This window comes from Chryseobacterium rhizosphaerae (assembly GCF_003385455.1).
Taxonomy (GTDB): Bacteria; Bacteroidota; Bacteroidia; order Flavobacteriales; family Weeksellaceae; genus Chryseobacterium; species Chryseobacterium rhizosphaerae.
The window spans coordinates 1-46,391 of the sequence record NZ_QNUF01000035.1 but is presented as its reverse complement, the minus strand read 5'-3'; the positions used below and the strand labels follow the sequence as shown (position 1 = coordinate 46,391).

Annotated in this window: 45 protein-coding genes; 12 read left to right on the top strand and 33 right to left on the bottom strand. The window is 36.5% G+C overall.

The features are described from left to right. The 3 genes from DRF57_RS24035 to DRF57_RS21095 all read left to right on the top strand — a co-directional run. Nucleotides 1-199 (top strand): hypothetical protein (locus tag DRF57_RS24035; RefSeq protein WP_206607211.1); only part of this gene is annotated, 199 nt, incomplete at its 5' end. A 124-nt stretch (nucleotides 200-323) separates the two neighbouring features. Continuing rightward, nucleotides 324-1,445: a lactonase family protein gene (locus DRF57_RS21100; RefSeq protein ID WP_174772374.1), complete on the top strand. Its 1,122-nt coding sequence runs from the start codon at nucleotides 324-326 to the stop codon at nucleotides 1,443-1,445. A gap of 154 nt (nucleotides 1,446-1,599) precedes the next feature. Further along, nucleotides 1,600-1,845 carry a hypothetical protein gene (locus tag DRF57_RS21095; RefSeq protein ID WP_047496059.1) on the top strand — a complete coding sequence of 82 codons (246 nt, stop codon included), beginning with the start codon at nucleotides 1,600-1,602 and terminating at the stop codon, nucleotides 1,843-1,845. A gap of 22 nt (nucleotides 1,846-1,867) precedes the next feature. Here DRF57_RS21095 and DRF57_RS21090 read toward each other — a convergent pair whose 3' ends face one another. After that, nucleotides 1,868-2,701: an AraC family transcriptional regulator gene (locus DRF57_RS21090; protein ID WP_047496062.1), complete on the bottom strand. Its 834-nt coding sequence runs from the start codon at nucleotides 2,699-2,701 to the stop codon at nucleotides 1,868-1,870. Nucleotides 2,702-2,785: 84 nt separating this feature from the next. Here DRF57_RS21090 and DRF57_RS21085 point away from each other — a divergent pair, with 84 nt between their 5' ends. Next, nucleotides 2,786-3,742 (top strand): alpha/beta hydrolase, encoded by a 957-nt coding sequence (locus tag DRF57_RS21085; protein WP_115920706.1) that lies wholly within the window; start codon nucleotides 2,786-2,788, stop codon nucleotides 3,740-3,742. After that, nucleotides 3,739-4,338 (top strand): NAD(P)H-dependent oxidoreductase, encoded by a 600-nt coding sequence (locus tag DRF57_RS21080; protein ID WP_115920704.1) that lies wholly within the window; start codon nucleotides 3,739-3,741, stop codon nucleotides 4,336-4,338. Before DRF57_RS21085 ends, DRF57_RS21080 begins: the two co-directional genes overlap by 4 nt. Before the next feature lie 238 nt (nucleotides 4,339-4,576). Here DRF57_RS21080 and DRF57_RS21075 read toward each other — a convergent pair whose 3' ends face one another. The 15 genes from DRF57_RS21075 to DRF57_RS21005 form a co-directional block, all read right to left on the bottom strand. After that, nucleotides 4,577-4,954: a hypothetical protein gene (locus DRF57_RS21075; RefSeq protein WP_115920702.1), complete on the bottom strand. Its 378-nt coding sequence runs from the start codon at nucleotides 4,952-4,954 to the stop codon at nucleotides 4,577-4,579. 98 nt (nucleotides 4,955-5,052) lie between these two features. Next, nucleotides 5,053-5,682: a hypothetical protein gene (locus tag DRF57_RS21070; RefSeq protein ID WP_115920700.1), complete on the bottom strand. Its 630-nt coding sequence runs from the start codon at nucleotides 5,680-5,682 to the stop codon at nucleotides 5,053-5,055. Between the two features lie 3 nt (nucleotides 5,683-5,685). Next, nucleotides 5,686-6,042 carry a hypothetical protein gene (locus DRF57_RS21065; RefSeq protein ID WP_115920698.1) on the bottom strand — a complete coding sequence of 119 codons (357 nt, stop codon included), beginning with the start codon at nucleotides 6,040-6,042 and terminating at the stop codon, nucleotides 5,686-5,688. A 65-nt stretch (nucleotides 6,043-6,107) separates the two neighbouring features. Further along, nucleotides 6,108-6,497, bottom strand: coding sequence for a hypothetical protein (locus tag DRF57_RS21060; protein WP_115920696.1), 390 nt, complete (start codon nucleotides 6,495-6,497; stop codon nucleotides 6,108-6,110). 6 nt (nucleotides 6,498-6,503) lie between these two features. Next, complete coding sequence (locus DRF57_RS21055) at nucleotides 6,504-7,490, bottom strand: hypothetical protein (RefSeq protein WP_115920695.1); 987 nt, start codon at nucleotides 7,488-7,490, stop codon at nucleotides 6,504-6,506. Next, complete coding sequence (locus DRF57_RS21050; RefSeq protein WP_115920693.1) at nucleotides 7,487-7,885, bottom strand: DUF3592 domain-containing protein; 399 nt, start codon at nucleotides 7,883-7,885, stop codon at nucleotides 7,487-7,489. Before DRF57_RS21050 ends, DRF57_RS21055 begins: the two co-directional genes overlap by 4 nt. Further along, nucleotides 7,885-8,853 carry a hypothetical protein gene (locus DRF57_RS21045; protein WP_123863369.1) on the bottom strand — a complete coding sequence of 323 codons (969 nt, stop codon included), beginning with the start codon at nucleotides 8,851-8,853 and terminating at the stop codon, nucleotides 7,885-7,887. The genes DRF57_RS21050 and DRF57_RS21045 overlap by 1 nt, the downstream gene beginning before the upstream one ends. A gap of 16 nt (nucleotides 8,854-8,869) precedes the next feature. Beyond that, on the bottom strand, nucleotides 8,870-12,151 hold the full coding sequence (locus DRF57_RS21040) for a hypothetical protein (RefSeq protein WP_115920689.1): 3,282 nt from the start codon (nucleotides 12,149-12,151) through the stop codon (nucleotides 8,870-8,872). Between the two features lie 9 nt (nucleotides 12,152-12,160). After that, a complete protein-coding gene (locus DRF57_RS21035; protein ID WP_084084494.1) occupies nucleotides 12,161-12,634 on the bottom strand; it encodes a DUF4280 domain-containing protein in 474 nt (157 codons plus the stop codon). A gap of 30 nt (nucleotides 12,635-12,664) precedes the next feature. Continuing rightward, nucleotides 12,665-13,636 carry a hypothetical protein gene (locus DRF57_RS21030; protein ID WP_115920687.1) on the bottom strand — a complete coding sequence of 324 codons (972 nt, stop codon included), beginning with the start codon at nucleotides 13,634-13,636 and terminating at the stop codon, nucleotides 12,665-12,667. Nucleotides 13,637-13,762: 126 nt separating this feature from the next. Continuing rightward, entirely contained in the window at nucleotides 13,763-14,371 is a 609-nt protein-coding gene (locus tag DRF57_RS21025) for a hypothetical protein (protein WP_115920685.1), read from the bottom strand. Between the two features lie 46 nt (nucleotides 14,372-14,417). Then, entirely contained in the window at nucleotides 14,418-14,762 is a 345-nt protein-coding gene (locus DRF57_RS21020; protein ID WP_115920683.1) for a hypothetical protein, read from the bottom strand. A 2-nt stretch (nucleotides 14,763-14,764) separates the two neighbouring features. Then, the gene (locus tag DRF57_RS21015) at nucleotides 14,765-16,546 is read right to left on the bottom strand and encodes a hypothetical protein (protein WP_115920681.1); all 1,782 of its coding nucleotides are present in this window, start codon (nucleotides 16,544-16,546) and stop codon (nucleotides 14,765-14,767) included. A gap of 3 nt (nucleotides 16,547-16,549) precedes the next feature. Next, nucleotides 16,550-18,643 carry a type VI secretion system Vgr family protein gene (locus tag DRF57_RS21010; RefSeq protein WP_081989227.1) on the bottom strand — a complete coding sequence of 698 codons (2,094 nt, stop codon included), beginning with the start codon at nucleotides 18,641-18,643 and terminating at the stop codon, nucleotides 16,550-16,552. A gap of 386 nt (nucleotides 18,644-19,029) precedes the next feature. Next, nucleotides 19,030-19,662 carry an NAD(P)H-dependent oxidoreductase gene (locus DRF57_RS21005; protein WP_115920679.1) on the bottom strand — a complete coding sequence of 211 codons (633 nt, stop codon included), beginning with the start codon at nucleotides 19,660-19,662 and terminating at the stop codon, nucleotides 19,030-19,032. Between the two features lie 276 nt (nucleotides 19,663-19,938). Between DRF57_RS21005 and DRF57_RS21000 the strand changes: the two genes are divergently transcribed. Beyond that, complete coding sequence (locus DRF57_RS21000) at nucleotides 19,939-20,226, top strand: winged helix-turn-helix transcriptional regulator (RefSeq protein ID WP_228450373.1); 288 nt, start codon at nucleotides 19,939-19,941, stop codon at nucleotides 20,224-20,226. Nucleotides 20,227-20,247: 21 nt separating this feature from the next. On the opposite strand, the gene DRF57_RS20995 is transcribed toward DRF57_RS21000, so the two are convergent. The 3 genes from DRF57_RS20995 to DRF57_RS20985 form a co-directional block, all read right to left on the bottom strand. Further along, nucleotides 20,248-21,012, bottom strand: a complete 765-nt coding sequence (locus DRF57_RS20995; protein WP_115920675.1) for a hypothetical protein — start codon at nucleotides 21,010-21,012, stop codon at nucleotides 20,248-20,250. Between the two features lie 2 nt (nucleotides 21,013-21,014). Beyond that, nucleotides 21,015-21,503 carry a MarR family winged helix-turn-helix transcriptional regulator gene (locus tag DRF57_RS20990; RefSeq protein ID WP_047496101.1) on the bottom strand — a complete coding sequence of 163 codons (489 nt, stop codon included), beginning with the start codon at nucleotides 21,501-21,503 and terminating at the stop codon, nucleotides 21,015-21,017. 97 nt (nucleotides 21,504-21,600) lie between these two features. Next, nucleotides 21,601-22,449, bottom strand: coding sequence for an AraC family transcriptional regulator (locus DRF57_RS20985; protein ID WP_084084508.1), 849 nt, complete (start codon nucleotides 22,447-22,449; stop codon nucleotides 21,601-21,603). 73 nt (nucleotides 22,450-22,522) lie between these two features. Between DRF57_RS20985 and DRF57_RS20980 the strand changes: the two genes are divergently transcribed. Together DRF57_RS20980 and DRF57_RS20975 are read left to right on the top strand one after the other, a co-directional pair. Beyond that, the gene (locus tag DRF57_RS20980) at nucleotides 22,523-23,905 is read left to right on the top strand and encodes an MFS transporter (protein WP_115920673.1); all 1,383 of its coding nucleotides are present in this window, start codon (nucleotides 22,523-22,525) and stop codon (nucleotides 23,903-23,905) included. Between the two features lie 44 nt (nucleotides 23,906-23,949). Continuing rightward, nucleotides 23,950-24,339 carry a hypothetical protein gene (locus tag DRF57_RS20975; protein WP_115920671.1) on the top strand — a complete coding sequence of 130 codons (390 nt, stop codon included), beginning with the start codon at nucleotides 23,950-23,952 and terminating at the stop codon, nucleotides 24,337-24,339. A 51-nt stretch (nucleotides 24,340-24,390) separates the two neighbouring features. On the opposite strand, the gene DRF57_RS20970 is transcribed toward DRF57_RS20975, so the two are convergent. The 3 genes from DRF57_RS20970 to DRF57_RS20960 form a co-directional block, all read right to left on the bottom strand. Then, nucleotides 24,391-25,041, bottom strand: coding sequence for an HD domain-containing protein (locus DRF57_RS20970; protein ID WP_047496113.1), 651 nt, complete (start codon nucleotides 25,039-25,041; stop codon nucleotides 24,391-24,393). Between the two features lie 79 nt (nucleotides 25,042-25,120). Beyond that, entirely contained in the window at nucleotides 25,121-25,987 is an 867-nt protein-coding gene (locus DRF57_RS20965) for a helix-turn-helix domain-containing protein (RefSeq protein ID WP_115920669.1), read from the bottom strand. A 143-nt stretch (nucleotides 25,988-26,130) separates the two neighbouring features. Then, entirely contained in the window at nucleotides 26,131-27,291 is a 1,161-nt protein-coding gene (locus DRF57_RS20960) for an MFS transporter (RefSeq protein ID WP_115920667.1), read from the bottom strand. A gap of 200 nt (nucleotides 27,292-27,491) precedes the next feature. On the opposite strand from DRF57_RS20960, the gene DRF57_RS20955 reads away from it, so the two are divergent. Together DRF57_RS20955 and DRF57_RS20950 are read left to right on the top strand one after the other, a co-directional pair. Next, entirely contained in the window at nucleotides 27,492-28,337 is an 846-nt protein-coding gene (locus DRF57_RS20955) for a helix-turn-helix domain-containing protein (protein ID WP_228450374.1), read from the top strand. 38 nt (nucleotides 28,338-28,375) lie between these two features. Continuing rightward, the gene (locus DRF57_RS20950) at nucleotides 28,376-29,011 is read left to right on the top strand and encodes a hypothetical protein (RefSeq protein WP_115920665.1); all 636 of its coding nucleotides are present in this window, start codon (nucleotides 28,376-28,378) and stop codon (nucleotides 29,009-29,011) included. Between the two features lie 131 nt (nucleotides 29,012-29,142). Here DRF57_RS20950 and DRF57_RS20945 read toward each other — a convergent pair whose 3' ends face one another. The 3 genes from DRF57_RS20945 to DRF57_RS20935 form a co-directional block, all read right to left on the bottom strand. Then, nucleotides 29,143-30,141: a T9SS type A sorting domain-containing protein gene (locus DRF57_RS20945; protein ID WP_115920663.1), complete on the bottom strand. Its 999-nt coding sequence runs from the start codon at nucleotides 30,139-30,141 to the stop codon at nucleotides 29,143-29,145. 151 nt (nucleotides 30,142-30,292) lie between these two features. Beyond that, nucleotides 30,293-31,207, bottom strand: a complete 915-nt coding sequence (locus DRF57_RS20940) for a helix-turn-helix domain-containing protein (RefSeq protein WP_115920660.1) — start codon at nucleotides 31,205-31,207, stop codon at nucleotides 30,293-30,295. 76 nt (nucleotides 31,208-31,283) lie between these two features. Further along, nucleotides 31,284-32,081 (bottom strand): SDR family oxidoreductase, encoded by a 798-nt coding sequence (locus DRF57_RS20935; RefSeq protein ID WP_047496331.1) that lies wholly within the window; start codon nucleotides 32,079-32,081, stop codon nucleotides 31,284-31,286. 144 nt (nucleotides 32,082-32,225) lie between these two features. Between DRF57_RS20935 and DRF57_RS20930 the strand changes: the two genes are divergently transcribed. Continuing rightward, nucleotides 32,226-35,564 (top strand): DEAD/DEAH box helicase, encoded by a 3,339-nt coding sequence (locus DRF57_RS20930; RefSeq protein WP_047496134.1) that lies wholly within the window; start codon nucleotides 32,226-32,228, stop codon nucleotides 35,562-35,564. Nucleotides 35,565-35,659: 95 nt separating this feature from the next. Here the strand turns inward: DRF57_RS20930 and DRF57_RS20925 are convergent, their stop codons facing one another. The 7 genes from DRF57_RS20925 to DRF57_RS20895 form a co-directional block, all read right to left on the bottom strand. After that, entirely contained in the window at nucleotides 35,660-36,958 is a 1,299-nt protein-coding gene (locus tag DRF57_RS20925) for a T9SS type A sorting domain-containing protein (RefSeq protein WP_115920658.1), read from the bottom strand. Between the two features lie 229 nt (nucleotides 36,959-37,187). After that, complete coding sequence (locus tag DRF57_RS20920; protein WP_115920656.1) at nucleotides 37,188-38,033, bottom strand: leucine-rich repeat domain-containing protein; 846 nt, start codon at nucleotides 38,031-38,033, stop codon at nucleotides 37,188-37,190. Nucleotides 38,034-38,141: 108 nt separating this feature from the next. Continuing rightward, nucleotides 38,142-39,317 (bottom strand): acetyl-CoA C-acyltransferase, encoded by a 1,176-nt coding sequence (locus tag DRF57_RS20915; RefSeq protein ID WP_115920654.1) that lies wholly within the window; start codon nucleotides 39,315-39,317, stop codon nucleotides 38,142-38,144. Between the two features lie 164 nt (nucleotides 39,318-39,481). Next, entirely contained in the window at nucleotides 39,482-39,982 is a 501-nt protein-coding gene (locus DRF57_RS20910) for an endonuclease V (protein ID WP_115920652.1), read from the bottom strand. Continuing rightward, nucleotides 39,979-40,356 (bottom strand): VOC family protein, encoded by a 378-nt coding sequence (locus tag DRF57_RS20905; RefSeq protein WP_047496144.1) that lies wholly within the window; start codon nucleotides 40,354-40,356, stop codon nucleotides 39,979-39,981. Before DRF57_RS20905 ends, DRF57_RS20910 begins: the two co-directional genes overlap by 4 nt. After that, a complete protein-coding gene (locus DRF57_RS20900; RefSeq protein ID WP_228406012.1) occupies nucleotides 40,356-40,802 on the bottom strand; it encodes a GNAT family N-acetyltransferase in 447 nt (148 codons plus the stop codon). Before DRF57_RS20900 ends, DRF57_RS20905 begins: the two co-directional genes overlap by 1 nt. A gap of 85 nt (nucleotides 40,803-40,887) precedes the next feature. Beyond that, nucleotides 40,888-41,922: a M28 family metallopeptidase gene (locus DRF57_RS20895; RefSeq protein WP_115920650.1), complete on the bottom strand. Its 1,035-nt coding sequence runs from the start codon at nucleotides 41,920-41,922 to the stop codon at nucleotides 40,888-40,890. 86 nt (nucleotides 41,923-42,008) lie between these two features. Between DRF57_RS20895 and DRF57_RS20890 the strand changes: the two genes are divergently transcribed. Next, nucleotides 42,009-43,148 carry an aminotransferase class I/II-fold pyridoxal phosphate-dependent enzyme gene (locus DRF57_RS20890; RefSeq protein ID WP_115920648.1) on the top strand — a complete coding sequence of 380 codons (1,140 nt, stop codon included), beginning with the start codon at nucleotides 42,009-42,011 and terminating at the stop codon, nucleotides 43,146-43,148. 189 nt (nucleotides 43,149-43,337) lie between these two features. Here DRF57_RS20890 and DRF57_RS20885 read toward each other — a convergent pair whose 3' ends face one another. Further along, nucleotides 43,338-46,070, bottom strand: a complete 2,733-nt coding sequence (locus DRF57_RS20885; RefSeq protein WP_115920646.1) for a sodium-translocating pyrophosphatase — start codon at nucleotides 46,068-46,070, stop codon at nucleotides 43,338-43,340. Nucleotides 46,071-46,391: the final 321 nt, after the last annotated feature.

The window sequence follows — 46,391 nt, the reverse complement described above, 5'->3', positions numbered from 1 at the left end:
ATCCTTTTTATGCCACTGCGAAAAGATTTATTTTATTGTATTGATTATGGATTTTATTACAACTTGGTATTTTTATTTTTCACTATTAATTTCTGTAGCCAAACAAAGATATTGCAGTAAAGCGACAGAACCTGTCGTATATTATGCTTCAAACAATAAAGAGCGGAATCATCGAAAATGTTTAACTAAAAAACGCTGAGAAAAAATAAATGTTGGATTCATACTTATTTTATGAAGAAAATGACAATCCAATTGGAGTAAATGCGTAGTTTTGTAACTTATCGGCGGTACTGCCTCAAACTATCTAAAAACTATTTATACCCTTGAAGAAGATCCTAAGCTCAGTCTTTATAATTTTAGCCTTTATAAAATTATATTCACAAAATACGTACGTATTTTTCGGCTCGTTTAACCGTGATAAAACCACTGAGGGGATTTATGTATATGAACTGGATACCATCAAGGGGAAATTATCAAAAGTAACCTCAGTTAAAGGTATTTTAAATCCATCTTTTCTCACCTTATCTCCTAATGGAAAATATGTTTTTGCCTGTACAGAAAGCAAAACAAAAAATGCCGGCAGTGTAAGCAGTTTTGCGTTTAATCCTATGGATAAAAAGTTAACTTTCATCAACAGTCAGAAAAGCGGCGGGGAAAACCCGGTTTATGTAACGGCTCATCAAAATGGAAAATGGTTAATTAACGGAAATTACACAGAAGGAAGTGTTTCTGTTTATCCTGTTCTGGAAAATGGCAGTATACAGCCGGCTGTTCAGAATTTCCAATTTTTGGAAGGCAGTATCAATCCCGGAAGACAGGAACGCTCTCACATCCACTCCACTGTTTTTTCACCCAATTTTGATTATATTTTTCTTCCGGATCTGGGAGCAGACAAAATCAGAAGTTATCATTTTGAAAATGAAAAACATAAACCTTTATCACCTGCAGAACCTCCTTTTACACAAGCTGTTTTAGGAAGCGGCCCAAGACATCTCACATTCCATCCGAACGGGAAATATGCCTATTGTATTGAGGAAATGGGTGGCGCTGTAAGTGTATATGGATATGATAAAGGAAGATTAGCCCCTATTCAGAGAATAGATACCCATTCTGAAAAATTTAAAGAAGATTTTGAAAGTTCTGATGTTCATATTTCTCCTGACGGGCTTTTTTTATATGCTTCCAATCGCGGTGTTGAAAATAACATCGCCATATTTTCAATTCAAAATGATGGGAAACTGAAAACCGTAGGCTATCAGCCGACCAAAGGGAAACATCCCAGAGTATTTGCCATTGACGAAACCGGAAAATTCGTAATTGTAACCAATGCCCAAAGTGGAGATGCTTTTGTATTCAGAAGAAACGCTGAGACGGGACTGTTGAAAAAAGTAGGAAAAAGAGTAAAAATAAAGGCAGTCTCTTCAGTCCAGATCAGGAGATATTAGCTCATCTGATCATTCGACAGGCTATTTGCCATTGATTAAACAGGTTGATTTTTTTCTTTTCCCTATTTTACAAAAATTATTATTTAAATTATAAATTCAGGCTGAGATTTCCGAACTTTGCCCGGTATTTAAAATGCACAGAAACTGACACTACATGGAACATGATCTAGAAATACCGGTAACCTATAAAGGCCAAGAACTTCTTTTCACCGGACGCCTTGCCACCTTCACTTATGGTTATAAGCTTTATGTCAATATCAATGGTACTGACGTAGTCTTTGAACGGGATGATGAGGGTAATCTAAGGGCTATTGTTCCTGATAATTCTTCAAATCCAATCCCAGAAAAGGGACTCATCGAGTCTGTTATTGATGTTTTTAAAGAGCTACAGGTTTTATAATCTCGCTATTCTTCCAGCAAAATCAGTGAGTCATTTCTGTCTTATAGGCTTTAAGGCTTAAACCTTTATGTCTTTTGAAAAATTTATTGATATGGCTTTCATCGGTGAATCCAAATTCATCAGCAATTTCATGAACTCTTTTATCGCTGAAAGATAGCCGGTGCTCTATTAATCTGATTTTATAAGAAGATATATAATGCTGTATAGATTCATCACAATGTTTTCGGAAATAGCTTCCAAGATAGGTTCCTGACAACCCAAATTTTTCAGCAATTGCCTCCACCTTCAACAACTTAGGGTTTCTGATGTGCTCCTGGATGTAATCCAAAATCTGCAATATGCGGTTATCCGTATGAGATGATATATTCCGGGGCCTCATAACGGCTATGTTTCTGGCGGCAATTACAATAATGGCATTCACCAGATGACGGGTAAGATCTTCATTATAAACAGATTGGTATTCTGTAGTTTTTTTCAGATTCTGAATCAACAAGCCAACCATCTGTTGATCATCCTTATTCACCAGCACTGAACCGGACAGATGAGATGCATAATATAAAAGACATTCGATATGGTCTATACTTTTCCATTGGTATTCTCTGATGTATTTTTCATCAAACCGGACGACCATAAACTCACAGATTCCTTCCAGATTAAATTCATGGCAATCATTAGGAGTGATCAAAAATAAGTCTCCGGCAGAATAGGCAATTTTATTGCCATTCACGACATGATCTCCAATCCCGGAAATAACATATACCAACTCAAAAAAGTTGAACTGCCTGTCACGCAAAGGACATTGATCGATTTTTTCATAAAATATTTCAAGAGACTGATAGATATTTTCTTTTGCCATGCTGTAAAGATACCCAAACAAGCTTAAAATATACCTGTTTTTATGGCTTTTTCCAGTCTATTTTTGCTCAACAAACAATATGATATGTTAGAAAAGATAGATCCGTATCTATGGGAAGCCATTGTCAACGATCCTTATCATAAGATCAATTATGAAAACCTGCTGATCCATAATCCTGCAGAAATCAGAAAAGAAGAAATGAATATTTCATTACAAACGGAACCACCATTATTGCCCGAATTACTTTCCGTTGAAAACATCTATATCCCGTCTTCTGATCATTCGGAAAATATTAGGTTGAGAGTATATAAACCAAAAGGAAAAGAACATCTACCCGTGTTCTTATACTTTCATGGGGGTGCATTTATATATGGCACTCCTGAACAATATGATTTTCTGTTTTTTAAACTGGCCATAGATAGTAAAGCTGTCATTGTCTCAGTTGATTACAGGCTTGCTCCGGAACATCCTTTTCCTGCAGGCATGAAAGATGGATATGATGCATTGCTATGGCTTTCTGATTTTGCAGATCAAATAGGTGGTGATAAACATTTTATCATGATCGGCGGAAGCAGTGCCGGAGCCACCATTGCAGCATCTATAACCCATTTAACCAGAGATCAGGGCAAAACACACATACAGCATCAGTACCTGCTGTATCCTCCTATGAGTACTCATCTGGAGACCCCATCTATGCATGAACTGGCCAATGCACCCATGCAAACCAGAAAGGCAGCGGAATGGATGTGGAAACATTATTTACAGCACAATTTAACCCTGCCACCACTCTATTCCGTTCCGTTACTGTCAAAAAAGTTCAATGATCTTCCTCCTGCAACCCTTATTGTCTGTGAAGCAGATCCCCTGAAAGATGAAGGTAAGGAATATGCCCAGCATCTGAAAAAAGCAGGAGTTGAGGTCAATCTCCTGGAAATAAAAGGAGCTGTACATGCTTTTGATTTTTTCCCGTGTCCTTTATCGGATGCTTTTTATACTAAACAAGTTGAATTATTTAATCAGATTTTATACCCCGAACAATGAAAAAAATACTAGTCATCAACGGACACCCTGATCAGGAAAGTTTTAATACAGCTATAGCCCGCAACTATGTGGATTCTGCCGAAGCTACCGGAGCGGAAGTCCGGTATATTGCCATCGGAGAACTGGATTTCAATCCCAACCTTCAGTTCGGTTACCGGAAGAGAATGGAACTGGAACCCGATTTACTCAAGGCACTCGAAGATATTCACTGGAGTGAGCATCAGGTATGGATTCATCCCATGTGGTGGCTTGGTATGCCTGCTGTAATGAAAGGTTTTTTCGACAGGGCGTTCCTTCCCGGCATTACTTTTACAAGAAATAATAATGGAATCAGCGAAGGATTACTCAATGATAAAACAGGAAGAATTATTACAACATCGGGAGATTTGTCGGAACATGAATACAATGAAATATATCAGTCCAGTGGGCTTATTCAATTAAAAAACGGCATTCTGGAATATTGTGGATTATCTTCTATACAGGTTGATTTTATAGGCCCTTTTCAGGATATTAATGAAGATAAAAGAGGAAAATGGCTCGAAAGAATAAGAGATGTGGCCAAAACAGATTCTGTTCCACTAAAAAGAGAGGCTTAGGCCCCTCTTTTGTTGGCATATTCGTTATTCCTGTTTTTTTATTTGTTCTTTCATCCTATTAAAAGAAGAAATCAATTATTGAAATAATGATTATTTTCGGTACTGTTTTTAACGGTCTTTGTTGTATCCATCATTTATAAGAAAGGGACAACAGTATCTCCGATGATAATACCTTTTAAGTAGAAAGACTGATATTCTATAGTGCTAATTCCAGACATACTTCTATTTCATCAATATATCAGAAAGGTTTGACAAGGCAAACAATTCCGAATAAGATAAGCAAAATACTTATGATCAAAAAGATAATCTTCTCAGTGGTAAAACCTTGGCTAAATCCATAGTTTTGATCATAATACACCATCACCTCAGACTTTTCAATATCTTTATCAACACTACTGCTTTTATCTGTAAACTTAATGAGCTGATTTTGATAATTAAATTGAAAGACAGGGTAATACAAATAGGTAAACCTCTTGTTTTTCACACTGTCAGTCCCAATAATATTTGCTTTTGCTCTGGTTCCATAAATTATAGGTAAAGAAGATTGATATAAACTAAATAGTAAATAACCCCCCAATAACAGGACAATAACTCCAAAACTATTTTTTATTTTCATCTAAAAGCTTTTTCAGTTCTTGGACAATATAGACACATTAGCCATATATTTTAAATATGCAAAAAAAATACAATTAAGAATTTGCTCCCTTTATTATGTCAAACAGACATATTTCTATATCGATTTGAATAATAAATTGACACTATAAAAAATATATTATATAACATATTAATAAAGTATCCGTAATTATATCCGGCAGGAAATATTTCAGTGCCTAAAGAATGTCTTGAAATACTTATTATTATACTAATCACTAAAAGTCCCAACCAAAAGATCATGAAACATCCCGTATTTCCTTTTAGACTATCTATCACTTTCTTATCTTTTATAGAATATGAATAAATATAATTGGGAAGCCATGAAGCTACAGTAAATACCATGGCTAGATTATACGAGATGAAAAAGGGAAATAAAGTGAATACCAATAATGCACAAAAAAAATAAATAGCTACAAACTTATTTTTGCCTTCTTTCTCATTTTCCTTATAGGTAAATAAAGGAATATTCATCAGCAATAAGAAAAACATAACCCAAAAATTGAAGAATGAAAATTTTTCTACATTCCTGTTTTCGAAGAACATATACATATTAAAAACAGCCCAGAGGAAGTTGATTCCCATTTGCATATATGCAGGCCGGGTCAAAGGCATGGCTTTCCCTTTATTTTCCTGATATTGTTCCTGAACTTTCTTGAGTTCTTCTTGTAGCTTTTTATTTTTATTAAACATGCCCTATCTGATAATTTGCAGGCTTTGAGTTCCTTTTGGAATATATAATAACATATCTATAAATGTTTTTCTATTCATGCCGGTCTTATCAATATCATCATATCCCAGCAAAGATTCGCCCCGGTTAAAACCATCTTTTGGTTCCAACCTAACCATCCTATTATTACCATAAAACTTCATTACATAATTTTCGATCGGGTAAACATTTTGTGAATATATATCTGATTCAGCTCTTGTTGTAGAAACAGATTTGGCTTTTCTACCCTTGGTTGACTGAAACTTTGTAATTACATCTTTGGGAAAATACTCTGCACAGTACCATTCATTATCAGCATTTAAGATGTCTTGGTTTGTCTTCATGTTCTTCTTATTTTCTTGTGCGCAAGCAAAAAAACAAAATCCAACGGATGTGGAAAATAATATTCTCATTTTGATTTGAACAAAGCAATAATTCCAAAAAAAATAAAAGCTAAAGAAATAATAGAAAAAACAATCTCTATAGCAGAAAAGCCTCGACTAATACCATATTTTTTACTGTAATAAATGTATAATTGAGTGTTCACTACGTTGATATCAGTAACACTATTATGATCTCTCACAGTAATTCTTTTATTAAGATAATCAAATTGAAAAACTGGAAGATCATAAATTATCTTTCTTCCATTTTTTTTATATTTAGCTTCAACCTGCTGAACTGCAATAATTGTTGCTTTAGTTTTAGTTCCAAAAACTATCGGTAAAATAGCTTGATAGACTAAAAAACCAATAAAAAGTCCTATAATAACCATTATAGCTCCAAATATTTTAAATATCATACACAATTAATATATTTCTAGTTTGGTACTCCCTTTAGGACGGTACAGATATAAAACAAGATAAGTTGTAGTTATCTCATCATCACCTTTTTTCTTAAATCCACCCCAAAGTGATGACTTCTCATTGTTAATTTTTTCTAAACAAACTAATTTTCCATTACCATAAAAAGACATTTTATAATTTTCGATGGGTTTCAAATCGAAGAATTCTAAATTAGAATCGGTTCTGAATTGATAATCATCATCCCATCTACTCTTAATTTTTTCGGAAGAAAGATAAAGTTGTTGTGCAAACCTTTTTTCTCTTGTATAAAGAACATTGGCCAGATCATCTTTTGAGCCTTTTAAATAAATATTTCTTATCTGATTATATTTTGAAACTACTTCTTTTTCTAATTGTTTAAGTTTGTCTTTATCTTTGGTATAAAGAATTTCGGCATTTTCTAAAGTGTTAATTTCGTATGGTACATTTGCTTTAAACGTAAAACTATCTTCAAAAGAAACATTTCCATTATATGAAGCAACTTCTTTACCTTCAATTATTTTTTGAGGAGTTGTATAATTTTTAATTTCTTCTTCATCCCCCCAACTATCATCTTTATTTTTGAAAGATTCTACAATGCTTATTTGAACTCCTGAATTTCTGTTTAGTGATGAATATAGCGAGTTTGTTTCTTTGTTAAATCCAGGGGATAATCGAACCGTTATTTTTTGCAACTCTTTTTTCGTAATATCCCAGTTGAGCGGAAAATATGATCTTGAAAGCCCTCCCCCAGAATTATCTTTATATTTAATAATGGGAATGTCATTGATTAGAATATCGAAAGAACAATCATTTGTTGAAATATATGCTCCATATTGCGGTTCGCTATCAAAATGCTTTATTTCACTTCCGATAGAATAGATATCTTTTTGGGGTTTCATAGTTTCTTTATTTTGTTGACCACATGCGGTTAGAAAAAAAACAACGAAAACAAAAAATATTTTTTTCATTTTAATTTGAATTTGAATAAAGCAACTAATCCCGCAGATATAAAAGCCAATGAAATGATAGATAAGACAAGTTCAAAAGCAGTAAAACCTCGACTAATACCATATTTTTCACTGTAATATATCTTAATTTTAGTTTTGACTTCTTTTTCCGTACTGTTATGACTTTTGTCCGTTAATTGCATAGTCCTGTTTTTGTAAATAAATTTAAGGATAGGATAATAAGAGTAACTTGGTTTATCAAATTTCTTATATTTATCTGTGACTTTTTCAATATCAACAATTGTAGCTATTATCTTCTCTCCATGTAGCATACGTGAAAAAGATCCTGCAACTCCGTAAGCTAGAAATCCCCCAATCAAAATCAAAGCGATACCAAATACTCTTATGATCATCATCAGTATATTTCCAACGTTTTACTTCCTTTTGGACGATAAAGATACATGATGATATAGGTTGTAGTTCCTATATCTTTGTCTTTTCTCTTGAACCCTCCCCAAAGTGCAGACTTTTTGTTATTTATTTTTTCCAGGCAAACAAGTTTCCCATCAGCATAAAAGGTCATTTTGAAGTTTTCTATAGGCTTGAGGTCAAAAAACTCTAAGTTAGAATCTGTTCTGAATTGATAGTCATTGTCCCATCCACTTTTTAATTCTTGAGGTGTGTAATACATCTGTTGTGCAATTCTTTTCTCTTTTCCGTAGTTTACATTTGCCAGGTCATCTTTTGTACCCTTTAAATATATATTTCTAATTTGATTATATTTTGAAAGAACTTCTTGTTGTAATTGTTTAAGTTTATCAGTATCGTCAGTATAAAGCTTTTCTGCATTATCTAAAACAGATATTTGATATGGAACTTCTAGATTAACAAAAACGGTCTCTTCATAATATGGTTTATTAGGATATGGAAATCCACCCCCACCTTTCCCATCAAAATCTTTGAACGGTGTTTTGAATTCAAACACAGTCTCATCTTCACCCTTTAATTCTCTCTCTATACTAAATTTAACACCTGCATTTAATCCCAAAGTTTTCTCCATTTCTTTTGATGCAGAACTATATTTAGGATACATTCTTACTGTTATTTTCTGTTTGCCAGAGTTTGCTATGTTCCAATTCATTGGTAGAGAAGTTGCTCCAACACCTCCACTGCTTCCAAAAAATTTATATAGAGGTATATCATTTACAAGTAGATAGAAAGAACACTCACTGGAGGTGAGTATAAGTTTGTACATTGGTTCTTGGGGGTATTTCTTGATATCTTTATTTAAAGAGTAGATGTCTTGGGTTGTCTTCATCGTTTTATTTTTTTCTTGTGCACATGCAGTTAAATATATCATAAATACTACTAAAAAATATCTCATTTTGTAAATAATTTAATTAAGTTATATATAATTGGACTTTATCTCCGCTAGAATTTTCAAATCTTCCTTCATATTCATGCATTAGTACTAGGTCAAAACTTCCTTCTATGCTGTCAGAAAAATATTCTCCTCCATCAGTGTTTTCCACTTTATAGCCTGCTTCTGCAACTCCGGACACGATTAAGCCGTGGAAAGTCAAGAGGGGGTCTATGAAAAACCCTTTTTCATCTGCCTTTATTGCACCCGAGAGTGTTAAACCAGTTTTTACTTCAAAAGCTGCATTGGCATACGCAGTGACACTTCCAAAAATATAAGAGTTTGCTTTCTTGGAAAATTCTATTTTTCCTCTAATCTCAAGTTTAAATACACCACTGACAGTAAGAGGACTGTCGTCTTCGGAATCTTTTGATAAGGAATTTTGATTGAAATTTGTATTACCACTAGCTGAATTATACATGAGTTTCCCTTCAATCTCCAATTCGCCACTCAACTCCATTTCTAACGTAATCTTTGGACCAACACCTGCGGCCTCTGCGACATCAATAACAGTAATTATTCCCCTTGCAATTGGATGAGCTTTTTGTGCTAAAGCTAAAAAATCCATAGTTATTGCCGCTCCAATAAAAGGTTTTGCCATTACCTGAATTTCACCAACGATACCAACATAGTTTGTATTGATATCTTTTGGACTCTCGGCATACCACGAACCCAATATAGCCAATGAAGGAGGAATAATATCTATTGAACAAAGCGGACGACCTTTAAGCGCTTCTCCAATGTTTTTTAGTTTTTCTCCTGCGTCTTTTTCATCTATTTCTCGAAACTTTTTATCTAATTTTTTTTGTGATTTTTTCTTCCCGTCTAAGATTAACTCAACAGTATTCTTAACATCTATAAGTTGCTTAACAAGATTAACATATCTTTTATAACTAGCAGAAATTTCGATTGCTTCACCGGGACGATCATATTCAACATTTAATGATAAAACTAAATCTGACAATCCCGAACTTATATTTTCCTTAAAATTAAATAAATCTGGTCTGTCCTTTTTATGTTCCTTTTTTGCCTTTAAACTTTCTTTATTGTACTTTTTGCTTTTTGCCTGTTGTTTAGCCTTTTTCGCTTCAAGTTTCTCTATTAGTTTTTTTGCATTTTTTTTGTTCTCTTTTTTTGCTGTCCTCAAGTTTTCTCTTGCATTCTCAAGATCAGCATCAATCCTAGAGATTTTACTTTCAATCTCTTCGGGTTTGTACTTGTCATCTAGTTTTTCAACCTTCACCAAATATTTATCATATGCATCACCTCGCATTTCATTAAATTCTTCAGGATCACAATCGTATGCAAACTGTAAAATCCATTTTATATCGGGATATACTTGTATATTTAATGTTTTTTGCGGATAAGCGCAAGTATGTAATAATACAGGATAATTTTGTACTATAGCTTTTCTTGTAGGCCATATATACTTTATTAAAGAACCATTATATTGATATCCAATATCTAGCACAATTTCTGTGTCGGAATTTGGATATCTTCCTATTTTTCTTTCATCTTTAAAAGTTGTCGTTTTACTGGTACTGCTTATTCCAACGGATCCTTTTACGCTTCCTCTTGTGGTTGAATGAGTTGCATTGATTTCATTATCATCATTAGTATCACCGTGACCTTCTTCCTCCTTCTCGAATGTCATCCTAAGGTCTTCAAGTTTAATAATATCGTCTCTTATTATTAAATGCTCATCTACTTTCGTATTCTCTTCAACCACTACAGCTTCTTGTATAAGAGATAAATCTATTACTTTCTTTTCATGGTCATTTACTTTGTCTCCATCAAAACTACATTCTACAGTATTTGAATCTAAAGTTATTTTAACATTTCTTCTGGCTTGTTTATGTCCAGCAATAACCGGCATATAAAGTTCAGTTCTTTCAGAGTTGTTTTTTTTAGAATCAAAAATAATTATTTCTTGATTTTCATTGTTCTTTCTATCATCCAGTTTGGCATAACTTCCTTTAATTACATCATATCTGCAATGATGAAAAGCTTCAAAATTGGTCTCTACATTATCTATAAGTACTGGTTTATTTCCAGATTCAGGAATTTTGATATCCGGAGTAGAACTAGCTGATATTTTCAATGTAGCGGCGGCCATTTCCTGCTTTTTCCCATCATAATGGATCGTGGGAACTACTGTAATAATTCCTGTTTTCCTCATACACCAGGCAGGATCAATATAAAGGTTCAACACAGCCTTTTGTACATTCAGATAGTCCTGTTTTTTTCCACCCTGGTCATTTAACAAATATCCGGTTACAGCTTCTGCTGGCGGTTTTATGCTATTAGCATCCGAGCAGTCATAAATTTCCACCTCGGTAAGAAATAAATCTTCTGACTCTAGAATGTCATATTTTGCACCATTTGTCTTTGAGGGCTCTTCATTTTTAGTTTTACTTGCAGAAACCTCAATACCCCAGGAATAAGAATTTGCTTTCAGGATCTCTCCATTTGCTTTTAGTTCAACACCGATATTTTTCCCATACATACTTTGTGTATAAATATGGAGTTGTACTTTACTGCCCGATGCTACCGGGCCTTGAATTTTAACAGGATTTTCAGAATCTTTAAACCCATACCATTCTGCTGCCTTTACGGTAGAATTTTTAGGTGATGTGTGAATGTAAATTCCATTTTTAGGACTTCCCGTAGGTTTTCCTTTTTCCCAGAAAGGTTCTATCCATGCGAATCCACCTCCATAAATATGGCTATCTAAAGTCATATCAGACTGTACTGGTCCTGCTTCTAACTTTTCATTTCTCCCCCCAGGTTTACTGCTTCTTGATTTGGCAAGCTGCCAGGCCCATACAATAGATTTACATGTCTTCTCCAAAGCATCAAGTGCATTTTGATGTTTTTTTATTTCTGAATCTTTCTGTTTTTTTATTTTATCTGCTTTTTCTCTTGCAATTCTAACATTATTGTCGAGACTTACCTGAACATGGGTTGCTTCTTTCCCATTGTGTTTCTCCATCTTTAGCCAGTTACCTCCTTGCTTGTAACGTTTGTTAGCTTCATCCAGATAGTCATTGGATTGTTTGTCCAGCTCAGCATCAATTTTATCTTTTTCCTTTGTGATAAGGTCAATTTTATCTAGTATTTTTTTCTTTTCCTCCTCATATTCTTTGATACTCACCGTAAATTTCTGTCCTTCCTGGATGGTCAACGCTCTGTATTGCTCATTAAAACCAGTATTTCCCTGAGGGATAATAATTGCTGTTAATTTGGTATTATTAATTTCCATAGGATGACATTAGTTTTTAACGTTTAGCATATCTGTTTTTCGGATATACTCATTAGGATTAACGAACGGAAATAATTCAGCTAAAACCTCTTTATCTGCATTCTTCACATTCTGTGCAGAAGCTCCCGCAGTCTGCCCATGATTGATAATCGTAATACAATCCGGACCTCCCACAGGGCATGTTGCTTTGCTGTCTTCTAAAAGTGCTTTTCCATTATTATCCTCCAATGTAATTTTTTCATAATAGCCACTCCACTGGGTAACCACTGCCTGGCAGGGGCTGTTATTCATTTTTTTGCAGGATCCAAAGGTATTTTTCTCAAAAGTAGATCCTATGTCTACATGGGTAGCCATCAGTTTATTGCTTCCATCTTTTTCATTGATATAGCGTTGACTCTGCGTTTTTACGGCGAGTTTATCAGGAGTTGTCCCAAACTTGCACTGGCAGGTGGCTCCCTGGCAAACTAAATGTTTCGCACTCATGGTATATTGTGTTTTTCTGTTTCTTCAATATTACTGTTCAAACAGCTGAAATTCAATCTTATATTCTGTGCTCCCTTCAAAAGTTGAAAGAGAGCCTGTGATTGAAAATAACTCTCTGGTTTCTTTGTTCAATTTGTACAGAAGACTAGCTTCTCCTTTCTTACCGTTTTTATTGAACGGGGTTTCTTCTTCCATCCCGGCTAATTGTACGGCTATTTTATTTCCTCTTGTATATTCTCTGCTCAATATACATTCTGTATTATATCCGATTTCCTGTGACAGCCCCGAAAAATAGATCTGTAAAAAATCTTTTTTCTGAAATTGAGGATATCCCTGATAAACCGGCAGGAAGAATAGCTTATAAAATATACTCATGTCAAACCAATCTTTCTTTAGGTTAATATCAGTATATACCGTCTCCATTTGTTCTAATAGCTGATCTGTTGTCTCAGACTGATAATAGTCCTTCAATTTTAGGCTCTCTGTTTTCCAGCGTTTGGCTATTTCTTCATGATTGATAATGTTGTCAAGTCCCCCATTATTTTTTATTGAAATCTGCAACGGATATAAAATCTGTTCTGCTTTTTCAAACAGTTGCTCTATCATTTTGTCGATTCCCTGATTGTTTACATAAGTTTTTTCCTTAGTGAGTTCAATCTGGGAGGCTGTTCTTTTTACTTTTATTTTGTAGTGAATCTGTAGATCTTTAGGTAAAAATCTAATGATCACTCCGTATACTTTCTCACTGGAAATGGAAGGAATCTCCAATACTGCACTTTTCAGCAATTTTCTGTCTCTGATTTCAAACTTATCAGAAGGGATATAAATGTATTCCACATACTTAGGCAGTGATAAGGTCAATAACTCCTGAAGACTGCAATATTGATTATGAAAACCAACCAATTCTTCCGGAGTGAGTTCATACTCTCCGGAAAGTTTTTTAAGGTTCAGAATTCCTTCTATCTTTACCTTTGTATATTCTTGTTTTGCTACACCTTTCATTCCTGTTATTCTACTGATCCACTCTGTATTCGTTTTCAGTTGCTGTCGCTCCCTTTCATTATATTAGTTAATCAGCTCTCTTAGTATTATTTAGAAGAATTTTTCGTCATCAGTCTGATTGCTATTTTAGTACTGTTCCAAATCGGAAAAGCTTAAATCCTGGATTTTTGGCAATGCATTGACTTTTATCAGTTTTTTCTTTTTATTTAAAAGTTTATCTGAACCTGTTACTTGTTCATACTCAATTTTCGTTTTTGCGATTAAATCGATTTCCGTTTCAAAAGTGGTGTCTTTTCCATCCCATAATACCCGTGATATTTTGATCAATTCAAAATTATTTTGCTTCAACCTGAATTCATAGGTGCTTTTTCGATCTTCAATGTCGGTAAGCATTTTCAATTTACCTTCTTCAATAAAAAAATCCGGAATTACATTACCATTATGTTTTCCATTCTTATTAACCGGATATTGGCTTTCAATGATTTTTGTGGAAGAAACTACTAATTGAAGTTTCTTATCAGGCTGAGAGAGGAATATTTGCAGTCGTAATGGTCTGGTCTCATCTTTCAGATCCATTTCTACCATGATCCTGTCATTCTTTTTATCCTGATTCAAATCACCCTCTTCTTTTTGCACCAGAGACGTGTAATTGTCTTTATTAATCGTTTTTTGTGAAAATACATCAGTATTTGCTGTAAGGAATAGTAAGACGGTGTATGCTGCTATTTTTTTCATAATTCATTTTTTTGTTCATCAACAAAACTTTGCCACTGGGATCGTATTACTTATCCATCAAAGGATTATCTATTAATGCGCTGGCTACAAGATAAATAGAAAAAAACAACCACATTATATAGAGTATTCCAAAAAAAATAATAATCCGGCTTACATATAAAACCCAAGTCTTTGTTATCCTTTTTATAAGAACAGTATCTATAAGAACAAATAAAATACTGGTGGGTATGCTTATTATTAAACCAAATTGCTTAATTATTTTCACAATAAGTTTTAAATTAATTGATTCAACAAGAGGACTATAGGCAAATAAGAAGTAAGCTGTCACTACCAGATTTGCTATTAAAAAAACCAACAGAATCTTACCAATACCTTGTGTTATACTTTTCATATTTATTTCTTTTTATATCCGGGATTTACCCCTGAACTGAATGAGTTTCTTAACCCATCTTCAACTCTCTTCCACAATTGGGTATGGCTTAAACTATGGGATGCCATGGCTAAATAAGAAACAGAGCCCGGTGCTTTCATAATAGCATCTTTAAATTTCTCTTCATCCTTTTCAGTAACCAGGCCAGCATGGTATTGAGTTACAAATTTTGAATACACTGCTAAGTTTTTTCTCAGTTTTGTAACTTCAGTATCTAATTTGCCAAAAACTACAGGCTCAATAGCATAATCAATTGTCCGTACAACAAAAGTTAACATGCTGGGTTTAATAAACTGGCTTAATAACCTCATCAGCAGGTCTTCTAATTCACGTTTATGTACGGCACCCTGTACTCCTTTTAAAAAAGCAGTAAATTCTCCTTTTTTATTTCTGGAATTATAGGGGTCACTTTCAAAAATAGGTACATCTATAATAGGCAGGCTTTTTGTTTGTTTTTGGGGCGTCCATGAAGTTTCATCAATACTATCCGTGATTCCTTTATTTTCTCCAAATATCCCTGCCAATAAATTCAATAAGTAACTGTCTTTCGGACCGGTCGTAATGGCTAAAAGAATATTTAAGACTTGTAAACCTTGTGTCAAGTTGAGATTTTTCACCCACGTAGACTTGTCATAACCTCCAGCAATCGAAGAATAATTTTTATGAACATCAGAGGTCCATTGCTGAAGACTATTTAAAAGATTAACAAATGAAGCTTTTTCTTTCTGCAGGTTTGAATTTTCGATCTTCAGAGAGTTGATATACTTAATAAACTCACCTACTATAATATTAAATCCTAAAAAGCCTTTTGCCGTTTCCCGCCATGCTAAGGTTGCTTTGTTTTTAAAATCCTGCCAGATCAGACTTTTAAAATAGGTCATAATAATATCCTTATCGACACTTTTAACCATTTTTATACCTGCTTCAAATCTATCCATTTGAAAAGACTTCAGTAAGCCCTCCATATTGGTAAGGCTAAAATCGGCAATCAATTGTTGAGTCAAATCATAGTCATTATGTACATTAATGATTTTACATCCTTTATGTAATTTGGCATGATTCAGCTGATGTTTCTTTTGAAAAAAAGGAGTCGATAAATAAGTGATACTTTTAACTTTCCATAATTTTGGGAATTCTGTAATCTTACGGGGTTTCAAAATAGCAGATTTTGCGATCATTTCCTTACTGGAAACAAGTTCTGTAAATTGATTAATGACATTCCCACCATGAGAATGGCCGATTAAATGTAAATGAACCTCCTGATTTTTCCAGCCCGGATATGTTCTTAATAATACATCAAATAATCTCTCAGAGGCTACGATTCTTTCCTTAGTGTCGTTGTCACCAGACCAGCTGAAAAATTTACCTTCAATATGCAGATCGTGAAATTGAGGTTTAAGTTCCTTGAGTTTATTCCAAAGATTGTTTAAACTCTCTTCAGTTTCTTTTTTGGTTTTCTCATCATAATACTTCCAATATTCTGTATTGGCATGATGTTTTTTCCCTTCAGTATTGATAGGATCCGTTGTTCCGGCTACAAACATCACAATATCAATAATTCTACCTTCTCTTTTAGGTGGGTCTTCAGGCTTATCACCAAAATGTTTTCCGTTTTCAGAGGTTGTTATGAGCTTTTTGGATGAAGAATAGGTCATTTTACCGACATACTCAGTATGCTGCCCGCCAATTTTTTCAATAGAATCACCTCCTATGATACTTATCTTCGCAATATTATCGTTTGACATATCCTAATTCATATTGGTTTTCTCATTGGATTGTCCGTTAATTTCTGTCTGAGAATGAATTTTATGATCCTTCTCACTATGAATTAACCGCTCTCCTTTCACTACTTTCTGACTATCCAGTGCCACTTCACTTTCTTTATTACCTTTAATAAATTCCATCATTTTCCCCACTACATTGGTCATGAAATTCCCTCCTATCGATACATTTTTAATCGCTCCCACGGTTTGTGAATCATTCATGGTAATACTTTCTGTTTTGTTCATTCCCACGATGTTGCTCTGATCTGCCCCCACATTGGTATTCATATTTTGTCCTACATTCACGGTAAGATTTTGTCCTACATTGAAGGTCATATTTTTAGGAGCAGTCACGGTTATATTTCCTTTACCATCCATTAAGTAGGAATTTCCACTCGGATCTTCAATATAGATGCTTCCTTCGGTATCGTTAAAAATGACTTTATTTCCACTTCTGGTCTGGATAGACTTGATATGATTGTCTACTCCGCCGCCTAATCCTACCTGGCCATGAAACATCCCTCCCATTGCAAAAGGAAAATCAGGATGGTGATATTCAAATCCTACCATCACCTGGTCTCCCACTTCAGGAACCGCTACAAATCCTCTGTTCTGAGTAATCTGATCTGTACCTCCTGCATCTGGGCTCATCATGCGGATAAATTGGGTCGTATTATTTTTTTGCCAGTCAAACTGTACCTGTATACGGCCCTGGTTCAAAGGATCTGTATTGGAAATTACAGTGGCTACCTGAGGTTCTGCTTTAGGCACATGAAACTCCGGACGGGGAATAAATCCCGTATCTGCCGCAATAGCTTCAAAATGTCCGTCATAATATCCACGGGCATCTACTTCATGAATTACTTCAGTGAGCATCAGTTTCGTAAAATAGGAAGTATCGTTGGTATCTGTTTTCCGCATTTCAAGATCTACAATACAACCAGGATATAAAAACGGAACGGTCATATACCCCGAGGTAATAAAGACCTGTGCTGCTTTACTCCCCGTTGTTCCTTTCTGGGATGAATCAACATCCATAAAGGTTGATGCATTGATAGGTGCTATTCTTAGCGATGGTGTTTTAAAAGTATTTTCAGAAATTTCGTATGCTCTTCTGGCAATATCTGAAGTATGGTTCACTTTGGAAGCTCCGGTAGTCAGTTTTTCATGCTGGCTGCTGTTGTACCCATAAAATGTAGGATTTACGTGCTGAGCTTTCATTTTGATTTTCACATCGCTTAGATTACTGCCATATACAAGCTTTACTGGCTTTTCCTGTGGAGGAAGTTTTCCAAAGTGAAGAATCTCACCATCATAGAAAAACTGTTCCCCATATGCTTCTGCCATTCTTGCAAGATAATTATAATGGGTTTCTTCATATTGTGAACTGTAAGGAACATTCCCATAGCGGGCGTCTACCCTGAAATCAAACTTTTCCTGCCCCAATCCTTCTTTGATGACCTCACTGGCAATACTGTTCAGACTCATTGGCTGTCCCCCTCCAAAACTCTGGATATGAGGTGCTGCATCTAAAAGAATAGTAGGACTAAAGCCTGTAAGGACAATATTCCCCAGACTTCCTTTTTCCTGACTGAATCCTACTTCTGTAATGACTCCCACAAAATTTCGTTCAGGGCCCTGTTCAACATCTTTATATCTAAAAATAACCGTAATTCTTTTTCCTAAAAAGCTTTGAGCTTCTTCAAGATTATGGTTTTCTGCGCTTCCTAACGTGTCATGGGCAAGAATAAGATCAAATTCATGATGTTTAACAGCACTTTGTGTAAGTTTAAAATGTTTGAAGAATTTAATAGGCTTACCCTCAACAAAGATTTCAAGTTTTACCACCCTGTTTATCCCGGCAACAGCATTCTCCGGGATTCCCTGTGCATTAAATATTTTGGAGGTGGGTTGCTTTGACCATACTTTATCTTCCGTAACCGTAGGATTATTGGTATGTAAAGTTTTTCCCATGAATTTAGATTCTCTATCCTGGGCAGATTTTACCTTGTCAGAAATATTTTCTTTATTTGACCCCAGTGCAGGTTTAGGCAGATTCTCATTAGTTTTTTTGAACATGATATAATTTTTTTTGTGTTTATCTATTCCGGTTAAAACCAGAATTAAAAAGCCAGCTTTCAAACAATAAAAACAACTCTTTCGTCTCTGGATAGTGTTGTTCTTTCCTACCTTCAGTAAAGCATAAAATCAGAAAAGAATTAATTTAATTCATCCCGTCTAATGTTACTAGTTATCAACAGGTTGTTTTTCTATAGATTACAATCTTTTGAGTCTTTACAAAGCTAATATATCACCATAAAAAATCACGGCAAAATGAAATAGTACTTATTTGAAAAATTGTAGTAGTTCTACGATTCTTATCCAGGATTTAAAATATTCAAATTTTACACAAAAAAAGGAGACCAGCCCGGTCTCCATCCTATTAATAATGCTTTTTTATTGAATTAATTAAGCTCTATAAACAAGTCTTCATTAGATCTTCTTACTCTTTCCAGCTTCCCCCACCAATCGTTTTCTTCATCTTTATATCCTAATGCCATCATAACGCTACTCTTTAGTCCTTTTTCCGGCAAATTGAGCAAATCATCTACTGCTTTATTATCAAACCCTTCCAACGGTGTGGCATCTATTTTCAGATCTGCAGCAGCCAATAATCCAAATCCTAATGCAATATAGGTTTGTTGCGAGGTATTCATAAAATGCTGATCTTTTGTTTTCTGATCCAACATCTCCAATAAATTTAACCGGTAATCATCTGTTGCACTCGATGGTAAGTTTCGAACTTTATTGCTAAATTCAAAGAATGAATCTACCCGTTCCGGAGTATATTCATCCCAGGCTGCAAATACCAGTATGTGAGATGCCTCTACAATCTGTGGCTGCTGGAAGGCAATTGGCTGTAGTTTTCCCCGCAATTCTTTATTGGTAATTACAAGAACCTTAAAAGGCTGCAGACCCGAACTTGACGGAGCCAAACGAATGGCTTCCAAAATTTGCTCAATTTTTTCCTTTTCTATTACCTTCCCGTTATAGCTTTTAGTTGCGGATCTCCAGTGTAATGCTTCTTTTAATGACATAATCTTAGTGTTTTATTAATTGTACCTGTAAGAATACCGGCCGTATTCTTATTTTAATGGGACAAAGTTACCTACTTTATAGTATCATTATACCACCTGTTACCCTTTAGTAACCAGTTACCAAAAGGTAACCAGGTGGGTTTAATTCCAGTTTTATCATCTGATTTTCATATCTTTGTCCTATATCTTTAGCGATGAAAAAAGAAAAAAGAAAAAATAGAACTCGATCTGCAATGTAAAAACCATATTCGGGGAGTAAGGGATACAATCTATTTATTGGATGGAAAATGGAAGACCATTATTATCAGCCACCTGTATTATATTGGAAAAATGCGTTTTATGGATTTGAAAAGACAGATAGACGGAATCGCCTCCAAAACTCTTTCAAAAGAGCTCAAAGATCTGGAAATGAACAATCTGGTAATCCGGACACAAAACAACACCATGCCTGTAAGTGTAGATTATGAACTGACAGAATTTGGAAAAAGCCTTCACAGTATTATAGATACTATGGGAGAATGGGGCATAAAATACCGGAAAGAATTATGGCAGGCTACTCATTAATCCGCTTTATACATATCCTTATTATTCGATCACTACATAATTAATTTTATCGACTCCCGTATTCCCGTTTTTCTCATAATAAGCGTATAAAATCAGTTCATAATTCCCCGCAGTATTGATTACCGTATTTCCTTCAAACAGGTTGGTTGACACTAAAGACATCTCTACATTTTTCATAAATTTACCGTCTTTTTTAAGAATTCCCTTCACCTCTATTTCGTCAGAATTCCATATCCCGTTTTTGTCTATTACACAGCCGCACATCATAACAATATTAGCCTGAAATGTAAAGGGTTTGTTTTTAATTGTATTCAGAGGAATATACTGATGGGTTCTGGGTTTAAGAATATCAATAATAAAACCCGGGATTTCCAGAACAATACCGTCTCCCAAAATATGCTTGCCGGGAATCAGCCATAATTCAGTGCTTACCGTAGCCTGAGCCTGTTTATTGTTTAAAGGAGAAATCACTTCAATGTTAACAAATGTAGGTTCATCAATATCCACAGAAGCCAGAAAGCCGGCTGTTTGGGCATCGGCAATTGAGTTTCCTCTTATTTTAGGATTTTTCATGATCAAATCTGTATTTCCAGTACTTCCAACCGTATTTCCTTCTGCGAGAATCTGTTGGTTTAGCTTATTTCTGACGATGATATGAGCTCCGCCAAGTGAACTTCCGATAAATTTGGCATCCCTTGCTTTAGCTCGGATCATTATTTTCGTTTCCGCAGCAGAGATCATAAGGTTAGAAAAAAGAAACGCTGCGATGAGGATAAATACTTTCATGATTATAGTGATTTTAAATATTCCTGTTTAAATCTATTATGAAAAGGATTGTCTTTCAGTTCCTGGTCTATGGTATCCAGGTACGAAAAAATGCTAAGATCTTCTGATAAAAGTTTTAAAATAGCTTTTTCACAGCTATCCCATATTTTTTCAAGCTGGGGAAGCATTTCAATAGCTTTGGGTGATAATGAGATCATTTGTTTCCGTTTATCAATACTGTCTTTGGTGATGAGCAGATAGCCTTTCTCCGTCATTTTTTTTACAATGACTACTACAGAGGGATGAGAATATCCCAGCGGTTCCGCTATATCCGTAATAGAAATCTCCCCCCTTTTTTGCAGCAGCATAAAAACAAGATACCAATTGGGCTCTACATCAATTCCAAACTCTTTATAGAATTTTCTTACATCATGAGACATCCGGTCGCTTATTCTTTTCAGCCGGCTATCAAAAGCTTTGTATCCCAGCTCTTTAATAAAGTCAAAATCCATTGAAAAAATATTTATAGTAAATATATAAAAATATAAAGTTAACTATATAGTTAACTTTATATTTAATAAACAATTAACATAACACAATGGTTACCTGTTATTTATAATTTTTCCTGAATGCTCCGGGCGTAAGTCCTCTGTGTTTTTTAAAAAGCTTTGAAAGATGGCTTTCATCACTGAACTGGAGCTCATAAGCAATTTCACTTAAGCGTATACTGCTGTATTTTAAATAGGTTTCTACAAGTTTAAGTCTGTAATCCAACAGATAATCCTGGTAGGAGATCCCCGTTTGCTGTTTAAAATATTCTCCGAAATAGTTTCCTGAAATCCCAAAATGGTCTGCAATAACCTGAATTCCTGTCTTTTCTCTGTCTTTTATATTCTGCTGAATATAGGTAATGATCTTCATGATGGAAAAAGCTTTCCTGTTTTCCTGAAGGTCTGAAGTTTCACTCTGAATGATATTGCGGGCAATAAGGTTGAGTAGAATTGAAATGCAGTTACGGATGATCAGATAATCATCTGCTTTATTTTTGAATTCATTGGCGATTTGGAGAATAATAGTTTCGGCAAAATGTTCATCGTTTTTGTTACGGAACACACATCCGGCTCTTGCATGGTAATTATTACTGATATACTGGAGTTTATATAAGTTTTCACAGCTTTCAATACGGTCTGCTTCAAGGCGTATCTTATCAATAAATTCAATGGGACACTGTATCAGAATGAGTGCTGCATCACTACTTGCAAAATGGTAAAGTTCCTGTTGGGGAATGATGAAAAGTTTACCTGCAGAAAAACGGATACTGCGCTCATCATAGGTCAAATCTCCTTCTCCTTTTACAACATACACAAAGGAAAGAAAGTCTTTTGTTTTGAAAGAAAGCGCCTTCCCTTCCAACTGCATTTCCTTTACTTCTATTCCTTCAAGATGTAAACTTCTCATTTTTTGAACTTAATTTTCCTCCAAAAGTACAATTTTACCATAACATCAAGAGGTTAATTTTGCATAAAAAAATATGAACATCTATCCCAAACGATGGCAGGCATTAAATTTTCTGATCGCAGGAGCTTTTCTTTCACCATTGGATTATTTTATTGTGAATATGGCATTACCTTCTATAAAAGAGGCGTTCAGAGCCAGCGACCATCAGTTGCAGATGGTAGTGGCTATTTACGGACTTACTTATGCTGCATTGGTTGTTGTGGGCGGAAAATTGGGGGATATCTACGGGCGGAAAAAAATTTTTATGCTGGGGTTGTATACCTTCCTCTTTTCTTCCCTTGCCTGCGCATTTTCCCCCAATATTACCTTATTGATCTTTGCCAGATTATTCCAGGGTTTTGGGGCTGCTTTGTTGGCGCCACAGGTTTTAGCTTCCATAAAAATATTATTTGATAGCCGGGAACAGCCTAAAGCGGTCAGCCTTTTCAGTTCTGTCTTTGGATTGGCTTCTGTAATTGGGCAACTGCTTGGGGGCGTACTGCTGAGTATGCATTGGGGGCACTTCTCCTGGGAGCTTGTATTTCTTGTCAATGTTCCGGTTACCATCATCTGTATCGCCGGGATACATTTTACGATGGATAATAACCACAATACAGACCAGATGGGTATTGACTATAAAGGAGCCATGATATTGATCTTAGCTTTATTAATGCTTATCTGTCCTTTAATCTTCGGACAAAAATTTCAATGGGCCTGGTGGATATTTGGGATTATATGTACAGGAATACTTTCACTGACATTATTTTTAAAATATGAAATAACCTTACAGCAGAAGGGACATCCGGTACTTATAGACCCTACATTACTGCAGCATAAGCCCTTTGCATTAAGTCTTTTAATCATATTCTTCTACAACTTCACTGCCGGCTTATTTATCTGTTACCCTTACTATCTTCAGCAGTTTTTACATCAAAACTCTATGCAGACCGGGCTTGCCATTGTTCCCTATGGAATTGCTTTTTTCCTGGGTCCCTTGATTTCAGCAAGAGTAAAGCTCGAAACTCATAAAATGATTTATATAGGGCTAGGATTACTGATGGCAGGTTTTATTTTTAGTGCCATTACCTTTTATTTTCAGCAAAAACCTTCTTATATAACAAATGTCACCTTATTTTTAGCAGGATTGGGACATGGAACAATCATGCCTGTTATGATGCGAACAGCCATTTCCCTGACCTCCAAAGATAAAGCAGGACAGGCATCTGGGCTCATCAGCATAGGAATCCAGATAGGCAGTGTAACCGGAGGAGCCGTTATTGGTACTTTATTTTTCAATTTGACGGACTCTCTGGGGTTTCCCATAGCTTTTGCTGCAGCCATTGCTATGATTGGTATCTTTCAGCTAACCGGAATACTCATTACTGTCAGATTAAAAAAGTATATTCAATGGTCTTAAAGAGATCAACACATTTTTAAAATAAATAATATAAACTTACCTCTATGAGTATTACAGAAAAAATACGTAAAGAAATTCAGGGCTTCCATGATGATATTGAAACATGGTTTCAGGGAAAATCAGAAGATCAGGAAGCACTTTACAGACAATTACTTTCCGGATTCTCCCCGGATTTTAAAATGATTAACGGTAATAATGACCTGGTCACCCTGTCCATGTTTTCCGATTGGCTTCCCACGGTATATGGTAAATTTCAGGATCGCCATGTTAGCGTAGAAGATATAGAAATTCAATATTCGGAAAGCCATGGGTTGGCTACCTATACTGAAATTCAGGTAACGGGAGAAACTTCTACAAAACGGAAATCCTCCGCTGTCTTTCTCATGAGTGAGGAAAAAGCATTATGGCTTCACCTTATAGAAAAATGGATATAAAGATTAAAAGCTACCTTCGGGTAGCTTTTTGATTGTGATAGAAACCTTTGCTTATTCGGACCAAGGAGAATGTAAAATGCAGTCGCAGAAATTCTTTTGTTTAAAATTGGGGATCATAAATGAGCAGACATCCGTTTTTATATTTCCAAAAGTAGTCTCTGTCTTATGTTCAAACCCGCTAAAAAATGTAGGAATAATTTTCTTTTTAAAACCGTCCCTTGGAAAAGCTCCAACGATTTCCTCTCTATGTTCGGTGCTCAGATGTTCATACCCTTCCCCCATCACATCCAATCCCACTCCGGAATACATGAGGGCCACTTCATTTTCTTTGTGCTCTGCAATCCCAATAGTGGTATGTAAGGCAATGGTATCCCAGACTAGCTGGAGCTTATCATTGGCAATGCCATGACCTTTTAAAAAATCACGGGCTGCGTTGGCTCCGTCTACTTCAAATCTAAGATCAGGACTGCTGTAATGAGAAACAAGCCCTAAATCATGAAATACGGAAGCTACATACAACAGTTCAGAATCATGAGTTTTATGATGGCGCTTTGCATTTAATGACGAAAACAGAAAAACACGCAGGGAATGATTGTAGATGAACTCTGTGCCATGTTCCAATAGAAGTGCTGTGGCTTCTGTTGCTATTTTACTGTCCGGGATGATAATACCGGCTACTTCTTTTAAACGATTTACTGACATAACTTAAATTATTTATCCAAAGGTATCCTGATTATCACTCTGGAAAAATATCAATAAATACAGATGACATGTCAAAATTTCAAGTAATTCCGACTCCGATATTCATGTATTTACTGCGATAAGCAGCCGGTGATATAGCCGTATTTTTCTTAAAAAAATGACTGAACTGTTCCGGTGTACCAAAGTTAAGCTGATAGGCAATATCTTTTACGGAATAAGAACTGAACTGAAGGAGTCTTCTGGCTTCTGCAATTATCTGTCCGTTGATCAATTCCTTTGCATTCTTATGCGTACAGCGTTTACAGATTTCACTTAGCTTTCTTGAGGTGATATTCAATAGATCAGCATAATTATTTACGGCATGAAAAGATTGATACTGGTTGCTAAGCAGCTCCATAAACTTACGGTATACAACATAATCCTGACTGTCAAATGTTTCTTCTTCCACCAGCTTTATATTGGCCAGCTTTATCATTATGATTTTTAAATACGCTGCCATAACGTCCATTTGATTGAGGTATGGAGGGGTTTCATACTCCATCAGAAGGTTTTTACACAGAAGCAAAATCTCTTCGGCTTCTGTTACACTAGGTTTGAGGTGCTGATTGGCAGTGGCATTGTTAAACAAAACAGCTTTACAGTTGCTGGCACTGGAAGGAGCTTTTTCCCAAAAGCAATCTCCAAAAGAAATACTGAACCCTGTTACTTCTGAATCTTCCTCAAACTGATAGATTTGCCCTTTAGCCAGTAAAAAAAATTCACATCCTGACATTTCAAAAGATTCGTTATCAACCAGTAAGAAGCCACGTCCTTTTTCCAGTATAAGAATCCGATGGTAGCTTAGTCTTACAAAAGATTGGGTATAAGGAATATATTTATCCAACCGTTTTACGGAAAAAGAATGATCAATAATGGGTTCTGTTTCAATGTTGGAGACAGATTTCATGAAAGAATATTTTTAATAAAGATAAGTATTTCCGGAGCAATGCATTCAACCTTCAGGAACAAGCATTCTATCAGCAATATTAAAAGATCCGGGCCTATTAAAACATGTCAAAACCTTCATAACGGATGTCAAAATATACGTCATCAATTTTTATGTTGGAATATTTTCATCTGTCCTGCCATAACAGACAGTAAGATTCCAAAGCATGCAAAAAGCCCGTAAGAATATCTTAAATCAAAACTTTCAGCAATATATCCGATAAGGGGTGGGCCCATTAAAAATCCTAAAAATGAAATACTGGATACAAATGATAATGCAATACTGGGAGCCACAGTGCTCACCTTTCCTACTGTGCTGTAAACAGAAGGGACACTCAGCGAACTTCCCAACCCAATAATCATAAAGGCAATAATGCACACCCATAATTCCGGAAAGAAAACACTTAAAAAAAGCCCCGTACTCATCAAAATACCACACATCTGCAGAACAAGTCTTTTTCCGTATTTCTCAATAACACGGTTTCCCACAAAACGACCTAGAGTCATCATTAAAATAAAACTGGTATATCCTACAATCACAAGCTTTTCCGGTGCTTTTACAATAGTCTGAAAATACACTCCGCTCCAGTCAAACATAGCCCCTTCAATAGCCATGCTTAAAAATCCTATGATTCCTAAAGCAACCAAGGTAGGATTTACTGATTTGAAAATTGACTGTCTTTGAGGAGCTACTTTATGAATGATATTGGTCAGGTGAGCCTTACTGTATAACCAAAGTAGAAATACCAGTACAAAAGCAACTATAAAATGATAGAAAGTTCCTACTCCCAGGTTAATCATCAGCAATCCCACAACAGCACCAACCAGTCCTGCAAAACACCAGGCGCCATGACAGGAAGAAAGCAAGGTCCTTTTTGTAATCCCTTCTATCTCAATCGCCTGTGTATTGATCGCTATATTACATAAATTCCCGGAAACTCCAAAGAAGAACAAAACAGCTGCCAAAACCCAGTAAGAAGGCGCTAACCCAATCAGTAAAAGAAACATCGGATACAACAGAAAACATCTTTTGATGATCCAGGAGCTTCCATACATGCTGATCAGCTTTCCGGCAAGAACCATTGTAGAAATCTGCCCTATAGGCATTAACAATAAGAGTGTCCCCAGTTCGGCTTCATTGATTGAAAGCGCATCCTTAATGATAGGAATTCTACTCGCCCAGGAAGAGAAAACGAGTCCATGGGCAAAGAAAAGTAAAAAGCAGGCTTTCGGCATTTTCGCATTTAGAGATTCTGTATTGTGCATTATAACAGTATTTGATTAAAGTTTCCGACTGCGAATTTAGGAACAGTTCGGGAATAAAATATATTCCATTTCTGGTATTTTATATTCCATTTTAAACAACCCGTTTAAAAAGAAAAATTAACTGCTTACATTTGCCCGGAAGTTGATTATAAGAATACGGAAATCAAAAACATTTAGCCCAGTCCAGAAAATCATTCACCATGATAGATATTAAGCCAAATTTCGAAGGGTTGTATATTGAAAAATATAAGACGGCCAGCATCACCGGGTTTCAGAAAAAAGCCGGAAAGCTTAATAAACTGATACTCTGCTTTCTATCGGACGGTGAATTACACCTTAAGATCAATACGCACCCGTTTCATATTAAGAAAAATGCAGTACTCATGCTTCTACCGGATACCGAATTAGCTGATATTTCGGGGAGTCATGACTTAGAACTGACTGTATTTTTTATTTCTTTGGATTTCATCAGCACTTATAGTTTTCTCACTGTATTGCTGGCTAGCGATGAGATAAAATTCAGTCCTGTGATGGAAGTGGAAGGTTCTTCTAAAAAACTGATCTGGTCTACGGTAAAACTGATTCAGGAGTATCAATCCAAAACGAAAGAAGAAAGTACCCTGGAGTCTGTACAGTATCTGTTGTATGCCTTACTGGAGCTGGTTTCAAAACTTTATTTACCGGTCATTAAAAATAACAGCCTGCTACAAACCAGGAGTCAGGATATTATCGAACATTTTTTTGAACTGTTAAATGAACATGGTCATTTGCAGAGGAGCGTCTTGTATTATTCTGACCAGCTGCATCTTTCACCTCAGTATTTAAGCAGTTTAATAAAAAAAGAAACAGGAAAGCCCATCAAACAGTGGATCAGCTATAGGGTCATCAAACAGGCCAAAGAGCTTCTTAAAACAACATCACTGTCCATTAAAGAGGTCAGCAATCAATTGCAATTTGTAGACTCTTCCCTATTCTGTAGATATTTCAGGCGTTGTACAGGTATTACAGCCAATACTTACAGGGAGAATTATAAAATTAAAAAGTAAATAGATTATCTATTTTTTGTAAGTTCGTTTTTTGAAAAATGAAAAAAATTATGCTGAAAAAGGTTTTGTTTCTACCTGCTTTACTCTTATTGTTTACGAACTGTAAAAAGGAGGATCCATCAAAGAAACCTATCATACAAAATACAGCCACAGAAAGTCATACAACTGTTCCCGCACAAAAAAGCAAAGATAATGCTCAGATGGAAACAGTAAAAACCTTTCTTAAGTGGTATAAAAACAATGAAAATAAACTTTACGGATTTAATACAGTAAAAGGAGGCTCCCAAACGGAAACAGAGACTCCGGTCAATTATTATGTAGATTTTGATGAGGTTGAAAAAGAAATAAAATTTCTTAAAAACAGCCATCTTTTTTCTCAAAAATTTCTGTCTGCATATGAACAACGATATAAGGACGGTAATGAAAATTTCAAACAACATCCTGCCAATGATGGACCTCCTGAGAATTTCGATTATGATTATTTCTTTTTAACCCAGGAAGACTATCAATCCGACTTAAAGGATATTGAGGCCATAAATTTCAATATAAAACCGGTCAACGATAAGTTATGTTCTGTTGAATTTCATTTAAAAAACTGCGGGATGACCTACCGGTATATCCTGCATAAAGCGAATCAATGGCAAATTGATTCTATTGAAAATATCAGTAGTTAGAGATTCAAAAGCGGCTGAGAAGAAACAAAAACTTTATAAAAAACCGGGGACCTTGACATCCACAGTAAGACCCATTGTGTTATTATATCCTGTGTCCCCGGTCATAAAAAAACTGTTAGAAGAAATTCATATTATTTTTTAATAATTTTCGTGGTTACAGAACCTTTGTTCTTCAATTCAGCCCGAAGAATATAGATCCCTTTGGGAAGGCCAGAAATATCAATGTTTTTAGAGCTGTTGCTTATTAAAACCGTCCTGCCGTCCAATGAATTCACAGACACTTGTTTAATATCCTCTTTTGATTCCAGATGAATGAAATCGGAACCAGGATTGGGATAGACCAAAATTTCTGTTTTTTGATGCACAGAATTAACCGTTGATAAAACAACTGTATCCAGATAAGAAATAGATTTATTTACATTGGGTACTCCATTAAAAGCAAAAGTATTGATTCCAAAAGTAAATACAATCCCAGACGTTTGGCTGATCCATGCATAGTATTCGTTTGTATAGTTGAATGGCAAAGGTGATCCCGGAACAATGATCGTAGACGCTTTCATACTCTTAATTCTCAGTACATTCGAATAGGTTCCTGTAGGTGTGATGATCGTTCCATAGCCGTCTACCGTATAGTCTACCTGCCCGGACTCATTGGTGATTACACCCGCTGCGGAAACATTGGTAAACTGATAGGTATCACTAAACTGCTGTAAATAAGTGATTGGAAATTTAAAATCGATTAAAGGATCTGTATAGGTAGTCGTGGCATCTCCAAAGCCTGAGCCGGCATAAGAACCCAGCGTTATGGCTTCCGTGTCTGTGATGGAAGTAAAATCATAGACATCTGAAAGGGTTGGTTTTGTAATCCTGTTGGCTCCTACGAACCTAAAACAGTTGGCCTGTCCGGGACATTCATTGGTCTGTGTAGTAATGACGTTAGGTCCGGTATACGCAGAAAAATCCCACGTAATATTAGCTCCTGATGGCCCCGGAGTAGCAGTAAGGGGCACATCTCCTGCTTTAAACGTAGTGGTAATATTTACCCTGTCAACACCTGCCCTTGTTATCGATGGCTGTGCATAGGCTGTAATGCCAATTATAATGCATACAATGGAGTTTAACTTTTTCATATTGATGTTGTTTTTTTGGTATCCCGAATTTAAAAGGGAACCTTCTTTAAAAATGACTTTTATCTATGTAAAACCTTTTCCATTCTACGAACAGCTAAAAAATAAAATACCCGGCACACGGGCCGGGCATATCGATAAGAAATATACAGATTCAATTAAATGACTGTCTGTAACTTAAAGGTGTTTTATCTGTTTTTTTCTTGAATAACTTATTGAATGACTGTGGATGCTCAAATCCCAAAGCATATGCCACTTCTGATACAGAAAAATTGGTAAGCGTAAGATATTCTTTAGCCTTTTCTATCAGTTTTTCATGAATATGCTGCTGTGCATTTTGTCCGGTAAGATTACGGAGCATATCGCTCAAATAATGTGGAGATAAATGAAGCTCTGAAGCCAAAAAATCTACAGTAGGAAGCCCCTTATTCAGTGTTTCTTCCTGGTCAAAATAATTTTCCAGGATGGTATCCATTTTAGATAAAAGATCATTACTGACTGATTTTCTTGTAATAAACTGCCTTTTATAGTAGCGGTTGCTGTAGTTGAGAAGCACTTCAATATAGGAAACAATAAGGTCCTGACTAATCTCGTCAATAGCCGTATTCAGTTCATGAGTAATACTGTCCAGAAGTCCGGTAATCATTGTTTTTTCCTGATCAGATAAGTGCAGTGCTTCATTGGTATCATAGGAAAAGAAACCATATTTTTTAATATTCTTTGCTAAAGGGTAATTCCTGATAAAATCGGGATGTACCAGCAATGTGTAACCACAATATTCGGCATTTTCGTCAGTAGAAAGAATCTGCCCTGGAGAAGTGAACATCATTCCTCCTTCATTAAAATCATAATATCCCTGTCCGTACCCCATTTTTCCGTTTGTGGAATATTTGTAGGAAATTTTATAAAAATTCAGCAGGAAGCTTCTTCCCAAAAACTCCTTATTAATAGTCATCCTGGTATTATCCACTAAGCTGACCAGCGGATGAAGAGGCTTGGGAAGCTGAAGCAGATCATGCATTTCTGATATGGATGAAATTTTCAGCGGTAAGTTTTCTTTCCTTTCCATGATATAAATGTATCAATTATTTAGAATAAAAAGGCAGCATAAGTGTATCATTTATGCTGCCACGGGTTACAAGTGGCTAGATGAATTGTTTTCCCAATTGTTCTCTGAATGCCTCATCTCCCAGCTCAAGGCGCTGTGCATATAAAGCTTTTGCATCCTCGCCGGCTACATATCTCAGTTTCTGTTTACCATCCGTAGCAGCTTCATATACTACTTCTGCAATCTGTTCCGGTGTAGAAGCAGCATCCATCATACCCTCCATACGGGAAAAAAGAGTACCAAGCATTTCTTCGTAAGCGGGACTTGATGCAGAATCTAAAGAACGGCTTACAAAATCAGTTTTAATCCCTCCCGGAGAGACGGTCTTGATATCGATACCTAATTTGTTAAGTTCAAATGCCATACTCTCGCTCCAACCTTCCAGTGCCCACTTTGTAGCGTGATAAATAGAATTCAACGGAAAGGTAATTAATCCCCCTATCGAAGTCGTGGAAATAAACGTTCCTCTCCCTTTCTCTCTGAAATACGGAATAAACTCCTGTGTTACACGGATAACCCCTAATAAATTGGTATTCAACTGTCTCACAATCTGTTCATCCGTCAATGCCTCCAAAGGACCCAGCAGGCCATAACCGGCATTATTAAAAACCACATCAATATCTCCTGATTCCAATGCTTTTTTAACGGTTGATTTTATCTGTTCGGGACGGGTAACATCCAACGGCAGTACCGTTACATTTTCTAAAGCAGAAAGATCTGCCCCTGCTTCCGGATTTCTCATCGTAGCAATAACCTTCCAGCCATTATGTTGAAATAATTGAGCTGCTGCTTTTCCTAATCCTGTAGATGCACCTGTTATAAAAACTGTTTTCATATTTTCTTTGTTTAATTGTAGGACAAAGTTCAGCATTAGAAAAAATGCCGGAGTTGCCAAAACGAGTAAAATTGTATCCAAAATGGATGGAGGCAGACTTCTTTTCATTCGCATTTTTTTGTAAGTTTGCTTCTATTAATTTTTATGGCAGAATATATTCTTGAAAATATCAATATCAGTACACTTTCCGTATATGACCTGCTGAAACATACTTCAGAGAGCTCTTTTATAGAAAGCAATAATTTTCATAATATTCATCCTGTTTCTATTGAAATTAATACGGGAATATTTACCCAAAAATCATCCCTGCAGGATTTTCCGGTGGTCACCATCAGCAAAATAAACAACACGTTGCTGTGCTCTTGTACCTGCGACAGTCCGGAAGGCAGGCTCTGTCTGCATCAGGCAGAAATGATCCATTGTATTTTAGAGGAAAGAAATTATCGGATTTTCTTTGATGACTCCCTTCGTAAAAAAACAATAATCCCTAAAGCTAAAGGCTATGGCTTAGAAAACGAACCTGATCTTGATCATTATTTTCAGGTAGAGTATCATGAGGGTAAAATTGAAATCCTCCCCAGGATCAAAGAAATGTTTCCGATTGATGAACAGATCTTAAAAAGAGATCTTCTTCCTCAGCAACCTTCCAAACTGGATGAGCTTGTATTGCACGACACGACTAAAAAACAGATAGTAGTTATCGGTACGCACCGGTATTATAATCATCTGATTTTTAATTTAATGGAGGTAGAAATCACCCAGACCGGAAAAATAAAAAATCCGGTTAGTCCCGTAGACGCCATGCAGCTGATATGGAAGGCAGAAAAACCTTTGGAAATTAAATTTTATACTGCCATTTCATCATTCCAGAATAATTATAACCAGGATTATAATCCTGCAGAACTTGAGGCTTTAAAGTTGATTGTACAGAATCCTCTGGACCTGGAAGTCTATTATCATGACCGTGAAATAGCGGAAACCATATCCTCAAAGTCATTAACAAAAGTCGCAATGAACACTTTAAATGCAGAGCTTCAACTTTCTGTATTTAAGAAAGATCCGTTTTATGAAATAACGGGAGAAATTCAGTTTCAGGATCATTCTATCCCTTTTAAAAATGTAATGCTCCGGAATGACTATTTCGTATATAACAACCACACATTCAGCTTTGTAGAAGATCCCGATATGCTCAGGGTCATTAAATTCTTCAAAGCCAATAATGAAATATTGCTGGTCCATTCTTCTAAATATGAAGGTTTCATGCAGTCTACCCTGTCCTCTTTAGAAGAACGTATTAGAATAATTTACAGTCATATACAACCTGCATCTAAAGTACAGCTTAAAGAAAAGGCTTTTGATGTGGAAAAGATCATTTATCTTCGTCAACAGGAGAATTATATCGGAATTACTCCTGTGATGCGTTACGGACAGCTGGAAGTTCCTGTATATTCAAGGAAGCAGCTTTTCGATTCCGATCAGAATGGTAACCTCTTTAAAGTAGAAAGAAACGAAGCGCTAGAAGCCCGTTTTACTTCTTTGGTCATGCAGCAGCATCCGGATTTTGAAGAACAGATGGATGGATATCAGTATTTCTACCTCCACCGGGATAAATTCCTGGAAGACAACTGGTTCCTGGAAGCCTTTGAGGTTTGGCGGAATGAAGGAGTATCTATACTTGGTTTTAATGAACTGAAAAACAATAAACTCAATTCACACCGGGCTAAAATAAATATTCAGATCACCAGTGGCCTGGATTGGTTCAATGCCAAACTGAAGGTCAGCTTCGGGCAAAAAGATGCTTCTTTAAAACAGCTTCACAGGGCAATCCGCAATAAAAGTAAATTTATTCAGCTGGATGACGGTTCTCTGGGAATGCTTCCTGAAGAATGGATAGACCGGATTTCAGCCTATTTCCGGGCTGGTGAAATTGATGAAGATCTACTGAAAATTCCTAAAATAAGTTTTACGGAGGTTTCTTCTCTTTTTGAAAAAGAAGTGATAAGCAATGAAGTAAAGGAAGAAATAACCTCTTATTCATCCCGTCTTTATTCAGGTGAGAGTATTCCGGAAATCCCCGTTCCCTCTACATTACATGCGGAACTCAGAGACTATCAGCACGAGGGACTCAATTGGCTTAACTTTCTGGATGGCTTTAATTTCGGTGGCTGTCTTGCGGATGATATGGGACTTGGAAAAACAGTTCAGATCATTGCGTTTATCCTTTCACAAAGAGAAAAAAGGGGGCATACCACCAATCTTATTGTGGTTCCTACTTCTCTTCTTTTTAACTGGCAGGAGGAAATCAGCAAATTTGCACCTTCTATAAAAGTATGGCTTCATTATGGAGCCGAAAGACAGAAAAGCACCATTCATATGTCTGATTATGAAGTAATACTTACCAGCTATGGAATGCTTCTTTCAGATATTAAGTTTTTGAAAACCTTTCAGTTTAATTATGTGTTCCTTGATGAATCGCAGACTATTAAAAACCCCAACTCAGAAAGGTATAAATCTGCCCGTCTTCTCCAGTCGAGAAACAGAATTGTACTGACAGGAACCCCCATTGAAAATAATACCTTCGACTTGTATAGTCAGCTTTCTTTTGCCTGCCCCGGATTATTGGGCAGCAAGCAATATTTTAAGGATATCTATGCAATTCCTATTGATAAATTTGAGTTCAGTAAACGGGCTATGGAACTTCAGCAAAAAATAAAACCATTCATCCTCCGCAGGACAAAGAAGCAGGTAGCAAAGGAACTTCCTGAAAAAACAGAAACAGTGATTTACTGTGAAATGAATGCTGAACAACGAAAGATATATGATGCCTATGAGAAGGAACTCCGCGAATTTATTGCAGCCAATGATGAAGATGACCTTAATAAAAACAGTATGCACGTTCTTACTGGTCTTACAAGACTAAGACAGATCTGTAACTCACCTATCCTCCTTAAAGAAGGCTATTCTGGGGAACATGCCGTGAAGATCGAAATTCTGATGGAACAGATCCTTGGAAAATCAAAAGATCATAAAATTCTGGTATTTTCACAGTTTGTAGGAATGCTGGATCTTATAAAGACCGAACTGGAACGCCGAAAAATCTCCTTCGAATACCTCACAGGTCAAACCAAAGACCGGGGACAAAAAGTACATAACTTTCAAAATAATGAAGACGTCCGTGTATTTCTGATCAGTCTGAAAGCCGGAGGTGTGGGTCTCAATCTTACCCAGGCAGATTATATCTACCTGGTAGATCCGTGGTGGAATCCTGCAGCCGAAAATCAGGCTATAGACCGGAGCTACCGAATTGGACAGACTAAAAATGTAATTGCTGTCCGGATGATCTGTTCCAATACTGTAGAAGAAAAAATCCTCTCTCTTCAGAAGAAAAAAAATCAGCTTGCCCAGCACCTTCTTAAAACAGATGGAGCAAAGTTTCAAGGCTTTTCAAAACAGGACCTTCTGGAAATCCTGGAACCGGAATAAAGGTTTTCCTTACTCATTCCTTCAAAAAACAAAACCGACAGAAGAATCTGCCGGTCAAAAAACAAAAATTGATATGGATATGATTAGATATGTGTTTATTTTTTAATCATCTTTTCAGTGATTACTTTCTTATCTTTAGTCTGGATTTTAATAAAATAAATCCCTGGTACAAAGCTATCTAAGTTGATACTGGCAGTATTGCCTTCCGTAAGTTTTTGTCCTGAGACATTATAAACTTCGTATTTTTCAAGTCCCTTTGCTGCTTTTACAATCACTGAACCTGTTGTAGGATTAGGATATATTTTCACAGAAGAGTCTGCCATTGTCTCTTTCGTGGAAAGATTGGCGGGCTGTATATCAATGGTATAGTCTTCTGCCTGTCCTATAAACCAACCTGAAGGACATGGTAAATTTTCCAATGTACCCATCGACGAGCTGGATTCATAAGCTTTTACCAATCTGAAGCGTGTAGCTCCTAATAATGCTGTAGTCGGAATCGTGATATTTTCTGAGGTAACACCAGATTCTGTAGTGGAAACAGGACTGGAATTATCTAAATATCCCAGGTTAAACTTTTCATCAGTATCAAAGATATTATTATGATTAAAGTCGATATACGCATACGCTGACACGGTAATCTGCCCGTGAGTACCTCCTGTAACCGTTATAGGATAGGTCTCTCCACGGTTAACACTAAAAACGGAGCCTGTGAAATTTTCCAAAAGCTCAGAATTTCCGTCAATAGGACTGGAATTGGTGATTCCTGCAAATTCCACCTTACTTATTTCGCTCACTGTAGAAGTGGTCACATTTTCAGTACCACAATAAGGGGACGGGAATACGATATTATTCCCTGAAATAACAACGGTATAATCTTCTGCCTGCCCGGATCTTAAGGCGGCATCACAAGCCGTACTGATCGAGCTTGCAGCATTAGGATCCGAATAAGCTGCTACACTGCTGTTTTTAAGCACTCTCATTCTAGTAGTACCGTTTGCAGCATTCGCAGGAACTGTAATGGTTCCGTTGATAGTTAAAGCATTGAAAGGTGTAGCTTCTGTTAATCTTCCGATATAAAAACTTTCCCCTGCATCATTAAAGCTTCCATTGTTATTGAAATCAATAAAAACAACTACATCACTGGGAAATGTTCCCGAAGGACCTTTTATAGCTATAGGATAGCTATTCCCTGCCTGAAGATCAGTAGACATGGATGTAAAATCTTCATAAGTAGGTGTTGATCCCGATTGAAACGGAGAGGTATTATTAATACTTCCAAAATTAACATGGGTAATCATGTTGCTGTCTGCCCCGTACTGAAATGAAGGAGTACAATATTGTGCCTCCATCAATGAAAAGAGAATGACAGCAGAAAGAGTAGTTATTTTTTTCATTGAATTCTTAATTTTGAATGAGACAAATTTATATTTATTTAGAATCAATAAAAATAAGAACGTAATGACATTTGTCAGTTTATCAATATTTGAGAGAAAATCAACTCTTTAACTTAAAAATTAATTGATTAATTGAATAACAACCAAACACTTATTTTGAAGAAATGGAAATTTATCTTTGTAAATGAAAATTCAGATTTTACCCTTCATCCTATATTTTTCAACCGATCTACTGCATTTTGTAGTAATTTTTGATAATCTCCAGTGATTTTTGTCTGTACAATTCGTACTTCTTTTGATAGTCTTCTATAGCATCCTTTGCATCAGACCGGTTAAGTTTCACTTTTCCTTCTCCTTTTCCGAGTAAGATTGCATATTCCTGCTCTCCCACTGCCCTCATTGAGTACAGCGGCCAGGAAGCTTCATTTTGATATCCTTTTTTTACATGGGGTAATGCAGCGTCTAAGAATGCATATTCCTCGGTGGTTACAATACCGGCAGGAATTCTTATTTCAAGTATATTTTTAAGCTGTAAAGCTGGAAGAAAAGCCGGAAATGCAGCCCTGCTTATGACAAACATAAGACTCAGGATTTCAAGATCAGGAAGTTCCTCCAGGAAACTAAAGTTATCTATAGGCTGCTTCCAGTCTAATGTTCCGTCGATAAGCAAATACTTTAGCCTTTTAATTCCTTTTAGTCCTCCGAAATCAGAAATTTTCCTGAGGTTTTCGAGATGGAGGGAGCTTAGATTCGGAAGATACTGTAATGGAGAAAGATCAGAAAACCCTGAAACATATTCAAGAGCTACTTCCTCCAGATGAACCAGATTTTTCATGAATGCAAGGTCCTTCGCCCGATATTCTTTTATTCTCAGTCTTTTAAGCTGTATGAAGTTACTGACAGCCTGAACCTGTTCATGACTGGGCTGGTCAAGATGCAGCTCTTCCAACTCCGGACAGTTAAAAATATCTTTCCAGTTTTGTGAGGACTTACTGATTGTTAATATTTTAACTGTTTTTATGTCAGCAATTCCCTTATCAACAGAATAAGCCCTTGTATGATGTGTCGGAATCATCTTCCAATACTTTTTTATATGGCCATACAAACCGGGGATCTCCTCCTCCATCATACCCTTATATTTTGTTACACAATTTACATTATTATCTTCTGTAAATTTATTTTTTTAACTCATATTTTCAATAAGAATAGCTGAAGCTCCCCCGCCGCCATTACAGATAGCAGCAATACCATACCTTCCTCCTTCCTGGCGTAATACATTGACCAGAGTTGCAATAATCCTTGCTCCCGAAGCTCCTATCGGGTGACCTAATGCAACGGCTCCTCCATATACATTTACCCTGTCCAGGTCATACCCTAAAATCTGCTGGTTAGATAAAATAACAGATGAATAGGCTTCATTGATTTCCAGATAATCTATATCAGAAAGACTGAGTCCGGACTGTTTCAGTACTTTATGAACAGCAATGGAAGGAGAAGTGGTAAACCATTCCGGAGATTGTGCGGCATCGGCATATGCTATAATTTTGGCCAATGGACTTATTCCATGAATTTCCAGGGCTTTCGAAGAACCTAACAAAATAGCGGCAGCACCATCATTCAGATTGCTGGAATTGGCAGCGGTCAACAGGCCGTCTTTTTCAAAAGCAGGTTTCAGCAATGAAATCTTCTCAGGAATAAGTTTGTCAATATCTTCGTCTTTATCTACCTTCATTGTCTCTTTTTTTCCTGGCACTGATATTTCAATCAGTTCATTCTTAAACTTCCCTTTTCCCGAAGCTTCCTGTGCTCTCTTATAGGATAACAGGGCATAATCGTCCAGCTGCTGTCTGGTATGGCCATATTTTTTCACCCCAAGTTCAGCAGCACTTCCCATATGAAAATCATTGTAAACATCCCATAATCCATCTTTAATCAGTCCGTCTGTAAGTAGGGCATCGCCCAGTTTTTTCCCCTGACGCACAGACATATAATGAGGGACATTACTCATGCTTTCCATTCCACCTGTTATGACAATATTCTCCAATCCAAGCTGGATCTGCTGAGCCCCGATCATGGCAGCTTTCATTCCGGAAGCACAGACTTTATTGATTGTTGTAGCATCTTTATCTACCGGAATTTTAGAAAAAACAGCTGACTGCCTTGCCGGGGACTGTCCTACCCCTGCACTCAATACATTTCCCATATATACACTGTCTATATGCTCAGGAGCAAGTGATATACTTTCATACGCATCCTGTATGGCTATTGCTCCTAACTGTGGGGCTGTAAATGCGGATAAACTTCCCATAAATCCACCAACGGGAGTTCGTTTTGCAGCCATAATAAATACATCTTTCATATGCTATAGTTTTAAAAATATACCGATCAGTATATTTTGAGTTAAAAAATTTTTATCTTTCTAAAGTGCTCATTCTTAAAAAGCACTTCGTCAAATATACAAAATATACCAATCGGTATTTTATTATATGAAAAAAAATTCCCATTCTATTATGGGAAGGCTTTTTATAAACGGCTCAGTTGGTCCAGTTTCTTCAATAAAGTGGGTATTCTGAAAGGCCCATGCATCTGTTCCACTTCAGGTTGTACTTCATCCACGGCCATACCTTTTGCAGTGAGGAAAAGTGCTGTTTTACTTTCACCTCTGTAGGTACTCCTTCTTTGAGAATCAGGGGTTGTAAATTCATTTTTTGCAATTCCGATGATAGGGTATTTTTGATCCAAGGCATCATAAAGATATCCTCCCAGTCCCAGTTTACCATTATTATCAAGGGTAACATATCCATCAACAATAATGATATCCCCATTTTTTAATGCGATTTTATTTAGCAAACTCAGAATGCACGGCAATTCTCTTTTATAAAAGGCACCGCTCTCATATTCTGAGGTAATAGGGGTTTGTTCGGTATAAATTTCTACCTCCTTTTCAGAATTCCATTTTTCAAAAGCAATACACACGGTATTGGCATAATCCTCATAATAATAGGTATCAAAAGCGTAAATCATTTCTTTGTATCGTTAATAAATTCACCAAAATGCCATAAAATCCCCGAGGGGTCATGGACGAAGCATTCTTTCCCCCATTCCATGGTTCTCACAGGAGTAAGCTGTATATTTTCATATTTCTCCATAAGATTTAGTGTTAAAAGTTCTTTCCAGAACTCATCCGTATTGGCCACTTCCACAAAAATCATTGTATTTTCAATCCATTCTTTAGCATAATAATCCTGAAGATAAAAACAAGTCCCCTGTAAGCTAAACAAAGACAGTTTAGGCTCAAGAACCACTTCCTCAAATCCCAAATCTCTGTAAAAATTACGGCTTACTTCAAAATCTTTAGCTCCGATAAAAGGTCGGATTGATTTTAGTTGTGATGTCATTATTTTAAATTTTTCCAGTTCTGAAAGCTCATTTCAAATTTAACCTCTCCTTTTCCATGGGTTCCGACTTCTTTCCAACCTGATTTTCTGTAAAATGTTTCAGCTCTTGTCTCAGGAGAAGTTCCCAGCCAGACAGCATCTTTTTTCTGTGTGAAATACCAATCAAGCATTATATCATGGAGCTTTCTTCCGATGCCTTTATTTTCAAAATCGGGATGCACAAACAGAGCCCAGATATTATGTTCTTTAAGGTCAACAATCGAAAAGCCTGTAATTCTTCCATTTTCTTCAGCGACCCAGCCTTTTCCTCTTTCAAAAAGAAATTCTTCACAATCTCTGTCTGTAACCAAACCGGGATCTGACAATGTATTCTCTTTCACAGAATTTCTTACGGTCTGGATTTGTGGAATATCTTCTAAAATTGCTTCACGGATGATCATATTCATTCGATGAATTTTATTTGTAATGATGGTTATATATAAAGGCACAAAGCGTTTTGTATACCTGTGCCTTTATCATCTGTCTTATCTGTTATTTTTTATCCACTACAATTCTTTCTGCTCTGTTCGCAATATCCCAGGCAGTAGTAAAAATCAGCTGGGTACGTTTTTCTAACAGTGGGTAATCAATCTTTTCAGGATCATCGGTCGGCTTATGATAGTCTTCATGGATTCCGTCAAAGAAAAATGCCACCGGAATATTATGCTTGGCAAAATTATAGTGATCAGAACGGTAATATAACTGTTCAGGATCATTTAAATCATCATACTTATAGTTCAGTTCCAGATTATTGGTTCTCTTATTGGCCGCTTCATTGATCACCTTAAGCTGAGAGCTCAGCATTTCAGAACCAATCACGTACACATATTGTTTTCCTCTGTTGGCAGGATCATCTCGTCCTATCATATCGATATTAAGATCTACTACGGTATTTGCCAATGGGAATACAGGGTTTTGGGAATAGTATTCGGAACCAAACAGTCCGTGTTCTTCTCCTGTGACATGAAGGAATAAAACGGATCTTTTAGGACCTTTACCCGCCTTTTTAGCTGTCTGGAAAGCTTTTGCAATCTCCATCACTGCAACAGTACCGCTTCCATCATCATCAGCACCATTATACACAACACCGTTTTTTGTCCCAACGTGGTCATAGTGAGCAGAAACCACAACAATTTCTTCCGGTTTTTCACTTCCTTCTATAAAAGCCAAAATATTTTCAGAATCGGGAAGGTTTCCTCCACCTCTTTTCTTCATAAAATCTGCCGGAACCTTCTGGAAAAATGAATTGAGCACTTTCGGATGGGAAATACCCAGGTTTTTATAATAGCTTACGATGTACTCTCCCGCTCTTTTCTGCCCGGGACTCCCTGTATCTCTACCCTCCATTCCATCAGCAGCAATTACATATAAGTTTTTCTTTAAGTCCTCTGCATTAATCATCTTATAAGCAGCCGAAAAGGCTTTATCATGCTTAAAAGTAGCAGTAGGTGTTTCATTAGAAGTATTTGCCGTTTTACAGCCAGTCTGTACAACAATGGTCAGTAACGGAATAAGGAGTTTTTTCATAAAGAATAATTTTCTTAAAAATAACAATTTTTATTTAATCACGATGAAATGTTATTTTCATTATATTTGATATAAATGCAAAGTTGATGGATAAAATTTACGGATTCACTCATTACTCCTTTTTTACGGAAATGTCTGAACTTGCCACAAAGCATGGAAGCTTTGATCTTTCTTTAGGGCTTCCTGATTTCGATATTGATGAAAGGCTGAAAACCTTTTTAAAAGAATCTGCCGGCCTTGATCATCATCAATATGAGCCTCTTGCAGGCAATCCGCTACTCATTGAAAATATCGTTGCATATAACACCAGGCGGGAAAATCCTATCCCACTGAGAACAGAAGAAATTACCATTGTACCATGTGCAACCTTTGCTTTATATACCGCCCTAAAATCTACTTTGAACCAGGGAGATGAAGTCATTATTATTCAACCGTCCTATTATACGTATGGTCCTTCTGTAGTGATGAACGGAGGAATTCCTGTTTATTATGATCTTGATAATGATTTCACTGTAAACTGGGAAAAGTTTCAAAACTGCATTTCAGAAAAAACGAAGGCTATCATTGTCAATTCACCTCAAAATCCTACTGGAAAAATATGGAAAAAGGAAGACTGGAATCAATTATATGCGCTGATAAAGGACAGGGAAATCTATTTAATTTCAGAGGAAATTTATGATACATACTGCTATGATGATGCCGAACATTACAGTTCGTTTCTTCATCCCGAACTTAAAAAAAGAACATTCTGTATTTTTTCCTTTGGTAAAATGTTTCATACCTCAGGATGGAAAGTGAGCTATATGATTAGTTCCGCGGAATTAACGGCATTATTCCAAGCCCATCAGCAATATATTTCCTACAGTGCTAACGCTCCTGCTCAATATGCGCTGGCAAAATACCTCGAAGTATTTGATCCCCATATCAATAAAAGCATGATGCAAAAAAAAAGGGATATTTTCAACGAGATGATCAGGGATACTCCATTACAGGTTGAACAGAAAGCAGAAGGAAGTGTTTTCCAGGTTGTCAACTTCAGAAATGTCTCCAGCACAATGTCTGATGTGGATTTTTCAAAATGGCTGACCATTGAGAAGAAAGTGGCCTGTCTTCCCCTTTCTGCATTTTACAATTCAAGACAGAACTCAGATTATATAAGGTTCAGTTTTGCAAAAAAAGATGATGTGATTATACAGGCTCTGGAACATTTGAGAAAAAACCTTTGATCCTCCATTAAGCGCAGATTTACACAAATGATTTCATTGATCTGCAAACTGGCTATGATCAAATTTACCCCAGCTCATCATGTTCTAAGAACCCAACCTCAATTTCCGTATTCAATATGTTAAAACTGACTCGTTTATAAAGCAAAAAAAACACTGCCGAAGCAGTGTTTAATTATATTCAATTGAATTTTAAAGAGCAAGTACTCTTACATCAATTCTTCTGTTTTTAGCTTTACATTCATCGGTATCATTCGCTTCACAAATCGGATGCTGCGAACCATATCCTTCAGCTTCTATCCTGTCTGAAGGCACTCCCAATTCCAAGAGTTTCAGTTTTGCAGTCTGTGCTCTCAGGTTAGATAACCGTTGGTTAGTTTCTTCATTTCCACTGTTATCTGTATAACCTCCCAGCTTGATTTTAAGGTCAGGATATGCATTTAAAATTTCCGCCAGATTGTTCAGTTGCAGTTCATAGCCGGCTTTCAGATCACTTGATCCGGTTTCAAAATAAAGGTTTTCTATAGTATACCATTTATTAGGATCTACAATAGACTGGTCATTCTTTTTTATGGATTGATATAACTGGTAGATCTGGCTTCCTTCTCCTACTGCAATGGTTTTTCCTCCTTTTAAATTCAGCTTCTGAATAGCCCCAGTTTCATAAACAAAGTCTCCGCTTTCATTAAGATGACCTTTTACTTCTTTAGGAGCTGAAACATATACTGAATCTACTCCGTTTCTGCCTCCGTGATCTATATCCGCCCTGGTTAAGCTTTCCAGCTTTGCTTTTCTATTGGCTTCAATTTTATCTTTATGCAACACTGCTAATGTGGGTGCAATGACCAATGAAACAATGGACATTAATTTGATCAGGATATTCATTGAAGGCCCCGACGTATCTTTAAACGGATCTCCTACGGTATCTCCTGTTACGGAAGCTTTATGAGGTTCAGAACCCTTGTAATAAGTCTGCCCATTAATTTCCACTCCTTTTTCGAATGATTTTTTAGCATTATCCCAGGCTCCCCCTGCGTTATTCTGAAACATTCCCATTAAAACACCACTTACGGTAGCACCGGCTAAAAATCCTCCTAAAACTTCCGGACCAAAAATAAATCCGACCAATAATGGGGAAATAATAGCAATAGCTCCCGGAAGCATCATTTTCCTGATAGAGGCATCTGTAGAAATAGCTACACATTTTTCATATTCCGGCTGTGCTTTTCCTTCTAAAATTCCAGGAATTTCCCGAAACTGCCTTCTCACCTCCTCTACCATTGCCATCGCCGCTTGTCCTACGGCAGTAATCGCAAGGGAAGAGAATATAAAAGGAATCATTCCTCCTACAAATAATCCGGCTAAAACATCAGCTCTGTAGATATCAATACCATCTATTCCGGCTATTCCTACAAAGGCTGCAAACAGGGCTAAAGCCGTTAATGCAGCTGAAGCAATAGCAAATCCTTTTCCTGTAGCTGCAGTCGTATTGCCTACGGCATCCAAAATATCTGTTTTCTCGCGAACTTCTTTGGGAAGTTCACTCATTTCTGCAATACCGCCTGCATTATCTGCAATAGGCCCGAAAGCATCAATAGCCAGCTGCATTGCAGTAGTAGCCATCATTCCGGCAGCTGCAATGGCCACCCCATACAATCCTGCGCACAAATAAGAACCGTAAATTCCTCCTGCCAGCACGAGAATAGGAAGCAGGGTTGATTCCATCCCCACAGAAAGTCCACCGATGATATTGGTGGCATGGCCTGTAGAAGACTGTCTTACGATACTGGAAACAGGTCTTTTACCCATAGCCGTATAATATTCTGTAATGATACTCATCAGGGTTCCTACAACTAAACCAACCATTATGGCTCCAAACACTCCCATTTTAGTAAATTCATGCCCCCTGAGGATCATTTTTTCGGGAAGAATATAGGTAACCAGGAAATAAGAAGAAATAGCTGTAATCACAATACTCCCCCAGTTCCCCAGATTTAAAGCGTTCTGTACACTCGATGTTGATGATCCTTCATTGTCATTAATTCTCACAAATAAAGTTCCTATCATTGAAAATATAATTCCTGTTCCCGCAATAAGCATGGGTAACAGAATCGGAGCAAAGCCTCCAAAGGAATCGTCAGAAATCGTTTCTCTTCCTAACACCATTGTCGCTAAGACCGTGGCTACATAGGAACCGAAAAGGTCTGCACCCATTCCCGCCACATCTCCTACATTATCACCTACATTATCTGCAATGGTAGCAGGATTTCTTGGATCATCTTCCGGGATTCCTGCTTCTACTTTTCCTACAAGGTCAGCCCCTACATCTGCTGCTTTTGTATAAATACCCCCACCCACTCTTGCAAAAAGAGCAATAGATTCTGCGCCCAGAGAAAAACCGGTAAGAATCTCAATTGTCCTTTCCATCTCATGTGAATCTACGGCGGCATCCGGTGCAAAGATCTGTCTAATGATTAGAAATAACGACCCTAATCCTAGTACTGCAAGCCCGGCAACCCCCATTCCCATAACGGAACCTCCAGTGAAAGAGACTTTAAGGGCTTTAGAAAGTGAGGTTCTTGCTGCTTCAGCAGTTCTTACATTAGCTTTTGTAGCGATCTTCATCCCTATAAAGCCTGCCAGAGCCGAAAATACAGCTCCCACTGCAAAAGCAATTCCTATACTCCAGTGTGAATTGGAATTGGTGGTTCCCATCACTGCAAGTAAAATAGCTACTACAATAACAAAATAGGTTAAAATCTTGTACTCGGCCTTTAGGAAAGCCATCGCACCATCAGCAATATATCCGCTGATTGTTTTCATCTTTTCGTTTCCGGCATTCTGTTTACTGACCCAGTTACTCTGAAGAAATGTATAAAGCAAAGCCACGACACCAAAAATTGGCACTAACATAAATAGATCCATAGTTTAATATTTTTTTGGTAATAGAAAATTAAATATAATAAATAATTGTCATCAAACCATTAAAAAAAATAACAGTCATACAGTCTTTAGTAAAAGAATTTTAAAAATAAAAGGGGGCAAAGTCTAAAAAAGCAAAAAAGATCTCTTAAAAGAGACCCTTTGTTTTGGAGGTTGAACCGTTTGTGTTTTCAGAATCATTATTTTATTAAAAAACCTCTCTTCATCGATGTTTGGGAATTGTTTTGCAAAAATATATATCTTATTTCACTGATGCAAAATTTATCTATAGAATTAACATCCTATATTTTGTAAAATTATTAC

What these genes read in the sequence shown, in the direction of transcription:
- DRF57_RS21095 (WP_047496059.1), top strand. Translation starts at nt 1,600, where the DNA reads ATGGAACATGATCTAGAAATACCGGTAACCTATAAAGGCCAAGAACTT.
- DRF57_RS21090 (WP_047496062.1), bottom strand. Translation starts at nt 2,701, where the DNA reads ATGGCAAAAGAAAATATCTATCAGTCTCTTGAAATATTTTATGAAAAA.
- DRF57_RS21085 (WP_115920706.1), top strand. Translation starts at nt 2,786, where the DNA reads ATGTTAGAAAAGATAGATCCGTATCTATGGGAAGCCATTGTCAACGAT.
- DRF57_RS21080 (WP_115920704.1), top strand. Translation starts at nt 3,739, where the DNA reads ATGAAAAAAATACTAGTCATCAACGGACACCCTGATCAGGAAAGTTTT.
- DRF57_RS21075 (WP_115920702.1), bottom strand. Translation starts at nt 4,954, where the DNA reads ATGAAAATAAAAAATAGTTTTGGAGTTATTGTCCTGTTATTGGGGGGT.
- DRF57_RS21070 (WP_115920700.1), bottom strand. Translation starts at nt 5,682, where the DNA reads ATGTTTAATAAAAATAAAAAGCTACAAGAAGAACTCAAGAAAGTTCAG.
- DRF57_RS21065 (WP_115920698.1), bottom strand. Translation starts at nt 6,042, where the DNA reads ATGAAGACAAACCAAGACATCTTAAATGCTGATAATGAATGGTACTGT.
- DRF57_RS21060 (WP_115920696.1), bottom strand. Translation starts at nt 6,497, where the DNA reads ATGATATTTAAAATATTTGGAGCTATAATGGTTATTATAGGACTTTTT.
- DRF57_RS21055 (WP_115920695.1), bottom strand. Translation starts at nt 7,490, where the DNA reads ATGAAAAAAATATTTTTTGTTTTCGTTGTTTTTTTTCTAACCGCATGT.
- DRF57_RS21050 (WP_115920693.1), bottom strand. Translation starts at nt 7,885, where the DNA reads ATGATGATCATAAGAGTATTTGGTATCGCTTTGATTTTGATTGGGGGA.
- DRF57_RS21045 (WP_123863369.1), bottom strand. Translation starts at nt 8,853, where the DNA reads ATGAGATATTTTTTAGTAGTATTTATGATATATTTAACTGCATGTGCA.
- DRF57_RS21040 (WP_115920689.1), bottom strand. Translation starts at nt 12,151, where the DNA reads ATGGAAATTAATAATACCAAATTAACAGCAATTATTATCCCTCAGGGA.
- DRF57_RS21035 (WP_084084494.1), bottom strand. Translation starts at nt 12,634, where the DNA reads ATGAGTGCGAAACATTTAGTTTGCCAGGGAGCCACCTGCCAGTGCAAG.
- DRF57_RS21030 (WP_115920687.1), bottom strand. Translation starts at nt 13,636, where the DNA reads ATGAAAGGTGTAGCAAAACAAGAATATACAAAGGTAAAGATAGAAGGA.
- DRF57_RS21025 (WP_115920685.1), bottom strand. Translation starts at nt 14,371, where the DNA reads ATGAAAAAAATAGCAGCATACACCGTCTTACTATTCCTTACAGCAAAT.
- DRF57_RS21020 (WP_115920683.1), bottom strand. Translation starts at nt 14,762, where the DNA reads ATGAAAAGTATAACACAAGGTATTGGTAAGATTCTGTTGGTTTTTTTA.
- DRF57_RS21015 (WP_115920681.1), bottom strand. Translation starts at nt 16,546, where the DNA reads ATGTCAAACGATAATATTGCGAAGATAAGTATCATAGGAGGTGATTCT.
- DRF57_RS21010 (WP_081989227.1), bottom strand. Translation starts at nt 18,643, where the DNA reads ATGTTCAAAAAAACTAATGAGAATCTGCCTAAACCTGCACTGGGGTCA.
- DRF57_RS21005 (WP_115920679.1), bottom strand. Translation starts at nt 19,662, where the DNA reads ATGTCATTAAAAGAAGCATTACACTGGAGATCCGCAACTAAAAGCTAT.
- DRF57_RS20995 (WP_115920675.1), bottom strand. Translation starts at nt 21,012, where the DNA reads ATGAAAGTATTTATCCTCATCGCAGCGTTTCTTTTTTCTAACCTTATG.
- DRF57_RS20990 (WP_047496101.1), bottom strand. Translation starts at nt 21,503, where the DNA reads ATGGATTTTGACTTTATTAAAGAGCTGGGATACAAAGCTTTTGATAGC.
- DRF57_RS20985 (WP_084084508.1), bottom strand. Translation starts at nt 22,449, where the DNA reads ATGAGAAGTTTACATCTTGAAGGAATAGAAGTAAAGGAAATGCAGTTG.
- DRF57_RS20980 (WP_115920673.1), top strand. Translation starts at nt 22,523, where the DNA reads ATGAACATCTATCCCAAACGATGGCAGGCATTAAATTTTCTGATCGCA.
- DRF57_RS20975 (WP_115920671.1), top strand. Translation starts at nt 23,950, where the DNA reads ATGAGTATTACAGAAAAAATACGTAAAGAAATTCAGGGCTTCCATGAT.
- DRF57_RS20970 (WP_047496113.1), bottom strand. Translation starts at nt 25,041, where the DNA reads ATGTCAGTAAATCGTTTAAAAGAAGTAGCCGGTATTATCATCCCGGAC.
- DRF57_RS20965 (WP_115920669.1), bottom strand. Translation starts at nt 25,987, where the DNA reads ATGAAATCTGTCTCCAACATTGAAACAGAACCCATTATTGATCATTCT.
- DRF57_RS20960 (WP_115920667.1), bottom strand. Translation starts at nt 27,291, where the DNA reads ATGCACAATACAGAATCTCTAAATGCGAAAATGCCGAAAGCCTGCTTT.
- DRF57_RS20955 (WP_228450374.1), top strand. Translation starts at nt 27,492, where the DNA reads ATGATAGATATTAAGCCAAATTTCGAAGGGTTGTATATTGAAAAATAT.
- DRF57_RS20950 (WP_115920665.1), top strand. Translation starts at nt 28,376, where the DNA reads ATGAAAAAAATTATGCTGAAAAAGGTTTTGTTTCTACCTGCTTTACTC.
- DRF57_RS20945 (WP_115920663.1), bottom strand. Translation starts at nt 30,141, where the DNA reads ATGAAAAAGTTAAACTCCATTGTATGCATTATAATTGGCATTACAGCC.
- DRF57_RS20940 (WP_115920660.1), bottom strand. Translation starts at nt 31,207, where the DNA reads ATGGAAAGGAAAGAAAACTTACCGCTGAAAATTTCATCCATATCAGAA.
- DRF57_RS20935 (WP_047496331.1), bottom strand. Translation starts at nt 32,081, where the DNA reads ATGAAAACAGTTTTTATAACAGGTGCATCTACAGGATTAGGAAAAGCA.
- DRF57_RS20930 (WP_047496134.1), top strand. Translation starts at nt 32,226, where the DNA reads ATGGCAGAATATATTCTTGAAAATATCAATATCAGTACACTTTCCGTA.
- DRF57_RS20925 (WP_115920658.1), bottom strand. Translation starts at nt 36,958, where the DNA reads ATGAAAAAAATAACTACTCTTTCTGCTGTCATTCTCTTTTCATTGATG.
- DRF57_RS20920 (WP_115920656.1), bottom strand. Translation starts at nt 38,033, where the DNA reads ATGATTCCGACACATCATACAAGGGCTTATTCTGTTGATAAGGGAATT.
- DRF57_RS20915 (WP_115920654.1), bottom strand. Translation starts at nt 39,317, where the DNA reads ATGAAAGATGTATTTATTATGGCTGCAAAACGAACTCCCGTTGGTGGA.
- DRF57_RS20910 (WP_115920652.1), bottom strand. Translation starts at nt 39,982, where the DNA reads ATGATTTACGCTTTTGATACCTATTATTATGAGGATTATGCCAATACC.
- DRF57_RS20905 (WP_047496144.1), bottom strand. Translation starts at nt 40,356, where the DNA reads ATGACATCACAACTAAAATCAATCCGACCTTTTATCGGAGCTAAAGAT.
- DRF57_RS20900 (WP_228406012.1), bottom strand. Translation starts at nt 40,802, where the DNA reads ATGAATATGATCATCCGTGAAGCAATTTTAGAAGATATTCCACAAATC.
- DRF57_RS20895 (WP_115920650.1), bottom strand. Translation starts at nt 41,922, where the DNA reads ATGAAAAAACTCCTTATTCCGTTACTGACCATTGTTGTACAGACTGGC.
- DRF57_RS20890 (WP_115920648.1), top strand. Translation starts at nt 42,009, where the DNA reads ATGGATAAAATTTACGGATTCACTCATTACTCCTTTTTTACGGAAATG.
- DRF57_RS20885 (WP_115920646.1), bottom strand. Translation starts at nt 46,070, where the DNA reads ATGGATCTATTTATGTTAGTGCCAATTTTTGGTGTCGTGGCTTTGCTT.